This is a genomic window from Pseudomonas sp. FG86, assembly GCF_057808775.1.
Genome location: NZ_JBMDIS010000002.1, coordinates 1 through 56,677, shown reverse-complemented (window position 1 = coordinate 56,677; position 56,677 = coordinate 1). Strand labels below are relative to the sequence as shown.

Annotated in this window: 55 protein-coding genes and 1 pseudogene (1 of these 56 cut by a window edge); 26 read left to right on the top strand and 30 right to left on the bottom strand. The window is 59.4% G+C overall.

The window, feature by feature from the left end:
* From ACODSV_RS01500 to ACODSV_RS01490, 3 genes are all read left to right on the top strand, one after another.
* Positions 1 to 364 carry the final stretch of an ABC transporter substrate-binding protein gene (locus tag ACODSV_RS01500; RefSeq protein ID WP_489044576.1) on the top strand. Its footprint begins 842 nt before the window's first position, so only the last 364 of its 1,206 coding nucleotides appear in the window; its start codon lies beyond the left edge, outside the window; the stop codon is at positions 362 to 364.
* A 97-nt stretch (positions 365 to 461) separates the two neighbouring features.
* Positions 462 to 1,403, top strand: coding sequence for an ABC transporter permease (locus ACODSV_RS01495; RefSeq protein WP_489044574.1), 942 nt, complete (start codon positions 462 to 464; stop codon positions 1,401 to 1,403).
* Positions 1,404 to 1,473: 70 nt separating this feature from the next.
* Positions 1,474 to 2,241, top strand: a complete 768-nt coding sequence (locus ACODSV_RS01490) for an ABC transporter permease (protein ID WP_489078189.1) — start codon at positions 1,474 to 1,476, stop codon at positions 2,239 to 2,241.
* A gap of 14 nt (positions 2,242 to 2,255) precedes the next feature.
* Here ACODSV_RS01490 and ACODSV_RS01485 read toward each other — a convergent pair whose 3' ends face one another.
* The gene (locus ACODSV_RS01485) at positions 2,256 to 2,897 is read right to left on the bottom strand and encodes a GntR family transcriptional regulator (RefSeq protein ID WP_489044570.1); all 642 of its coding nucleotides are present in this window, start codon (positions 2,895 to 2,897) and stop codon (positions 2,256 to 2,258) included.
* Positions 2,898 to 3,067: 170 nt separating this feature from the next.
* Between ACODSV_RS01485 and ACODSV_RS01480 the strand changes: the two genes are divergently transcribed.
* From ACODSV_RS01480 to ACODSV_RS01450, 7 genes are all read left to right on the top strand, one after another.
* Positions 3,068 to 4,435, top strand: coding sequence for an acetyl-CoA carboxylase biotin carboxylase subunit (locus ACODSV_RS01480; protein WP_489078187.1), 1,368 nt, complete (start codon positions 3,068 to 3,070; stop codon positions 4,433 to 4,435).
* Between the two features lie 321 nt (positions 4,436 to 4,756).
* Complete coding sequence (locus tag ACODSV_RS01475) at positions 4,757 to 5,425, top strand: GntR family transcriptional regulator (RefSeq protein ID WP_489044566.1); 669 nt, start codon at positions 4,757 to 4,759, stop codon at positions 5,423 to 5,425.
* Positions 5,426 to 5,599: 174 nt separating this feature from the next.
* On the top strand, positions 5,600 to 6,442 hold the full coding sequence (locus tag ACODSV_RS01470) for an ABC transporter substrate-binding protein (protein ID WP_489044564.1): 843 nt from the start codon (positions 5,600 to 5,602) through the stop codon (positions 6,440 to 6,442).
* Positions 6,439 to 7,206, top strand: coding sequence for an amino acid ABC transporter permease (locus ACODSV_RS01465; RefSeq protein WP_489044562.1), 768 nt, complete (start codon positions 6,439 to 6,441; stop codon positions 7,204 to 7,206). The genes ACODSV_RS01470 and ACODSV_RS01465 overlap by 4 nt, the downstream gene beginning before the upstream one ends.
* A gap of 1 nt (position 7,207) precedes the next feature.
* A complete protein-coding gene (locus ACODSV_RS01460) occupies positions 7,208 to 7,987 on the top strand; it encodes an amino acid ABC transporter ATP-binding protein (RefSeq protein ID WP_489044560.1) in 780 nt (259 codons plus the stop codon).
* Between the two features lie 13 nt (positions 7,988 to 8,000).
* Positions 8,001 to 9,092: a polyamine ABC transporter substrate-binding protein gene (locus tag ACODSV_RS01455; protein ID WP_489044558.1), complete on the top strand. Its 1,092-nt coding sequence runs from the start codon at positions 8,001 to 8,003 to the stop codon at positions 9,090 to 9,092.
* A gap of 21 nt (positions 9,093 to 9,113) precedes the next feature.
* Positions 9,114 to 10,730: a gamma-glutamyltransferase family protein gene (locus ACODSV_RS01450; protein WP_489044556.1), complete on the top strand. Its 1,617-nt coding sequence runs from the start codon at positions 9,114 to 9,116 to the stop codon at positions 10,728 to 10,730.
* A gap of 157 nt (positions 10,731 to 10,887) precedes the next feature.
* Here ACODSV_RS01450 and ACODSV_RS01445 read toward each other — a convergent pair whose 3' ends face one another.
* The 6 genes from ACODSV_RS01445 to ACODSV_RS01420 all read right to left on the bottom strand — a co-directional run bounded on the left by ACODSV_RS01445 (position 10,888) and on the right by ACODSV_RS01420 (position 17,189).
* A complete protein-coding gene (locus ACODSV_RS01445) occupies positions 10,888 to 11,991 on the bottom strand; it encodes an arginase family protein (protein WP_489044554.1) in 1,104 nt (367 codons plus the stop codon).
* Positions 11,992 to 12,001: 10 nt separating this feature from the next.
* Positions 12,002 to 13,153 carry a M24 family metallopeptidase gene (locus ACODSV_RS01440; RefSeq protein ID WP_489044552.1) on the bottom strand — a complete coding sequence of 384 codons (1,152 nt, stop codon included), beginning with the start codon at positions 13,151 to 13,153 and terminating at the stop codon, positions 12,002 to 12,004.
* Between the two features lie 75 nt (positions 13,154 to 13,228).
* Positions 13,229 to 14,080: an ABC transporter permease gene (locus ACODSV_RS01435; RefSeq protein WP_489044550.1), complete on the bottom strand. Its 852-nt coding sequence runs from the start codon at positions 14,078 to 14,080 to the stop codon at positions 13,229 to 13,231.
* On the bottom strand, positions 14,077 to 14,925 hold the full coding sequence (locus ACODSV_RS01430) for an ABC transporter permease (RefSeq protein WP_489044548.1): 849 nt from the start codon (positions 14,923 to 14,925) through the stop codon (positions 14,077 to 14,079). The genes ACODSV_RS01435 and ACODSV_RS01430 overlap by 4 nt, the downstream gene beginning before the upstream one ends.
* Position 14,926: 1 nt before the next feature.
* Positions 14,927 to 16,042 carry an ABC transporter substrate-binding protein gene (locus tag ACODSV_RS01425; protein ID WP_489044546.1) on the bottom strand — a complete coding sequence of 372 codons (1,116 nt, stop codon included), beginning with the start codon at positions 16,040 to 16,042 and terminating at the stop codon, positions 14,927 to 14,929.
* Positions 16,043 to 16,088: 46 nt separating this feature from the next.
* Complete coding sequence (locus ACODSV_RS01420; RefSeq protein ID WP_489044544.1) at positions 16,089 to 17,189, bottom strand: ABC transporter ATP-binding protein; 1,101 nt, start codon at positions 17,187 to 17,189, stop codon at positions 16,089 to 16,091.
* A gap of 131 nt (positions 17,190 to 17,320) precedes the next feature.
* Between ACODSV_RS01420 and ACODSV_RS01415 the strand changes: the two genes are divergently transcribed.
* Positions 17,321 to 18,214, top strand: a complete 894-nt coding sequence (locus ACODSV_RS01415) for a LysR substrate-binding domain-containing protein (protein ID WP_489044542.1) — start codon at positions 17,321 to 17,323, stop codon at positions 18,212 to 18,214.
* Between the two features lie 3 nt (positions 18,215 to 18,217).
* On the opposite strand, the gene ACODSV_RS01410 is transcribed toward ACODSV_RS01415, so the two are convergent.
* Positions 18,218 to 18,583: a cupin domain-containing protein gene (locus tag ACODSV_RS01410; RefSeq protein WP_489044540.1), complete on the bottom strand. Its 366-nt coding sequence runs from the start codon at positions 18,581 to 18,583 to the stop codon at positions 18,218 to 18,220.
* Between the two features lie 25 nt (positions 18,584 to 18,608).
* Entirely contained in the window at positions 18,609 to 20,006 is a 1,398-nt protein-coding gene (locus tag ACODSV_RS01405; RefSeq protein ID WP_489044538.1) for an NAD(P)/FAD-dependent oxidoreductase, read from the bottom strand.
* A gap of 177 nt (positions 20,007 to 20,183) precedes the next feature.
* Here ACODSV_RS01405 and ACODSV_RS01400 point away from each other — a divergent pair, with 177 nt between their 5' ends.
* From ACODSV_RS01400 to ACODSV_RS01390, 3 genes are all read left to right on the top strand, one after another.
* Positions 20,184 to 21,017 carry a helix-turn-helix domain-containing protein gene (locus ACODSV_RS01400; protein ID WP_489044536.1) on the top strand — a complete coding sequence of 278 codons (834 nt, stop codon included), beginning with the start codon at positions 20,184 to 20,186 and terminating at the stop codon, positions 21,015 to 21,017.
* Positions 21,018 to 21,144: 127 nt separating this feature from the next.
* A complete protein-coding gene (locus ACODSV_RS01395; RefSeq protein ID WP_489044534.1) occupies positions 21,145 to 22,641 on the top strand; it encodes an aldehyde dehydrogenase family protein in 1,497 nt (498 codons plus the stop codon).
* 84 nt (positions 22,642 to 22,725) lie between these two features.
* Positions 22,726 to 24,132: an NAD(P)/FAD-dependent oxidoreductase gene (locus tag ACODSV_RS01390; protein WP_489044532.1), complete on the top strand. Its 1,407-nt coding sequence runs from the start codon at positions 22,726 to 22,728 to the stop codon at positions 24,130 to 24,132.
* An 88-nt stretch (positions 24,133 to 24,220) separates the two neighbouring features.
* Here the strand turns inward: ACODSV_RS01390 and ACODSV_RS01385 are convergent, their stop codons facing one another.
* Together ACODSV_RS01385 and ACODSV_RS01380 are read right to left on the bottom strand one after the other, a co-directional pair.
* Positions 24,221 to 25,513 carry an NAD(P)/FAD-dependent oxidoreductase gene (locus ACODSV_RS01385; protein WP_489044530.1) on the bottom strand — a complete coding sequence of 431 codons (1,293 nt, stop codon included), beginning with the start codon at positions 25,511 to 25,513 and terminating at the stop codon, positions 24,221 to 24,223.
* A gap of 63 nt (positions 25,514 to 25,576) precedes the next feature.
* Positions 25,577 to 26,938, bottom strand: coding sequence for a glutamine synthetase family protein (locus ACODSV_RS01380; RefSeq protein WP_489044528.1), 1,362 nt, complete (start codon positions 26,936 to 26,938; stop codon positions 25,577 to 25,579).
* A gap of 233 nt (positions 26,939 to 27,171) precedes the next feature.
* Here ACODSV_RS01380 and ACODSV_RS01375 point away from each other — a divergent pair, with 233 nt between their 5' ends.
* Positions 27,172 to 28,062, top strand: coding sequence for a helix-turn-helix domain-containing protein (locus ACODSV_RS01375; RefSeq protein ID WP_489044526.1), 891 nt, complete (start codon positions 27,172 to 27,174; stop codon positions 28,060 to 28,062).
* Positions 28,063 to 28,121: 59 nt separating this feature from the next.
* On the opposite strand, the gene ACODSV_RS01370 is transcribed toward ACODSV_RS01375, so the two are convergent.
* From ACODSV_RS01370 to ACODSV_RS01285, 18 genes are all read right to left on the bottom strand, one after another.
* Entirely contained in the window at positions 28,122 to 28,724 is a 603-nt protein-coding gene (locus ACODSV_RS01370; RefSeq protein WP_489044524.1) for a cupin domain-containing protein, read from the bottom strand.
* Positions 28,725 to 28,809: 85 nt separating this feature from the next.
* Complete coding sequence (locus ACODSV_RS01365; RefSeq protein WP_489044522.1) at positions 28,810 to 29,520, bottom strand: DUF1989 domain-containing protein; 711 nt, start codon at positions 29,518 to 29,520, stop codon at positions 28,810 to 28,812.
* Between the two features lie 14 nt (positions 29,521 to 29,534).
* Positions 29,535 to 30,767 carry a M20 family metallo-hydrolase gene (locus tag ACODSV_RS01360; protein WP_489044520.1) on the bottom strand — a complete coding sequence of 411 codons (1,233 nt, stop codon included), beginning with the start codon at positions 30,765 to 30,767 and terminating at the stop codon, positions 29,535 to 29,537.
* Positions 30,764 to 31,570: an amino acid ABC transporter ATP-binding protein gene (locus tag ACODSV_RS01355; RefSeq protein WP_489044518.1), complete on the bottom strand. Its 807-nt coding sequence runs from the start codon at positions 31,568 to 31,570 to the stop codon at positions 30,764 to 30,766. The genes ACODSV_RS01360 and ACODSV_RS01355 overlap by 4 nt, the downstream gene beginning before the upstream one ends.
* A gap of 4 nt (positions 31,571 to 31,574) precedes the next feature.
* Positions 31,575 to 32,222, bottom strand: a complete 648-nt coding sequence (locus tag ACODSV_RS01350; protein WP_489044516.1) for an amino acid ABC transporter permease — start codon at positions 32,220 to 32,222, stop codon at positions 31,575 to 31,577.
* On the bottom strand, positions 32,222 to 32,878 hold the full coding sequence (locus ACODSV_RS01345; RefSeq protein WP_489044514.1) for an amino acid ABC transporter permease: 657 nt from the start codon (positions 32,876 to 32,878) through the stop codon (positions 32,222 to 32,224). The genes ACODSV_RS01350 and ACODSV_RS01345 overlap by 1 nt, the downstream gene beginning before the upstream one ends.
* Before the next feature lie 11 nt (positions 32,879 to 32,889).
* On the bottom strand, positions 32,890 to 33,738 hold the full coding sequence (locus ACODSV_RS01340; protein WP_489044512.1) for a transporter substrate-binding domain-containing protein: 849 nt from the start codon (positions 33,736 to 33,738) through the stop codon (positions 32,890 to 32,892).
* 210 nt (positions 33,739 to 33,948) lie between these two features.
* Entirely contained in the window at positions 33,949 to 35,289 is a 1,341-nt protein-coding gene (locus ACODSV_RS01335) for an amidase (RefSeq protein WP_489044510.1), read from the bottom strand.
* A 33-nt stretch (positions 35,290 to 35,322) separates the two neighbouring features.
* A complete protein-coding gene (gene argE, locus ACODSV_RS01330) occupies positions 35,323 to 36,477 on the bottom strand; it encodes an acetylornithine deacetylase (RefSeq protein WP_489044508.1) in 1,155 nt (384 codons plus the stop codon).
* 53 nt (positions 36,478 to 36,530) lie between these two features.
* Positions 36,531 to 36,941, bottom strand: coding sequence for a RidA family protein (locus tag ACODSV_RS01325; RefSeq protein ID WP_489044506.1), 411 nt, complete (start codon positions 36,939 to 36,941; stop codon positions 36,531 to 36,533).
* An 85-nt stretch (positions 36,942 to 37,026) separates the two neighbouring features.
* Positions 37,027 to 37,992 carry an agmatinase gene (locus ACODSV_RS01320; protein WP_489044504.1) on the bottom strand — a complete coding sequence of 322 codons (966 nt, stop codon included), beginning with the start codon at positions 37,990 to 37,992 and terminating at the stop codon, positions 37,027 to 37,029.
* 62 nt (positions 37,993 to 38,054) lie between these two features.
* Positions 38,055 to 38,822: an amino acid ABC transporter ATP-binding protein gene (locus tag ACODSV_RS01315; RefSeq protein WP_489044502.1), complete on the bottom strand. Its 768-nt coding sequence runs from the start codon at positions 38,820 to 38,822 to the stop codon at positions 38,055 to 38,057.
* A 12-nt stretch (positions 38,823 to 38,834) separates the two neighbouring features.
* A complete protein-coding gene (locus tag ACODSV_RS01310; RefSeq protein WP_489044500.1) occupies positions 38,835 to 39,479 on the bottom strand; it encodes an amino acid ABC transporter permease in 645 nt (214 codons plus the stop codon).
* Between the two features lie 11 nt (positions 39,480 to 39,490).
* Complete coding sequence (locus ACODSV_RS01305) at positions 39,491 to 40,147, bottom strand: amino acid ABC transporter permease (RefSeq protein WP_489044498.1); 657 nt, start codon at positions 40,145 to 40,147, stop codon at positions 39,491 to 39,493.
* Positions 40,144 to 41,529 carry an MmgE/PrpD family protein gene (locus ACODSV_RS01300; RefSeq protein WP_489044496.1) on the bottom strand — a complete coding sequence of 462 codons (1,386 nt, stop codon included), beginning with the start codon at positions 41,527 to 41,529 and terminating at the stop codon, positions 40,144 to 40,146. The genes ACODSV_RS01305 and ACODSV_RS01300 overlap by 4 nt, the downstream gene beginning before the upstream one ends.
* 2 nt (positions 41,530 to 41,531) lie before the next feature.
* Positions 41,532 to 42,332: a transporter substrate-binding domain-containing protein gene (locus ACODSV_RS01295; RefSeq protein ID WP_489044494.1), complete on the bottom strand. Its 801-nt coding sequence runs from the start codon at positions 42,330 to 42,332 to the stop codon at positions 41,532 to 41,534.
* Between the two features lie 67 nt (positions 42,333 to 42,399).
* Positions 42,400 to 43,275 (bottom strand): MurR/RpiR family transcriptional regulator, encoded by an 876-nt coding sequence (locus tag ACODSV_RS01290; RefSeq protein ID WP_489044492.1) that lies wholly within the window; start codon positions 43,273 to 43,275, stop codon positions 42,400 to 42,402.
* A gap of 345 nt (positions 43,276 to 43,620) precedes the next feature.
* Entirely contained in the window at positions 43,621 to 44,559 is a 939-nt protein-coding gene (locus ACODSV_RS01285; RefSeq protein WP_489044490.1) for an AraC family transcriptional regulator, read from the bottom strand.
* A gap of 96 nt (positions 44,560 to 44,655) precedes the next feature.
* On the opposite strand from ACODSV_RS01285, the gene ACODSV_RS01280 reads away from it, so the two are divergent.
* From ACODSV_RS01280 to ACODSV_RS01265, 4 genes are all read left to right on the top strand, one after another.
* A complete protein-coding gene (locus tag ACODSV_RS01280; protein ID WP_489044488.1) occupies positions 44,656 to 45,402 on the top strand; it encodes an SDR family oxidoreductase in 747 nt (248 codons plus the stop codon).
* 119 nt (positions 45,403 to 45,521) lie between these two features.
* Positions 45,522 to 46,403, top strand: a complete 882-nt coding sequence (locus ACODSV_RS01275) for a universal stress protein (protein WP_489044486.1) — start codon at positions 45,522 to 45,524, stop codon at positions 46,401 to 46,403.
* 66 nt (positions 46,404 to 46,469) lie between these two features.
* Positions 46,470 to 49,052 (top strand): cation-transporting P-type ATPase, encoded by a 2,583-nt coding sequence (locus ACODSV_RS01270; RefSeq protein ID WP_489044677.1) that lies wholly within the window; start codon positions 46,470 to 46,472, stop codon positions 49,050 to 49,052.
* Positions 49,030 to 49,524, top strand: coding sequence for an acetyl-CoA hydrolase/transferase C-terminal domain-containing protein (locus ACODSV_RS01265; protein WP_489044484.1), 495 nt, complete (start codon positions 49,030 to 49,032; stop codon positions 49,522 to 49,524). Before ACODSV_RS01270 ends, ACODSV_RS01265 begins: the two co-directional genes overlap by 23 nt.
* Positions 49,525 to 49,651: 127 nt before the next feature.
* Here the strand turns inward: ACODSV_RS01265 and ACODSV_RS01260 are convergent.
* Positions 49,652 to 49,750, bottom strand: a pseudogene (locus ACODSV_RS01260) (IS5/IS1182 family transposase); the annotation flags it as partial.
* A gap of 480 nt (positions 49,751 to 50,230) precedes the next feature.
* Here ACODSV_RS01260 and ACODSV_RS01255 point away from each other — a divergent pair.
* The 7 genes from ACODSV_RS01255 (at position 50,231) to ACODSV_RS01225 (ending at position 56,442) form a co-directional block, all read left to right on the top strand.
* A complete protein-coding gene (locus ACODSV_RS01255) occupies positions 50,231 to 51,136 on the top strand; it encodes a LysR family transcriptional regulator (RefSeq protein WP_489044482.1) in 906 nt (301 codons plus the stop codon).
* Between the two features lie 473 nt (positions 51,137 to 51,609).
* Complete coding sequence (locus ACODSV_RS01250; protein WP_046482923.1) at positions 51,610 to 51,822, top strand: AlpA family transcriptional regulator; 213 nt, start codon at positions 51,610 to 51,612, stop codon at positions 51,820 to 51,822.
* 36 nt (positions 51,823 to 51,858) lie between these two features.
* Positions 51,859 to 52,722, top strand: a complete 864-nt coding sequence (locus ACODSV_RS01245; RefSeq protein WP_489044480.1) for a ParA family protein — start codon at positions 51,859 to 51,861, stop codon at positions 52,720 to 52,722.
* Positions 52,706 to 52,966, top strand: coding sequence for a type II toxin-antitoxin system HicA family toxin (locus tag ACODSV_RS01240; protein ID WP_489044478.1), 261 nt, complete (start codon positions 52,706 to 52,708; stop codon positions 52,964 to 52,966). The genes ACODSV_RS01245 and ACODSV_RS01240 overlap by 17 nt, the downstream gene beginning before the upstream one ends.
* The gene (locus ACODSV_RS01235; protein WP_489044476.1) at positions 52,959 to 54,683 is read left to right on the top strand and encodes a ParB family protein; all 1,725 of its coding nucleotides are present in this window, start codon (positions 52,959 to 52,961) and stop codon (positions 54,681 to 54,683) included. Before ACODSV_RS01240 ends, ACODSV_RS01235 begins: the two co-directional genes overlap by 8 nt.
* Positions 54,684 to 54,694: 11 nt before the next feature.
* A complete protein-coding gene (locus ACODSV_RS01230; protein ID WP_489044474.1) occupies positions 54,695 to 55,255 on the top strand; it encodes a DUF2857 domain-containing protein in 561 nt (186 codons plus the stop codon).
* Positions 55,255 to 56,442, top strand: coding sequence for an STY4528 family pathogenicity island replication protein (locus ACODSV_RS01225; protein ID WP_489044472.1), 1,188 nt, complete (start codon positions 55,255 to 55,257; stop codon positions 56,440 to 56,442). The genes ACODSV_RS01230 and ACODSV_RS01225 overlap by 1 nt, the downstream gene beginning before the upstream one ends.
* Positions 56,443 to 56,677 lie beyond the last annotated feature (235 nt).

Below are 56,677 nucleotides of genomic sequence, written 5' to 3'. Positions count from 1 at the left end.
CGGGGCCAACACCACACGCTATGCCTACACCCAGGAAGGCTATTACAAGTGGGGGCATGGGGCCTACCTGCCGGCGCAAGCCGCTCACCGCGATAACCTGAATGATATCTACAAAGTGCTCAATTACTTCCTCGGTGGAGAATACCGCGCGCTGCAGGCTCGTGACCGCGGTTACGCCGGTCCGAACATGGACCTGGGCGTGGCCTACGCCAAGGAGAATGGCTGGAGTACTGAAGAGATTGCCGCACTGACGGCAACAGAGAAAAAGATCGCTCGCAAGTTTTCCAAACCCTTGGTCAGCACTACGACACCTTCAAATTCGGACGCCATGGAAGAAGAGTGGCAGCGGTTCCTTAATGCCTGATCAGCACTGGCAGGCATGATCGACCGTATGACCCAGCGCTTGATAAGCGCTCAAGCAACACCTTGCTGCTTGAGCGCAATCAAATAGAGGTACACCTATGAATGCTTCACTTGATCCGGCCAAACCCTTGACCGCCCTGGATTCAGGGATGTATGGACCTGCCTGGCGAAGCCTGTTGAAAAATATCGACTGGCCCTTGAAGTTTTTCATGAGCGCATGGTTTCTGGTCGTCATTGTTCCGCTGGGAGGCGTAATCGTTTACAGCTTCTTCGAGACCAAATCCTTCTTCACCGTCTATACGTTCAGTTTCAATACCTGGGCGTCGATTTTTGAATCGGGTCGTTTTGAAGTCATCTTGCGCACTCTGAGAATCGCCGCCACGGTTACGGTCATTGAACTGGTACTGGCATTCGTGTTTGCCCTCTGGCTCGCCAAGGGCACCCCATCAAAGGGCATCAAGGCTATTACACTGGCGCTGCTGACCATTCCGTTTTTCCTGGATATTTCCTCCCGAACCATCATATGGCGAGCGCTGCTGGGGGATACGGGATGGGTCACCGGTCTGTTGAAAGCAATGGGTGTACTTGCGCAGAACTCACCTGGAATCCTGTATACCGAGTGGGCCGTTCATTTCGGCATCATCATCAGCCTGTTCCCGACCATGATGCTGCCGTTGTATATGGCTATCACCTTGATCGATGACGCATTGATCGATGCCAGCAATGACCTGGGCGGCTCCCCGCTGCAGACGCTGACGCGCATCATCATTCCCCTCGCCCTGCCCGGCATCATTACCGGTTCGCTCTTCACGTTCGGCTCCGCCATGGCTGCGTGGGTCGAGCCCAGCATGTTGGGCGGCGGCTTCGTGAACCTGTTGAGCAACTCCATCGAAAGTGCCTATTCCGCCCTGCGCTACCCGGTGCTCGCCGCTTTGACCACCTTGATCATCGTGATCCTGCTAGGCCTGGTTGCACTACTCATGCTGGCAATGCGGCTGTTCGGAAACAGGTCTTCGACCTCCTTTTCTCCCAAGAGTTGACACCATGCCGAATTCAAGCCCGATGTGTGTGCAACCCCATCACTCCTGGACCTACTGGCGAGGCTGGCCAATGCTGGCCAAGTGCGCGGGCGGGTTGATGCTGCTATTGATCTATTTCCCTCTGGTGTGGCTGGCGATCATGTCGGTCAGTGAGCAACCGTTGTCCGGAATACCCTTGCCGCTGACGCTGGATCACTACCGGGCACTATTGAACAACACCCAATGGCTCAAGCCGTTCAGCATCAGTTTGTTGACCGCCTTGCTGATCGGCTCATTGTGCGCAATCAGCGCTACCTATATCGGCCGAGCCTTGCCCCGCGCCAGGAAGCCTGGACGGATGCTCATTGTGCTGGCGCTGCCATTGTTTATTCCGGGCATGTCGATGGGGGCCGCACTGTTCATCCTGACCCGTAGCGTACTGGGAATGAAACTGGGTTTCTGGTCGATCGCCATGGGCCACTTCATTTGGGCATTCCCTTTTGCACTGCTGATTATCCTGGTGCTGACGATACGATTCGATCATCGACTGATCGAGGCCGGAGCAGACTTGGGCGGCTCTGCCTGGCAGATATTCCGAGATATCGAATTGCCGTTGTTACGCCCTGGAATTGTCGGCGCCGGTCTGTTCGGCTTTCTGCTGTCATTCAACGAAATGTTGAGAACGCTGTTTCTACGAGGAACGACCGAGACAATGCCGGTCTGGAACTGGATCATGGCTTCCTCACAACAATCGCAGGTGCCGATTATCTTTTCGCTGACGACATTGGTGCTGTTGGTGACGTTGCCATTATTCCTTGGGTTGTTCTGGATACTTTTTGTACGGATGGACCGAAATTGATTAAGACGTGGCTTCTAATCCCTGAGCAGCGAGCCGGCGCTGACGCTAATATCTTGCAGCAATGATTCGCGCACTTCGACAGGATTTCCTTTTTTCAAGGCGGCGTAAATATTTTCGTGCTCGGCATTGGCAGTTTCAACAAAGTCTGGAGCATTGAAGAGCTGATTGAAAACAGGCCCTACACGACTCCACAGGTCGCGAATTATTTTAAGCAGGAGCGGAGAATTGGACTTTTCATAAATCATGAAGTGAAACTGCTGATTGAGTTTTACATAGTCATCGGAACTACCGGCCTGTATCGCACTGTCAATAGCGCGTAATACGCGCTCCAGCTCGATCAGGTCATGGGGGGTTATATTGGGTGTCGCCAGTTCTACCGCCAGGCCTTCCAGAGCTCTGCGTATCAGTGCCAGCTCCATATATTTTTCTTTGGAGATAACCGGAACAATGATGGATCGATTAGGCAGCATTTCCAGCCGATGTTCAGCCACTAATCGCTGGAGCGCTTCACGGATAGGCGTTGCGGATATGCCATAGGCGTCCGCCAGTGTCCTGATGATCAGTGGCTGGCCGGGAACAAAGCGGCCGGAGACCATACCGAGGGTAATTTCGTCATAAGCTTGATCGGTCAAAGTTCTTTGTTCAATTTTCTTCATTGGTTGTCTTCCAATCACCAAATACGTGTGTCTATGCATTCCAATTACTGGAGGTGGCAGTTGAACTATTTACACTCGCCTTGAGCCAGTTACCGGCAGCGGGGCTGCAAAACGTACTTTAACAGAGAGTGCTTATTCCGAGTATCTTTGTGCCTGTGGAGATGATGTTGATGCTGTCAAAAATTTTTGTGGCCAACCGTGGCGAAATAGCCGTGCGTATCATTCGTGCGGCACAGGAATTGAATATCGCCTGTGTACTGGGGCATAGCGCAGTGGATGTCGACAGCCTTGCGGCGAGGCTGGCAGATGAAACGATTGAAATCGGACCGGCACAAGCCGGTAAGAGTTATCTGGACATCGCTCGAGTGATCGCGGCGGCCAAGGCCTCAAGAGCGGACGCGGTCCATCCGGGATACGGTTTTCTGAGTGAAAATGCAGCTTTCGCGCAAGCGGTGATGGATGCCGGTATGGTCTTCATTGGCCCGACGCCACAGACTATTTCGTTGATGGGCGACAAAGCACGGGCGCGCGAAACCGCAATGGCCGCCGGTGTGCCGACTGTGCCAGGAAGTACCGGCATTATCGCTGATGCACAACAAGCGCTGGCGGTCGCCGAGGTCGTGGGTTATCCCGTCATGCTCAAAGCCGCGGCAGGCGGCGGCGGACGGGGAATTCGGGTAGCGGGTGATGCAACGCAATTGAGCGACCTGTTCATGGCCGCCAGCAGGGAGGCGCTCGCAGCTTTCGGGGATGGCGGCCTGTACCTTGAGCGTTTCATCGCACGAGCGCGCCATATCGAAGTGCAGATACTCGGTGATGGTAAATCGGTTGTGCATTGTTATGACCGTGAATGCTCATTGCAACGTCGGCGGCAGAAAGTGTGGGAGGAAGCACCGTCACCATCGCTGAACGATGAGCAGCGCGAACGTATCTGCGCGTCAGCAGTAGCCTTGGCCAAACAGGTCAATTACAGCGGTGCGGGTACCCTGGAGTATCTGTTCGATGGCGCTACGGGAGAATTCTTTTTCATTGAAATGAACACACGTATCCAGGTCGAACACCCTGTCACGGAAATGGTGACCGGGATCGATCTGATCCGCGAGATGATTCGGATCGCCGGAGGCGAGCCATTGCGGTTCAAGCAAACAGACATCTATCTACGGGGGGCTGCGATCGAGTGCAGAATCAATGCCGAGGACCCTGCGCGCGATTTCATGCCGAGCCCAGGTACGGTTTTGTCCCTGCAATGGCCTGCCGGTCCCGGTGTGAGGATCGACTCGATGCTCTACGCCGGCTACAAGGTCCCACCGTACTATGACTCGCTACTCGGTAAAATTATCGTTTGGGATGAAAGTCGAAGTCAGCTATTGGGCAGGCTCAAACGCGTGCTCTGCGAAATGAAACTTGAGGGCGTCGCTTCAACTATCCCGCTGCATCAGGCGTTGGTGAATGATCCTGCAATAGCAACAGCGGACTACCATACCGGTTTTCTTGAAACTTGGTTGGCGCTGACTTTTAGCACTCAAGTATCAGGTTGATATGAAGAAAAACCCCGCCACGGTTTCCGGGCGGGGCCCTTCCCTCCCTGCATCGACCTGACCTCCCGATACGCATTACCGCATGTGCATTCTCGTCGTACCGTTAGGTGCCATTGACGAGCATGTGTAACCAAAGTGTGCACTGTGCATTCCCGCAGTGCACCTTCGTGGCCGATTTACCCATCCCGTCATTCTTTTTGTTTTTGAAGAAAATCGAATTTTTATTCAAATCAATTGGTTGTAGTTGTCTGCTTTTCGTTGGCACATTTTCTGCTTTGGATAAATGCATTATTGGATACAAAAATACAAAGTGACCCTCCTATGCGCTTAGTACCCAACTACAATCGACAACCCGTGACTGCCGAGGAAGAAGCCTACGGCTACCTTCTGGATGCCATCTGCAAGGGGCAGTACCGCACCGGCCATCGGCTGATTGCCGAAGACATCGCCAACGATATTGGAATGAGTCGCATGCCAGTGCGTGAGGCTTTCCGTCGCCTGGCCGCCGAGGGCCTGGTGACTCTGCGGCCGAATCGCGGGGCTATCGTCAGCGGCCTCAACCTGGAGGAGATGCGCGAAGTTTTCGATATGCGCAGCGCGCTCGAGGGGCTGGCCATCCGACTCGCCGTGCCCAAGCTTACCGCACGCCACCTGACGCATCTGGAACGGTTGCTCGACGAGATGGACGACTATCGCGACGACAGTTCCGAATGGGTCAGCCGTCACCGCGCCTTCCACGAATATGTCTGCAGTCTGGCCGAACGTCCGCGCCTGCTACGCCAGATCAACGCCCTGTACTCAGTGATTGAGCCGCACATGCGCCTGTGGTTGCAGCACGTCGACAAGCCGATGAGCGCCCGGGAGGAGCACGCCGTAATCCTTGATGCGCTGCGCGCAGGCGATGCCCGCGAAGCCGAGCGGGTGCTCTGCGAGCACATTGAAAGCACGGTGCCCTCGTTGCTCAGGTTTCTCGAAGCAACAGGCGTCTGACACGGCCCATAACGCCGGAGCTTCTACGACACCTCGCAGAAGCTCGCGGGGTCATTGAGGAGAAGATCGAATGGCCGATGGCGTCCTTCTCCGGGCTGGCCCCGACGTTACTGGCCAAACACCGCTACCAACCGAACTGCCCCTTCTTGCTCGTAACCCCTCCGGAGGAAAACCATGATCCCAGGAAAGAATCTGCTCGCGATGTTGGCCCTTGCTTACGCAATACCTTCGGCACTGGCTGCAGTGGCCGTGCCCGAGCGTCTGAAAAATGTCGACAAGCTGGTTTACTGCAGCGGCCTGGACGGCGCGCCGCTGGCCTTCTTCGATGCGCAGCAGAAGCCCGACGGGCTGATCGTCGACCTCGGCAACGAAATCGCCCAACGCCTGGGCAAGAAGGTCGAGTGGCGCGTCACGCCCTTCGCCGGGCTGATCCCGGCGATCCTCGCCAAACAGTGCGACCTGGGTATGTCGCAATTGTTCGACAAGCCTGAGCGGCGCCAGGTGATCGACATGGTCAACTACATGAACTCCAGCCAGACCGTGGTAGTGCCGCATGGCAATCCCAAAGGCGTCCACAGTCTCGACGACCTGTCCGGGAAGAAAGTTGCCGTCCTCAATGGATCGACTATCAGAAGCCTGCTGGAAGCGCACAACGAAACGCTGGCCAAAGCGGGCAAGGCGCCGATGTCGATCGTACTGTTCAATACCGACACCGACGCCTTCCAGGCCCTGCGCATCCAGCAGGTCGATGCCTATGGCACCACCGTGGAGTTTTCGGGCTACTACCAGGAACTGGCCCCGGGACTGTTCGAGGACGCCGTACCCGCCTTCGCAAAAATTCTTACCGGTATAGGCGTGCGCAAGGATGATCGTGAGCTAGGCCTTGCGGTCCAGCAAATTATCCAGGACATGCAGACCGACGGCAGCTACACAAAGCTGTTCCACAAATGGAAGGTCGAAGGCGATGGCTTGAAGCCTGGCGAGGGTAATCCCCTGACGATGGGGGGCGGAGCATGAACTTCAGTTGGGACGTGTTTTGGCACTATCTGCTGAGGCCGACTGACGTATATCTGTATGGCCTGTGGCTGACATGCGTGATCGCCGCCTCCGCCATGCTTCTGGGCTGCGTGTTGGGGTTGCTGGTGGCGCTGATGCGGCTTTCGTCCAATCCGCTGCTGCAGTACCCGGTTCGTTTTTACGTATGGCTGATACGCGGCACGCCGCTGCTGGTGCAGATCGTCTTCCTTTATACGGCGCTGGCCGCCGGCGGGGTGTTCCGCTTCGAAGACCTCGACTTGGGGCTGTTCATCCTGCCGGGCAACATCCAGGCGGCGATCATCGCCCTGGGCCTGAATGAAGGCGCCTATATGGCCGAGATCATCCGCGCGGGAATCGGCGCGGTGGACAGGGGCCAGTACGAGGCCGGGCGTTCGCTGGGCATGACCTTCCCGAAACTGATGCGGCGCATCGTTCTGCCCCAGGCGTTCCGGGTGATCGTGCCGCCGCTGGGTAACGAGTTCAACGTGATGCTGAAAAACACCACGTTGGTCAGCGTGATTGGCGTACAGGAGCTGCTTTTGAGCACACAGATGGTCACCTCGGCGACCTTCCGCGTATTCGAGCTGTATCTGGTGGTGGCCATCTACTTCCTGCTGTTGACCACCCTCTGGGGCTTCTTCCAGCGCTCGCTGGAGAAGCGCTTCGGCAAGTCCGAGGGACACGCCCCGGCGCCGAGCCGAATGTTCGGCCCTCAGGCCATGAAACTGCTGAGGGGTCGTTGAGATGATACCGATCGTAAAAGACCTGGTGATTCAGGCTCATGAGGTACACAAGGCTTTCGGCGACCTGGAGATTCTCAAGGGCGTATCTCTGAACGTGCACCGTGGTGAAGTGGTGGTGCTGATTGGCGCTTCAGGTTCGGGCAAGACCACTTTCATCCGCTGCATCAACCTGCTGGAGGATATCCAGGGTGGCAGCATCCGCGTCAACGGCGAGCTGATGGGCTACCGCGAGCGCGCCGGAGGCAAGCTGGTACGGGACTCGGAAAGCAATATCGCCCGACGCCGCCGCGACATCGGCATGGTGTTCCAGCGTTTCAACCTGTTTCCGCACATGACCGCTTTGGAAAACATCATCGAGGCTCCGATGCACGTGCTTGGCGTGCCGCGTGCGGCGGCAGTGGAACAGGCGCAGGCATTGCTCAAACGAGTGGGCCTGGCAGAGAAAGCCGACCATTACCCGTCGATGTTGTCCGGCGGTCAGCAACAGCGGGTTGCCATCGCCCGGGCGCTGGCAATGAAGCCCCAGGCAATGCTGTTTGACGAACCCACCAGCGCCCTTGACCCGGAAACCGTCGGTGAGGTCCTGCAAGTCATGAAGGAACTCGCCGAGGAAGGCATGACCATGGTGGTGGTCACTCATGAGATGAGTTTTGCCCGCGAAGTGGCCGATCGCGTGGTAGTGCTGCACCAAGGCGAGCTCATCGAAGAAGGCCCGCCGGCCCAGGTATTTGGCAATCCCCATCACCCACGTACGCGGGAATTCCTCAGCCGCGTTCTCTAGACAAGGAAAGACCATGCATCACCGAATTCTGCTGGTCAGCTGCATCACCCTCCTCGCCTGTGCCACCGCCCAGGCCGATGACAAACTGGTGCGTTTCTACAACTGGTCCGACTACATCGGCCCGGAAACCCTCAAGGACTTCCAGAAGGACAGCGGCATCAACGTCCAGTACGACGTCTTCGACACTAACGAGATGCTCGAGGCCAAGCTGCTTTCCGGGCACTCCGGCTACGACCTGGTGGTGCCCTCCAGCCAGTTCCTTCCCAAGCAGATCAAGGCCGGTGTCTACCAGCCACTGGACCGCTCCAAACTGACCAACTGGAAACACCTCGATCCACGCTTGATGCAACGTCTGGAAGCCGCCGATCCGGGCAACAAGTACGCGGTGCCCTACATGTGGGGCACGGTGGGCATCGGCTATAACTACGACAAGGTGCGCGCAGCCCTCGGTGACAACGCACCGCTGGACTCCTGGGACCTGGTGTTCAAACCGGAGAATCTGGCCAAACTGCACGGCTGCGGTGTAGCTTTCCTCGACGCGCCGGTGAAGATCATCCCCCAGGCCATGCACTACCTGGGCCTGGACCCGAACAGCCATAACCCGGACGACTACAAGAAGGCCTCGGCGCTGCTGCAGAAACTCGCGCCCTCGGTGACCTACTTTCACTCCTCACGCTACCCCACCGACCTGGCCAACGGCGACATCTGCGTGGCCATCGGCTATTCCGGCGACGTGATGCAGGCACAGAGCCGCGCCAAGGACGCCGGCAAGAAGATCGACATCCGCTACGTGATCCCCAAGGAAGGCGCCAACCTGTGGTTCGACATGCTCGCCATCCCGAGTGACTCGAGCAACCCGACCGGCGCCCTGGCGTTGATCAACTACCTGCTGCAGCCGCAAGTGATCGCCCCGGTCAGCAACTACGTCGGCTACGCCAACCCGAACAAGGACGCCACCACCCTGCTCGATCCCAAGGTGCGCGACAACCCCGGCATCTATCCCGACGACGCCGTGATCAACAAGCTATTTGTGTCCGCTGACCTGCCGCCCAACATCCAGCGAGTGATTACCCGCGAATGGACCCGCATCAAGACCGGTCAATAACCTTCATCCATGAGCCTAACCATGCTTAAGTTCTCTGCCCACGAATATCCCTACGCATCCCAACGCCAGAGCGTCTTCGCCCGCAACGGCATGGTCGCCGCCTCGCAACCTCTGGCAGCCGAGGCCGGCATCGCCATGCTGCGCCAGGGTGGTAACGCCATTGATGCGGCCATCGCCACGGCGGCAGCATTGACAGTCGTCGAACCCACCGGCTGCGCTATCGGTGGCGACGCCTTTGCCCTGGTCTGGATCAAAGACCAGTTGCACGGCCTGGACGCCAGCGGCTGTGCTCCGGCCTCAATTTCCATTGAGGCGGTAAAGGCCGCCGGCCATGACAAGATGCCGGTGCACGGCTGGTTGCCAGTGACGGTGCCAGGCTGCCCGTCGGCCTGGGCCGAGCTGTCGGAACGCTTCGGCAAACTGCCTTTCGCCGAGTTGCTGCAGCCGGCCATCGCCCTGGCCCGCGACGGCTTCCCGGTGTCGCCGGTGGTCGCCTATCAGTGGCGCATCGCCCAAGAGGAATACCAGGCAAGCCGCGAGCGCGAGCCAGCCCTGGAGACCTGGTTCGAGACCTACCTGATCGACGGCGAGGCGCCACGTGCCGGCCAGCTGTTTCGTAACCCGGCTCAGGCGAAGACCCTCGCCGAACTGGCCGAGACCCGTTGCGAGAGTTTCTACCGCGGCGCCATCGCACAGCGTCTGGCGGCCCATGCCGCAGCCAGTGGCGGCCATCTGAGCACGGCTGACCTGGCCGGCTACCGGCCTAAATGGGTCGAGCCGATCAAGGTCAACTACCGCGGTTATGATGTCTGGGAAATCCCACCCAGCGGCCAGGGCCTGATCGCTCTGATGACTCTGAAGATCCTCCAGGGATTCGACTTCGATCAGCGCGACAGCCAGCTCACCTGGCACCGTCAACTGGAGGCGATGAAGCTGGCCTACGCCGACGGTTTGCACTACATCACCGATCCGCAGCACATGCGCGTGGCCGCCAGCACGCTGCTCAGCGACGACTACACTGCGCACCGCCGCGCGCAGATCGGCGAGCGCGCCCGGCAGCCAGCGCATGGTGATCCGCACGCCAGCGGCACCGTGTACATCGCCACTGCTGACGGCGAAGGCAACATGGTCTCCTTCATTCAGAGCGCCTATCACGGTTTCGGCTCTGGCGTGGTGTTGCCCGACAGCGGCATCGCCCTGCAGAACCGCGGCACGGATTTCAGTCTCGACCCCGGCGACGCCAACAGCCTGCAGCCGGGTAAGCAGACCTTCCATACCATCATTCCGGGCTTCCTCAGCAAGGATGGCGTGGCGGTCGGTCCGTTCGGCGTGATGGGCGGCTATATGCAGCCCCAGGGCCACGTGCAGGTAGTGATGAACCTGGTGGACTTCGGCCTGAACCCTCAGGCCGCGCTGGATGCCCCACGCTGGCAATGGCTGGGCGGAATGAAGGTGGGCATCGAACAGAACGCCTCGCGCGATCTTGCCTTCGCTCTGGCGCGGCGCGGTCACGAGGTGGAAGTGGCTTGCGACCTGACTGACTACGGACGCGGCCAGATCATCATCCGCGACCCGCAGACCGGCGTGCTCTGCGGCGGCACCGAACCGCGCGCGGATTCGCATATCGCGGTGTATTGATTTCTCCTGCCAAGGACGGCTTGTGGATGTCAGTACTATTGGACCATCCGGTTGACCGGAATACCCTCGGCTACGATCAGCCTGACTTCAGTGCGCTGGTCGTAGTCGCGAGGTTCCAGTCAACGACAAGCAAATATTTCCTCACATATCCATGTGTTTAAAACCTCCACCCTGCTGCGTTCATCGCCACTGCCAGCGCCTGGATATCGGCCTGGCTGCGGGTCTCGAAAGTCGGCATATAGGCTAACGGATCAGCGAGACTGGATTCGCGGCCGATAAACCCCTGAACCGCAGCGTGCAGGCAGAAGGCGCTGTAAGCCGGGTTGTAGCCACCCTCCTGCACCACCAGCAGCCGCCCTTCGCAGAGTTGATCCGCCAACCGCCGCGCACGTATCGCCAGGCTGTTGAAACCCGCCATGGTCAGCAACTGTCGGCCGTTGGGGTCGAACTGCGAGGCGTCCAGACCGTTGGCGATAATCAGCAACTGTGGCGCAAAGGCCTTGATAAGCGGCTCGACAAAACGCTCGAAGGCCAGCTCGTAGCTCACGTCACCAGAGCCCATGGGCAGCGGAACATTCAGGTTATAACCCACCGCGTCGCCCTCGCCGCGCTCATCCACCGCGCCGGTTTGCGGGTGGCTGGGGCCCCAGGCGCCGTGGTCCATATGCAGAGAGACCGTCAGCACCCCAGGGTCGGCATAGAAGCCGGCCTGGGTGCCGTTACCGTGGTGCACATCCCAGTCCACAATAGCCACTCGCTCGATGCCGGCAGCACGGGCCGCCTGGGCAGCAACGGCGACGTTATTGAAAAAACAATAACCGTCGGCCATCGCCGGCGCGGCGTGGTGACCCGGCGGGCGTACCAGAGCCATGGCTGGACGGCCGCTGGCCAGGGTTTGCTCCACGGCGGCAATGCTGGTGCCCGCTGCAGCGAGCAGCCCGGCCAGGCTGCCGGTGTTCATCAGCGTCGTGCCGCTGAAGCGGCGGCCCTGGGCATCGGCGCCCTCAATGCCATGCAAGTAATCCGCCGTATGAAAACGCAGCAGCTCGGCCTCGGTGGCATGGCGTCCTGCGTGCCAGGCCAGGTGTTCGGCCACGGGGCCGTTGTGCAGTAACGCGCGCATATTGACCAGACGCGGGCTGCTTTCCGGGTGCTGAGTCTGGAACTCCAACAGATCGCTGGGCGGTGCTTCGAATACACCGTAACCAGTGTCATGGCGCAGGACATCGTCGTGCCAGAACACATCCATCAATGGGGTCATCACATCATCCTCAGTCGATCACGTGCAGCTCGGGTGGAATCTGCGACAGACTCTGCGAGCCGTCCTTGCCACACAGCACGGTGTCGCCCAGCTTCAGACCGAACCCTTCGCTGTACAGGGACAGGTTTGGCTCAATGGAGAACGACATATTGGGCTGGAACACATGGTCATCGGCCTCGTCGACCATCATTGCTTCCAGCCAGGTCGGTGGGTAGGCCAGGCCCAGGCTGTAACCGATACGGTGCACGCGGGTGCGCGACAAGTCGATGCGGTCGAGAATCGCGTTGCACACCCGGTTGGCCTCGCCCACCGGTGTGCCTGGCTTGGCGATGTCGATGGCGGCATTGAAGGCTTCGGTGAGCAGGGTCGACACCTCGCGCACCCGTGCAGTGGGTTTGCCGATGACCGCGCTGCGCATCAGAATCGCGTGGTAGCGATTGCACACCCCGGCGTGTTCGAGGATCACCACATCGCCAGGGCTGATGGTCAGGCGGTGCGGCATTGCGTGGGTCATGGTGCTGCGTCGGCCAGTTGCACACATCGGGCTGATCGCGGCGTACTCACTGCCCGCATCGCCCAATGCCTTGGCGACAATGCCGGAAATCTGCACTTCGGACATGCCGGGGCGCAGCGCTTCAAAAGCTGCACGCATGCCCTGGTCGGCCATGCGCGCGGCCGTGCGCTGGTATTCGATCTCTTCGGTCGTCTTGATCAGGCGCTCTTCGGCGACCACCACCGAAGCGTCTTCGAAATGGGCGTTGGGCATATGCCGCAGCAAGGTGGTGTATTGCAGGGCGCTGAAGGTGGAGGCCTGCATCTCCAGACCGATGCGACCCTGGCTCAACCCCAGGCCTTCGAGCGAGTCGGCGACGATGCGCAGCGGGTCCTGCCTGGCGATATCGTAGAAAATCCCTTCTTCCAGGCACGACAACTCATAGGTGCACGGCTCTTCACTCGTGCGGGTGAGGAAGATCGGATCGGCCAGTTTCGGCGAGATGATCAACGCCTGGTACCAGAGAAAACCCAGACTGTCGAAGCCGGTCAGGTAATTGATGTTGTCCGGGTAGTTGATCACCAGTGCATCCAGCCCACGCTCACTAATGCGGCGCTTTACAGCCTCGATACGTTGACGATAAGTGCGCAACGGAAAAGCAGTCATCATGAGGAATCCCTCCTTAGGGAAAAGGTGCTCGTTTTTTCTTGGTTTCAATCGATGCAGCGGTGAAGCCTGGCCCGGCTAGCGACCCGGTGAGGAGGTGTGGTCGTGCCGGTACATGCGCACCAGCAAGACCACCAGAGTGATAAACACCATCAGGGTGGACACAGCCGCGATGGCCGGATCAAGGTTGTAGCGCAAGCCATCCCAGATGCGCTTGGGCAAGGTGATGACATGCAGGCCACTGGTGAACAGGGTAACCACCACTTCTTCCCAGGACATGATGAAGGCCATGAAAAAGCTCCCGGCCAACCCGCTACGCACATTGGGCATCAGCACCTGGCGAATGGTCATGCCCAGCCCGGCGCCCAATGAGCGCGAGGCCTTGTACAGACCGGTATCCAGCCGGCTGTAAGCCACCAGCATGGCAATCAGCGAGTACGGTAACGCCATCATCAGGTGACCGAAGCCCACGCCAATCAGTGAGTCGAGCTGTTTGACCGACGCACCGAGGTAGTAGATCGACATGGCCGATACCACTTGCGGCACGACCATCGGTAGCAATACCGTGGCGGTGAGCACCACCCGATAACGCGGCTCCAGCCAGATGCCGGTGGCGAACAGGAAAGACAGCACCGTGCTGACCACGCCCACCACCACCGCCAGCCCCAGGCTTTGCAGAATCGAACTCAGCCAGGCGCTATCCAGCAGCGTCAGATAGTGACGCAACGACCAGGCACCGTCGGGGAATGCCAGGTAACGCTGGTCACCAAAGGACAGCGGCACGATCACCAGAATCGGCAGCAGCAGAAATACCGCCACCAACAGCATGGCGACAATCGACAGCAGCCTGGCGATGTTCACCGGCGGTTTGTAGCTCCGGGGTTCAGCCACCATCGGGCTGGGGGTACTCAAGGTGCGTCCCGTACTCATGCCTGTCTCCCGGTAAACCGCCCGATACCCACCAGCTTGCCGAACACCACGGCACAGACCGCGACCATCGCCATCAACACGATGCTCAAGGCGGCGCCCAGGCCCCAGTTGGAGAGTTGGAACATCTGGATATAGATACTCTCGGCCAGCATGGCCGCCTTGCCGCCCCCCAACAGCGCGGGCGTGACGAAGCAACCCAGACTGAACACAAACACCGTGGCCGATGCGGCTGCCACACCCGGCAGGGTCAGCGGCAGGAACACATTGCGCAGGGTCATCCAGCGCCCTGCGCCCAGGCTGCTGGATGCCTTGAGCAGACTGTCATCGACCTGACGCATGGAAGACAGCAGCGGCAACACGGCATAAGGCACCATGAAATGCACCATGCCGATCAGCGCTCCCACTTCATTACGCACCAGCGCCAGGGGCTCATCCACCAGGCCAAGGGTCAGCAGGGTCTGGTTGATCAGACCGTCATTGCGCAACAGCACCAGCCAGGCGAATGCCCGGATCAGCATCGACAGCCAGAACGGCAGCAGCACGAACAGCTCGATCATCAAGCGCCCCCGCACCGAGGCAAAGCGCCAGCGAAAGGCGATCAGATAAGCAATGGCCACACTGATCAGGGTGGTCAGCAGGCAGATGCGCAGAGTGCGCCAGATCACTGTCTGAATCGCCACACTGTCGAGGATGCTGACGTAGTTCTGCACACCCACCTGCGGCAGGCTGAAGCTCCAGCGCAGCACCCCCAGGGTCGGCAGCAGGTAGCCGACCAGAATCAGCACGGGCAAGGGCAGGATCAGCAGCGCATATATGCGCAGCGTGCCGTGGAAACTGATACGCATATCAGCCACCGATCAGGGCCAGATAACGGTCGAGAGTTTCACTGTAGTGGTCGGCGTACCACAGGTTGTTCATCGACACCTGCTTGCGGAGGTTGTCCGGCGCGGTCGGGTTGATGCGCTGCAGTTCGGCGGACAACAGGCTGTTCACCTTGGAGTCGACCGGGCCCATGTTGTAGACCTCCATCAGCCGTGCCTGCACTTCCGGGCGCAGGGCATAGGCGATGAACTTCATCGCGTTGGCAGCACCGGCCGGATTGTTCTTCGGCACCATCCACACCGAAGGTGCGACGATGGCGTTGTCGAAGGTCCAATCGACGGCACCGCCGGTGTCCTGTTTGACCAGCTCGGCGCGGGTGTGCCACATCTGTCCCATGGTCACTTCTCCATCGCGCAGCAACTGCTGCGACTCGGCGCCGGTGGACCAGTGCGTGACCACGTGAGGCATCAGTTCCTTGATTTTGCGCAGGGCGCGGTCGACATCCAGCGGATAGAGCTGCGCCGGGGCAACGCCGTCGGCCAGCAGCGCGCATTCGAGGTTGGCGCTCATCCATTTGTACAGGGTGCGTTTGCCGGGGTACTTCTTCACGTCCCAGAAATCGGCCCAGCTTTTCGGTGGGTTCTTGCCGAACTTCTTCGCGTCGTAGCCGATGACATAGCTATAGCTGTAGTTGGCCAGGCCGAACTCATGGATATCGCCGTAGCCGATCAGCGACTTGTCGACCACCCTATAGTCGATGGGCGTCAGTACGCCCTCCTTGCCCAGGCGATAGGAGGAATACATCTCACCGTCACATACGTCCCAACGCACGGCGCCGCTGTTGACCTGGGTTTTGACAGCGCCCTCGGTCGGGCCGCTGCCGTCGACCTGCAGTTTCAAGCCGCTGGCCGCGTTAAAACCTTGAAAGCTCTTTTCGAACGCCGGAACCGCATCGCCACCCCAGTTGGCCACCACCAGCGAGCCGTCATCGGCAAATGCACCACGCAAGGGCCCCATGCCCGCTGCTGCAGCCATCACCATCAACATCTGGTTGAAGCCGCGTCGGCTGAGCGTACCGGCCTCCACGCGATGCTGAGCGATTTCTACGGCGTCATCGATAAAGCGCTGTTTGTCTTTCATCTATGTTCCCCTTGAGGAGTGGCGGCAGGTGATAGAAATGTTGTTATTAGTTGGAAATCAGATGGCCATGCTGCTGGGACCAGGAGCACCAATACGGCTGCCCCCGCTCAAGACTGTTTAACAAGGGGTGGCTGACGGGAATGCGCAAGGCGATGGCCTGTGCACCGGCGGTGCGCAAATCAACGCTGACATGGGTGCCGAGGTACGTAATGGCCTCCATTTTCGCCACCACGCCATTGCCGCTGCCGACCTGGGTCAGCGGCTGCAAATCGATATGTTCGGGGCGAATGGCCAGCCAGCTCTCGCTGTTGGCCCTCGGCAACGGGCGCTGCACCGCCTGGGTTATCCGTAGTGGAAAGCCCTGGTAGTCGCACACAATGGCAGCGCCCTGGCGGCTGATGCCATTGACGCCCAACAGGTTGGTATCCCCGAGGAAGTTGGCGACAAAGCGGCTGGCTGGCCGCTCATACACTTCTTGTGGCGTCCCCAACTGCTCAAGACGGCCATGGTTGAACACCGCGACACGGTCCGACAATGCCAGGGCTTCTTCCTGGTCGTGGGTGACGAACACAAAAGTGGTACCGAATTCTTTGTGCATACGGGCCAGCTCCACCTGCATTTCCTGGCGCAGACGCCGGTCGAGAGCCGACAGCGGTTCATCGAGCAACAGCAGCGGCGGCTCGAACACCAGAGCGCGAGCCAGGGCCACACGCTGTTGCTGGCCACCGGAAAGCTGCTGGATGCCCCGTTGGCCCTTGCCCTCCAGCCCTACCCGCTCAAGCATGCGGCCAACCCGTTCGATAATTTCTGCCGGGGCAATCTTGCGCACCTTGAGGGGGTAGGCAATGTTCTGCTCCACCGTCATATGGGGGAACAGTGCATAACCCTGGAACACCACGCCGAAATTGCGCTGATCGGCGGGCAGCCCGGTGATGTCCTGACCGTTGCATTTGATCTGCCCTTCAGTGGGCTGCTCGAAGCCGGCGAGCATCATCAGCGTGGTGCTTTTGCCGGAACCGGACGGCCCCAGCAAGGTGAGGAATTCGCCGCGTTTGATATGCAGTGTCAGATCGCTCAAGGCACGGGTTTCGCCGTAACACTTGCCCAGCTGCAACAGGTCGACGAAATGCTCATGGGAAACCGACATGGGAAGTACCTCGTGCTCAATGCGCTGCTGAGCGCCTTCTTGTGACCCTATCGTCACGGTAAATTAAATTGACATCAAATGATTTGTTTTCTAGGTTTGATGTGAATTTAACTAACTAAAAAGTCCTGAAAATGCACCTTAAAGCTACACGCAGATTACCCTCGCTGATCGCTTTGCGCGCTTTTGAGGCACTGGTCAGGCAAGGCAGTACCGGTGCAGCTGCGCTGGAACTGCACGTGACTCACAGCGCCATCAGCCATCAGATAAAAAAGCTCGAAGAAGAACTGCAAGTGGCATTGGTGGAACGCCACAGCAAGGGGGTGCATCTGACCGAAGCCGGGCGCAAGCTTAGCCAGTTGGTCAACGGTGCCTTCGAACAGTTGCGCGATATCCAGACCGCCCTCCCCACTGCCACGCCTTCGGGCAATTTGCGCATTGCCTGTGCTCCGGCATTGCTCGCGCGCATCTCGGGCATGCTGGAACGGTTCCTGCGCGACTATCCCGATGTGTCGTTGCATTTACTTTCCATCGAGCACGCCAACCAGAACGCGGACATGGTGATTTCCTTTGGCGACAGCGAAATCGAAGGCCAGCGCATTGCCGCCCTCGGCGACATTCTGTATTTCCCGGTGTGCAGCCCTCGCCTGCTCAATGGCACTGAACCGCTGCGCAAGCCACGGGATCTGGCCCGCCAGGTGCTGCTGCACGAGGACGATGGCTACGATTGGAGCCGCTACTTTCTGGCCGCTGGTATTCCCAGCCTGCAAGGCCGACAGAACATCTACCTGCCGGATGCCGCTTTGACCATCGGCGCGGCAATCGCTGGCACCGGCATTACCATCAGCGACCATATTCTGGCTGGCGAACAACTGGCCCAAGGCACCTTGATTCGCTTGTTCGATATCGAATTCCCCGCGCCCCACCCCTACTTCATCATCATGCCGCCACGGGGTGCCAACGAACTGGCCAAAGCCTTCGCCGACTGGCTGATGCGCGAACTGGAGCTGATCGAGCGGATCGGCTAGGCATCATCGGCGCAGGATCAAGAACACCTTGCGCACAAAACCGAGATTTTCCCAAGTGCCCTTGAAGCCGGCCGTCACTACAAAGGTGTCGCCTGGGTTGAACTCACGGGCAACTCCCAGACTGTCGGTAAGGCGCACCTGACCTTCGAGCAGGTGACACAGTTCGTCGTAGTCAACCTCACAGCGCTCCAGATGCGCTGGTGCTTCCCATATGCCACCAGTGGCCTGCTTGCCCGGCTCGACAAAATGCCGCCAACTGCGACAGGTATAAGGCGTATCGACCAGCAACGGATCGCTGGTTTCGAACTCGACCGGGGCCAGTTCAGCGTTGGTAAAATCGATAACGTGTTGTGGCGCAGGCGTACTCATGGTCGCTCCCGTTTCAGGGTGAAAATCAGGAATCAAAGCCGATACCCAGTGCGTCAAAACCCTTGAGCAGCCAGTCACGGTGACCGGTAAGGTCCTCACGGGCCAGCGAGCGCTGCGCCAGGCTCACTCCGGCAAACCGCAGCGGCTCCGGCGGGAATGGGAAAGGCGCGGTGGAGGTCATCGCCAGTCGGGTGCGCTCGCTGCTTTTTCCTTCGAGCAGATCAAGTACCGTCAGGGCAGCAAAGCGACTTGCCGAGACACCCTGACCTGTAAAACCCTGGGCATAAGCGACCTGACCGTTGGCGGCGCTGCCGCAGAACATCGTGGTGCGTGCCGATGTATCGATGATGCCACCCCAGGCATGGCTGAACTGCACCGTGGCCAGCGCCGGAAAAGTGGCCTGGAACTGCCTGGCCAGGCGTAGAAAGCTCTGTGGACGATGGGTCAGGGCCTCATCGCGACGGCTGCCATAGTGGTAGATGGCGTCGTAGCCTCCCCAGAGAATGCGGTTATCAGCGGTTTTGCGCAGGTAGTGGAACTGGTTGCCGCTGTCGGCAATGCCATAGCGTTCACGCCAGCCAATGGCCGCCAGTTGAGCCTCGTCCAGGGGCTCGGTGGTCAGGGCGTAGTCATAGATGGGAATCACCGCCGACTTCAACCCACCCAGCAACGGTGGGGCAATGTTGGTGGCCAAGGCGACCCTGGCGGTTCTGACCGTGCCCATACCGGTTTGCAGCATCTGCTGATTGCCGTCCTTGTGCAGCGCGGTAACCGGTGAATGCTCGAACAACTGCACGCCCTGCTCCAGGCACACCCGGCGCAGTTCGCCGATCATTTTCACCGGGTTGAGCAAGGCATAGTTAGGCTCGAACACCCCGGCCACATAGGCTGGCGAATTCAGCCGCGCCTTGAGTGCGTCGTTCTGGAGAAACTCGCAAACAATGCCAAACCGCTGATAGTTGCGTTGCATCGCGCGCAAGCCATCCACCTGCCAAGGCTGGCTGGCGACATTGAGCTTGCCGGCCAGTTCGAACTCCACCTGCAACCCGTACTGCTGCAAGTCCTCGGCAAACGCGACGAGGTTTTCCCGGCCAAGACGGACCAACTGCTCGGCCTCGGTCGGCCAGCGTTTAAGGGCATTGGATACGCCATGGGAAATGCTCGGCGCACAGAAACCGCCATTGCGCCCACTGGCCTCGAAACCACACTGCCCGGCCTCAAGCACCACAATAGTTGCCTGAGGCCAGCGCTGACGAGCCAGCAACGCGGTCCATAGACCGAGAAAGCCGCCCCCGACAATTGCCATGTCGCAACGAATATCGCTGGTCAGCCGGGGGGCGACTTCGGCATTGGCGCGGGTATCTTGCCAAAAGGGATATGGGCGGGCTGCAGACAGGGCCTGGTTGGGTTGATCGACTGACATGCACAGGTGCTCTGTAACAAAGGTGTGTACACGTTCTAAAGGAAACTCCAGGGGGTTGGCGAGGCATCGCACCTTGCAGCGGGCACGCGCGGAAATGCGACAGTTCTGGAATACTCCAAACCTCGCGGCGCTCAGCGATTGATGCGCCTGGCTGAATTTCATGTGCAGGAGCCTGTTGTGAAAGTCCTTGATCTGCCTGCTGCCCCGACCTTCCAGGCGGACCCCGCCGGAGCCGCTACCCATTCGGTCATCCTCGCTTATCACCGGGCCTGGAAGCACCGCGACCTGGATGCGCTGATGGCACTGTACGACCCGGCCATTGAGTACAACGATATGTTGCAGAACCGCCGGATCGCCCAAGCCCAGTTGCGCGACTACCTGGCCGCCAGCATGCCCGTCAGTGCCGAGGAGTTGCAGGCGTACACGGAACGTTTGCTGATCGATGGCGATACCGCAGTGCTGCAATATCAACTCACCCTCAATGGCAGCGATGGCCTGGTGTCCATCAGTGCTATCGAGGCCCTGTCGGTGCGTGACGGGCTGATCTTCAAGGTCAACGAATACGCGGTGCTGGTCAGCAATGTCGCGCAGAAGCCCGCCGCCCGCGAAGGCAACGACACAGTCAGCCGTCTGGGCTTGTCCGCGCGCCAGGTGGGTGCCATGGCCAACGACCTGCAACAGTATTTCCAGCAAACCAGGCCTTATCTGAATCCGGCGCTGGATTTACCAAAGGTCGCCGCCGCCACGGGTTATACGCGCAACCAGATTTCGTTTTTCCTCAACCAGGTTCGCGGTCAGACCTTCTACACCTTGCTCAACCAACTGCGTCTCAAGGAAGTGCTGGACCAGTTGCACACCGCGCAAACGCCGTCGCGCATCGACGAAATCGCCCATGGGGCGGGCTTCAACTCGTTGTCCACGTTCTACCGCTGCTTCAAGCAACACACCGGTCTGTCGCCCAAGCTGTACCTGCAGCAGTTGGGCAAGGCCCCGACAATCAGCAACGATTGAGGTCCCAGCGGGCCCGCTGCAAGGCCGCAGCCATGCCTGCCCTCTTCATCCTCGGTAGCATCAGCGGCTAGGCTCCGTGCTTTGGCTGAAACCGGGCGCGACGGCGCCAGAGGATTGAGGAACGGCAATGCGCGAACACCTGTATATTGATGGCCAATGGCTGCCCGCCGAAAGTGGCGAGCGATTCGCCGTGTACAACCCGGCCACCGAAGAAATCCTCCACCAGGTAGCAGCCGGCGATGCCCGGGACATCGACAAAGCCGTGGCCGCTGCGCGCCGCGCCTTCGATGACGGGCCCTGGCCCCGTCTCAGCGGCAGCCAGCGGGCCGCCTACCTGCGGGCCATGGCCGCCGATCTGGAAGCACGTAAAGAGCAACTGATCCATCTGGAAGTGCTCGATAACGGCAAACCTCTTGCGGAAGCGCAGTGGGATGTTGCCGACGCCATCGGCTGCTTCCAGTTCTATGCCGATATGGCCGAAGCCATGGGCAGCGAAGCGATGCCACTGGCCTTGCCGGACGACCGCTTCCGCTGCCATACCGTGCGCGAACCCATAGGCGTCGCCGGCCTGGTGACGCCATGGAACTACCCTTTGCTGATGGCCGCCTGGAAAGTTGCCCCGGCACTGGCCGCTGGCTGCACGGCCATATTGAAACCCTCGGAAATCACCCCGCTGAGCGCACTGGAACTGGCAGCCGCCGCTGCGGCCGCAGGCTTGCCCGATGGCGTGCTCAATGTGGTCACCGGTTCTGGCGCAAGCTGTGGCGCGCCGCTCAGTGAGCATCCTGGCGTGGACAAGCTGGCCTTTACCGGCAGCGTGCCCACCGGCCGACGCATCATGCAGGCGGCTGCCCAGGACCTGAAAAACATCAGCCTGGAACTGGGTGGAAAATCGGCCTTTATCGTTTTTGCGGACAGCGACCTCGACGCCGCCGTGGAATGGGTGCTAATGGGCATTTTCTTCAATCAGGGCCAGGTGTGTTCCGCAACCTCGCGTTTACTGGTTCAGGAATCGCTGTACCCGCGCCTGATCGAACGTCTGGTGGAACAGGCCAGACGGATCCGTATCGGCGACGGCCTGTCCGCCGATACCCTGCTCGGCCCTCTGGTCAGTGAAGGGCAGTACCACAAGGTGCTGGATGCCATCGAGCAGGCCCGGCGCGATGGCGCGACCCTGCTCTGCGGCGGCAAACGCCCGGCGGACTTGAGCAAAGGCTGGTTTATCGAGCCGACCATTTTTACCGACGTACCGGTCGACAGTGTCTTGTGGTGCGAAGAAGTCTTCGGCCCGGTGCTGGCCGTGCGCACCTTCAGCGACGAAGCTGACGCCATTCGCCAGGCCAACCACAGCCAGTACGGCCTGGCGGCAGCGGTGATGTCCCGCGACACCGCCCGCTGCCAACGCGTTGCCCGCGCCCTGCGCGTCGGCATCGTATGGATCAACTGTTCCCAACCGACATTCGTACAAGCGCCCTGGGGCGGCTACAAACACAGCGGTATAGGCCGCGAACTTGGCGAGTGGGGTTTTGGCAACTACCTGGAAACCAAACAGATCACCGAATACACCAGCAACGAACCCTGGGGATGGTACCAGCGCCCCCAGACAGATCCGATCAGGGACTAATGTCCGTCCAGGCCAGAACCAGTACCGGTCAGATCGTTTTATAAGCGAGGTATGATCGGGCACGCCTGCCATGAGGAGTTACTGATGCAAACCTGGGAGCAGGTCAGCCTTTGGATGGACCAATCGGGAGACGCGCTTGTCCCTCGGCCCGCTCTTGAGCACGACGTTGATGCAGACGTCGCCATCATCGGTGCCGGGTTTACCGGCCTTTGGACAGCGTACTACCTGAAACAGCAGTCGCCGGAACTGAAGATCATCATTCTGGAGTCGGAAACAGCCGGTTTCGGGGCCTCCGGTCGCAATGGCGGCTGGTTGATGGGTGGCATGCTCGGCGAAAGTCGCTTTGCCGAAGGCCTTCCGCCTCCCCGACGCAAGCAGACATTTGATTTACTGAAAGGAATTCCTGACGAAGTTCATAAAGTATTGATACGCGAAAAAATCGACTGCCACTATCGCAAAGGCGGTGTCCTCTATTGCGCCGCACGGTATCCCGAACAGGCCGATCGGCTGCGTTCAGACCTTGACGGGCTCTACCTTGAAGGGCACAGCGAAGAGGATTACGTCTGGCTTGATCAACAGCAGCTCGCCAGTGAGATCCGGATACCAGGCGCTTACGGTGCTGTTTTTTCACCGCACTGCGCGACCATCCAGCCCGCGCTGCTGGTGCGCGGGTTGGCTCGCGCCGTCGAGAAATCAGGTGTCACGATCTATGACAGAAGTCCTGTCACCGATTGGCGAACCCGACAAGTGCATACAGCGCGGGGTACGGTTCGCGCAGACTGGATTGTCCCCGCTGTCGAAGGGTATGCCGCCAGGTTCAGCGATCTGAAGCATATCCAGATACCTGTGCAGAGCCTGTTAGTGGCTACAGAACCTCTGTCCGATGCCCAATGGGCAGAGATTGGTCTCAGCAAGGGACAGGCGTTCAGCGAATACAGTCGCCAGGTTACTTACGCCCAGCGGTCGATGGATGGACGTCTCGTTTTCGGCGCCCGGGGCGGCTATCAGTTCGGTGGTCGCCTCCGTGAAGATTTCCGATTGACTGAGGCTGAGATCGGCCTGCGTCGCCACCTGATCGAGTCACTGTTCCCGTCGATTAAAGGCGTGAGATTGAGCCATGCCTGGGGTGGAAATCTGGGCATGGCCCGTCGCTTCCGGCCTCATATGGTATGTGACCCTCAAAACGGAATCGCGTTGGCCGGTGGATTTGGCGGAGAAGGTGTAGGCGCGACACATCTTGCAGGCCAGACCCTGGCCGATCTGATCCTTGGCAAGGCCAGCGAAAGAGTGGAACAGCCTTGGGTCATTCGTGACCAGCCGGTGGCTGCGCTTGCACGCTGGGAGCCGGAGCCCTGCCGCTGGCTGGGATACAAGGCGATCATGAGTGCGTTTGCCAATGAAGACAAACTGCTGGACGACCCGAACAGCCCGCCATGGCGCAGAAAACTCGCTTGCACGATATCTGCCCGGTTGGAGCACTTGATGCGTTGATCCAGCGCGACAACTCTTGGCATTACCGGTACGCAAAAACCGGAGTCAGCCGGCGATGGTTGCTGCAAACGATATCCATGAATGTCTCTCAAATGAGTTCTTTGAAGCGGTACCAGAGCATGCCCAGCGCCAGCAGTGGCGAGCGCAAGCGTTCACCACCGGGGAAGGTGCGATGCGGTACGCGGGCAAACAGATCGACCGCGCGACTGTCGCGTTCAGCGATCGCCTGCGCCAGAATGCGCGCGGCGTAGTGCGTGACATTCAGACCGTGCCCCGAATACCCCTGGGCGTAGTACACGTTCGGCGTCCTGGGCAAGTAACCGATCTGCGGGAAGCGATTGGCGCTGATGCCGATCATGCCGCCCCACTGGAAGTCGATACCGACGCCTTTAAGCTGTGGAAACACACGCTCCATCTTGGGTCGCATGTATTCGCCGATGTTGGCCGGGTCGCGCCCGGAATAGTGACAGGCACCGCCGAACAGCAAGCGGTTGTCGGCGGACAAGCGGTAATAATCCAGCGCCACACGCTGATCACACAGGGCCATGTTCTGCGGAATCAACGCCCTCGCTCGCGCCTCCCCCAACGGTTCGGTGGCAATGACGTAGCTGCCGGCCGGCAGCAGTTTGCCGCTCAGTGCGGGCTCCATATCCTGCGCAAACGCATCACACGCCAGCACCACGCTGGTGGCCGTGACCTGACCGTAATCGGTGAACACCTGCACCTTGGGACCGTGGACGATGCGCCGCACCGGGCTGGCCTCAAACAGGCGCGCGCCCCTGTCCTGCGCCAGCCGCGCTTCGGCCAGAATCAATTTGAGCGGGTGCAGATGACCGGAGCCCATGTCAATCAGGCCACCGGCGTAAGCCGATGAAGCGACGACTTCATGCAATGCGTCCTTTTCCACCAGACGCAACGGATGCGGGTATCCCTGAGCGGTCAGCTCGTGAAGCTCCTCCTGCAAGCCCTGCCAGTGCCTGGCGGTATTGGCCAGATCGCAATAACCCCAGCGCAGGTCGCAATCCAGCGCGTTGCGTTGAACCCGTTGCCGAACGATGTCCACGGACTCGTGGCCTGCCTGTTGCAGGAAGCGCACGCCATCGTCTCCCACCCAGCGGGCAACGCCACTGACGTCATGCCCCAGGCCGCGAATCAACTGCCCACCGTTGCGCCCGCTGGCACCCCAGCCGATGCGCTGGGCTTCCAGCAGCACCACCGACAACCCCCGCTCGGCCATTTCCAGTGCTGTGTTCACCCCGGTGAAGCCCCCGCCGATGATGCACACGTCAGCCTGCACCTGTGTATCGAGTGAGGCACGTTCGGGCACTGGCCCGGTCGATGCGGCGTAGTAGGAATCGGTATGTGGCAATGCTTCAGGCATGAGGCCTTTCCTTAGCGATTGGACTTGATGATTGCTCATCATCAATGGACAGATTGGTTCCGCTTACACACTCATCATCAGGAACTGGCGTTCCCACGAACTGATGACCCGTTTGTAATTCTCATGCTCGGCACGCTTGACCGCGACGTAGCCCTGAACGAACTTGTTGCCCAGAATGCGGCGCAAGGCGGCGCTGCCTTCCATGCGCTCAAGGGCGTCTTCGATGGTCAGTGGCAAACGCAAGTTGCGTCGCTCGTAGCCACGCCCCTGCACTGGCGCGCTGGGGTCACAGGCCTCGATCATGCCCAGGTAGCCACACAGCAGGCTCGCGGCGATGGCCAGGTATGGGTTGGCATCGGCGCCCGGCAAGCGGTTTTCCACACGACGGGCCTCAGGCGTTGAAGCCGGTACGCGCAGCCCGACCGTGCGATTCTCTTCGCCCCATTCGACGTTGACCGGCGCCGAGGTGTCCGGCAGGAAGCGGCGGAACGAGTTGGCGTTCGGCGCGAACAGCGGCAGCACCTCGGGGATGTAACGTTGCAGGCCGCCGATATGGTGCAGAAACAGCGCGCTTGGGCCGCCCTCTGGTGTACTGAAGACGCTCTGGCCGGTCTTGATGTCAACCACGCTCTGGTGCAAGTGCATGGCGCTGCCAGGCTCATCGGTGATGGGTTTGGCCATAAAGGTGGCCGCCACATTGTGCTTGAGCGCGGCCTCGCGCATGGTGCGCTTGAACACGGTGATCTGGTCGGCCAGATCGAGGGCGTCGCCATGCCGGAAGTTGATTTCCATCTGCGCCGGCCCGTCTTCGTGGATCAACGTGTCCAGATCCAGACCTTGCGCTTCACACCAGTCGTAGACGTCTTCGAACAACGGATCGAACTCATTGGCCGCTTCGATGGAGAACGACTGCCGACCACTTTCCGGCCGCCCGGAACGCCCCGTAGGCACCTGCAGCGGCAGGTCGGGGTCAGCACAACGCTGGGTCAGGTAGAACTCCATTTCCGGCGCCACGACGGGACGCCAGCCCTGCCCGGCATACAGTTCCAGAACTTTCTTCAGCACGTTGCGTGGCGATAGCTCGATGGGATTGCCGTAGCGGTCGAAGGTGTCATGAATCACCATCGCCGTGGGCTCCAGCGCCCAGGGCAGCACGTACACGGCTTGCGGGTCCGGGCGGCAGGTCATGTCGATGTCTGCCGGGTCGAGCAGGCTGTAGTAGATGTCGTCGTCGACAAAGTCGCCGGTCACGGTTTGCAGGAGAACGCTTTCGGGAAGGCGCATCCCGTGTTCATTGAGAAACTTGTTGGTCGGCAGGATCTTGCCGCGGGCAATGCCCGTCAGATCGCTGACCACGCATTCCACTTCGGTAATGCCGTAGCTTTTCAACCACTCGGAAAGTGGGTCTTTCACGCTGCTGTCCATGGGGCCTCTACCATCTGCGATGGTTCGTTGTGCTCCGGGCGGCGGCCCCGAGCGCTGTGCTGGCCCTTATGTTGGAAGATCGTTGAAGCCCCGGTCTATCCACTTTCGCGCAACCGACTCGCCTCATTTTGGTGCTCGAAAGTCTGCGCAGGCGTAGCGTGTCATTGCTCGGCCATGAGCAGGCTGATATCGTGCCGACACCACCAAAACAGCAGCCTTCGGGCAGGTCACCTATGTCGGTCAAGGTATTTGAAACCGTCGCCGCCGATCAGCAGGGAATATCGAACGCAGGATGGAGCCTGCATTACGCACAGATGTCTTCGGGCCAATTCAAGGGACGCCTGGTAGAGGCTGAACTCGGTGGCGTGCAAGTGTACGAAGAGCACATGAACACGCGCATCGAGCAGTACTACAAGGCGCCCAGCGACGCCTTGGTGTTCAGTTTCGACATGATCGAGCAGACCTTGTATCTGCTGGATGCCAGCACCCAGAACCTGTGGATTACGCCAGAGAACTATCGGGAAATCGCCGTTGTGATCCGGCAGGACAGCCTGGGCACCCACCACCTCAATCGCACCTTCGAAGAGCTGCTGCTGACCCCGCTCAAATCCACTCACGGCGCCTTGTTCAGTGGCTGGTTGAGTGCCCTTCTGACCCGCATGACCCAGCACGCAGGCAGCACAGAACCGAATCATCTCTCTGATCAATTGATCGAGGACTGTCTGTACGTACTCGAGCAGTCCGACCCCGCGCCGATATCCGGCAAAGGCTTGCGCATGCACGAACAACGGCAGATCGTGCGGCGGGTGTTCGAACAGATCAGTGCCTGCCCGACCGAGAATTTCAGCGTCGTGCAACTGGCCGACAGCGCGGGCACCTCCTTTCAACAACTGCGTCGGGCCTTCGGCGAATGCGTCGGTATGGCGCCCACCGCCTGGCTGCGCACCCGCCGTCTGAACCTCGCCCGCCAGGACCTGCTGGCGGCCACGGCACAGCACACCAGCGTGGCCGAAGTGGCCATGCGTTACTCGTTCTGGCATCTGGGACGTTTTGCCGAAGCCTATCGCGCGCTGTTTCTGGAATACCCCAGCCACACCCTGGCCAGACGACCGGGCCGGGATTAAAACCGCGCCATTTGCCTCTGCACAGTGCAAACGTTTTTATCGCTGATACTGCTTGAGGATCAGAACGTAGCCGGTGTGTTGACCCACAAAATCCGAACGATCTCGCTGGTGATATTCCGATAACCGTGGGGCACATTGCTGGAGAAGTGAAACGAATCGCCCGGGCGCAGTGTGTAGGTGATTTCGCCCAGAGTCAGTTCGAGGCTCCCTTCGATCACATAACCCATCTCCTCCCCGACATGCTCGATCATCTCGCTGATCATGCCCGGTGCAACAATATGGATATCGCCCTGCAACAAGCTGCCCTTCTGTGGATGGGTTACTCGCTCAAGGTCGATGTAGCCGGACTTTCCGCCCTTGGCGAAGCGGTTGACCTGACGCGATCCGGCACGCAATATCGGCTCTTCCGACACCCAGTCCTCGGAGGTCAGTTCGGACACGTTACTGCCCAGCGCGCGGGCCAGCCGGTGCAGCATGGCCAGGGAGGGTGAAGCGGCGTCGTTTTCCAGTTTGGAAATCAGGCTTTCGGAACAACTGGCGGCCTCGGCCACCTGTTTCAATGTCAGACCGGCAACCTTGCGCGCATGGCGCAGACGAATGCCGAGGCTCGGCAAACCATCGGTATGCAGCGCCTTGGTGGGGGTCTTGCTGGGTTTGGACATGCGTCCCTCATGGAAAATGTAAGCAAGCGTGACGACAGGCATCCTAGGTTGTGCAGACGTCTGTCGTCCACTGACACGACAACTATCAGCCGTGAACCGAGAATTGAACCTCCAGCGGATTGAGGTTGTTGATCGGCAGGATGTCCTGAGGGCAGGCGGACATTACCACCACTACGTCCATTTCGGCACGGATCTCGACATAGTCGCCAGCCTTGGACACCGGTGGCAGCCAGGCGACGCTGTAGTCCGGCTTGACCGGAATGTTCATCCACAGGTTGAACGGCTGCGGCACTTCCCGTGAACGCAGGCCAATGGCTTGCAGCGCCATGCGCATGTTGTCGGAACAGCTGTCGTGATAACCCTCGACGCCGAGGTTGGTATAGCGATGCAGGTCGCAGGCGGCCATCAACGTGTCGTGAATACCTGGCGAGGTGTCACTCAGCAAGGTTCCGATGGCCCGGCGGCGGTTGCTGTAAAGCTCATCACCGACTTTCGGAATGATGCTGTTGCAGTGGGCGCGAGCATGCTCCATGGACAGGAACTCGCTCATGTCTTCGGCATTGAAAAGCCAGGTGTCACAGACTTGAGTACCGTGGGTGTTGATGATCTTGATGACCTGACCGGCCTTCAGACGCACCGCGCGACCGCAGCGGGCCGGTACGGTGTAGATTTCTCCGGGCACGGGTGTGCCGTCGGCAGAAATCGGCTCGTTGAGGGTAGCGTTGACGCCCAGAGAAGAGCCATTGTCGGTGCGGCAGCAGGCCGGATAGTCATGAGCGTGGGTGATGCTGGTCATGGTGACTCCTTGGTTTACGGTTGTTCGGCGAGTGAAACCAGGCCCCAGGCAAGTGCCTGGGCGCCCGCTTCCAGCTGCGCGGGTTCGGTGAATTCCAGCGGGTTGTGACTGATACCGTCACGGCTGGGGACAAACAGCATGCCGGTCGGGCAATGGCTGGCCAGGTACATGGCATCGTGGAAGGCGCCGGAGCGGATCGGCAGTCGTGTGAGGCCGGTGGCATCGCAGGCCTGCTCCAGCACATCGATCACCGCCGGGTCGAATGCAATCGGCGCGTGGCTGAACAGGCTTTGCAATTCGGCATCCAGCGGCAGACACGCCGCCAGCGCCTCATCGAAAGCCGACAGCACCGCCGGGTCGGCATGGCGAAAATCGATGCTGAACGTGGCTTCGTTGGCAATGGTGTTGATGGCATTGGGCAGAACACTCCAGCGCCCAAAGGTCAGGCGTTTCTCGTCACCGGCAAGCCGGTCCGCCAGGCCATCGATGCGCGAAACCGTTTCCATCGCCAACAACATCGCATCTCGACGCATGGACATCGGTGTGGTCCCGGCGTGGGCCGACACCCCCTTGCAGCGCACCTGATACCAGCGCACACCCTGAATACCGGTGACCACGCCCAGCGGGATGCCAGCCCGCTCCAGCACCGGGCCTTGCTCGATGTGCAGTTCCACGAATACATGGGCGTCGATCTTTCCGCGTAATGGCAAATCGGCGAAGCGCAGCGAATGAGCGTCCAGCGCTTCACCCACCGAGACTCCGGCGGCATCACGATTGCTTCGATAAGCGTCCAGCCGTGTCGGCTCAACATAAGCGCTGGAACCCATGGCACCGGGGCTGAAACGGCTGCCCTCTTCATTGGTCCAGACCACCAGTTCAATCGGTCGCAGGGTACGAATGCCGGCATCTTCCAGAGCATAAAGACACTCAAGCCCGGCCATCACGCCATAGCAGCCGTCAAGACGCCCGCCGGCAGGCTGAGTATCCATATGGCTGCCGGTCATCACCGGCGGCAGGTCTTCCCGGCCTTGGCGACGAATGAACAGGTTGGCGCAACCGTCGGTCCAGACCTGACAACCGAGCTGTCGCGCCTTGTCGATCAGCCAGGCGCGGGCCTGAAAGTCTTCTTCAGACAACGCCTGGCGATTCATACCGCCCTGCTCGCCCGGTCCGAAACACGCCAGAGTGTCGAGCAAATCGTGCAGGCGTTCGACGGATACCGCGTCGAGAACACGTTGTGCCGTCATGATGTGACCTTTATGCGAGGTGTGAGGCTGCGGTTGAACCAGGGCGTGAGAAAACGTTGCAGGCGTTCGGTCTTGGGGGTCTGGAACAGCGACAATGGCGCGCCGGTCTCGACGATCTGACCCGCCTCCATGAACACGACATGGTTGGAAATCTGCGCAGCGAAACTCATCTCATGAGTGACCATCACCATGGTCATCCCGTCGTCGGCCAGGCTGCGAATGACCTGTAACACTTCCTCGACCAGTTCCGGATCAAGCGCCGACGTCGGCTCATCCAGCAGCATCAGACGCGGCTTGACCGCCAACGCCCTGGCAATGCCGACCCGTTGTTGCTGACCGCCGGACAGGCGCGCCGGCCAGGCATCGGCCTTGACTGCCAGACCGACACGCGCCAGCGCGGCATCGGCCAGGATCCGCGCGTCGGCCTTGGTCATGCGCTGGCCCAGCACCAGCGGCGCCATGACGTTTTCGCGCACAGTCATGTGCGGCCACAGATTGAACTGCTGGAAGACCATGGCCAGCGGCTTGCGGACCTCATCGATCTTGGACTCGCTATCACGGTCGCTGGCGCTGCGACCTGGCCCGCTGTAACCCAGCAATTGGCCATCGATCCAGACCTCGCCTTCATCGTAGGTTTCCAGGAAATTCATGCAGCGCAGTGCTGTGGTCTTGCCTGAGCCGGACGGGCCGATCAGCGAAACGATTTCGCCCGCCTGTACTGACAGATCAAAACCTTTGAGCACACAGTTGGCGCCGTAAGACTTGCCGACATCGCGCAGTTGAAGAAGGGGTAGCGTGCTCATGGCATCAACCTCGCAAATAGCGCGTCGCGCGCCGCCCCAGGTACTCGGCCAGGACGCCGACCGCAGAGGTCAGCAGCCAGTAGCTCAGCACCAGCAAGGCGTAAGGCATGACGTAAGAGAAAGTAGTGGAAACGATCCGCCCGGCCGTCATGGTCAGCTCAGGCACCGTAATGATCGAAGTAACGGCACTTTCCTTGATGGTCAGCATCACCTGATTGCCCAGCAACGGCAGCGCGAAGGCCAATGCCTGAGGCGCTTGTATATGCCAGAACGCTTGACGTGCAGAAATCCCGTGAACACGGGCGGCTTCGACTTGCCCCGTTGGCACACTGGCCCAGGCAGAACGAAACAGCTCGGCGAAATAAGCTGCGCTGTACAGTCCCAGCGACAGAATGCTGGCCTCGACCGCCTCCAGTCGCAGGCCCAGAACCGGTAAACCGAAATAGACGATTGCCAGTTGCGCCAGAAACGGCGTGCCACGAATCAACCAGATATACAGCCGATAGAATCCGGAGAAGAACGGCAACGCCAGACGCAATGCGTTCAGTCCGAATCCCAATATCAACCCTAATATCGCAGCGGCCAGGCTGATGCCCAGGGTCACCAGCAGCGCCTCGCCAAAATCAGGCAGATAACTCACGAACTCTTGCATCAGGCGCGCTCCTGCCAATGGCGTTCAAGCATCCGGCCCAGCACGCTGAGCAGACTGGTCAGCGCCAGATAGAACAAGGCAGCGACCAGATAAACCTCCAACGGGCGATAGGTCTGCGACACCAGTTGCTGACTGACCCGCATCAGATCGGTGATGGAAATGACCGAGACCACTGCCGACACTTTGATCACGTCGATCAGTTCGCTGATCAATGCTGGCGACGTCAGCCGCAACACCTGCGGCAATTGGATGTGCATCAGGGTTTTCCATTTGCCAATGGAAAACACTGAAGCAGCTTCAAGCTGACCTTTGGGGATTGCCGCAAAACCACTGCGCAGGATCTGCGACTGGTAAGCCGCGGTGTTCAACGCCAACGCCAGTGCCGCAGCCACCAAAGGCGGCACATCCACGTTCAGCGCCGACGGCAGGTAGAACAGCAACAACAGTTGCGCGAGCATTGGCGTACCGCGAAAGAAGCTGACATACACCCTGGCGAACGCCGCACCGCCTCGGCTGCGGCTATTGCCAATCAAGTGAATGAGCACGCCGATGACAAAACCCAGGGCCATGCCGAGCGCACATAACCACAATGTGGTCAGTGCACCGTCGAGCAAGGCGGGCCGGTAAAGCGCGAAGCGCGTGCTGAAATCGCTCATCGACACGCCGCTCAGATGGTCGGAACCGGCATGGCATCAGTCGGCAGGGTCATGGTGAAGCCGAACCATTTTTCCTGCAGCTTCTTCAGGGTGCCGTCGGCATTGGCACGGGCGATACCGTCACTGAACAGCTTCACCAGGCTCGCGCTGTCAGCATCCTTGCGGCCGACCCACCCGAAATAAGTGGTCGGCCCCACCATGTCCGGCAGTGTCGCGAACACACCCGGACGGGATTTCATCAGCGGGCCAAGGTTGGACAACGACTGCGCCACGCCGTCGAGGCGACCGGCGGCCAGATCCGCGTAAGCCTCATCGAAACTGACGTACTCCTTGATGCGCTCGATCCCTGGCTGCCCTTGAGCCTTGAGCTTGGCATCGAAGGCCTGCAGAACCGCCAATTGACCGGAACCGGCCTGCGAACCGATCACCTTGCCGTTGAGGTCAGACAGCGACTTGATGTCGTTATCGTCGGCACGCTTGAGCAACGCTACGGTGGACTCGGCGATCGGCAAGGTAAAAGCGAACTGGCCGTAACGCGCCTTGTTCACGGTCACTGACGTCACCACGAAGTCGAACTTGCGGGTATCCAGGCCCGGCAAGATGCCCTGGAATGGCAGGTCCAGTTGACGCACCTTCACGTCGGGCAGATCGGCATCAAGAACGTAGTGCATAAGATCAACGCCGTAACCGACGATCTTGCCGTTCTCCACCGACTCGAAAGGAGCGAAACGCGCCTCGGTGGCAACGACGATTTCCTTCTTCTCTTTAACCCGCTGCAACAGATCGTCCGCGTGGGCCATGGAGGCTACGAACAACGTGATCAGCGACAGGGACAGCGCTTTGAGTGCGTGACGTTTCATCAGTGTTTACTCCACTTGAACCGACAATATTTTTATTCAAGTAACTTGAATAAAAATACAACAGCATGAAACATGCCAACGCACTAAACCTGTCGCTTCAGGTGGTTTGAATCAAAATCAAAGGAAGAAAACGGGGCCAGATTCATGCAAATCAGGCACGACGCGCTTCAGATCGGTGCAAGCCGATGGCGTCGAGGGTCACCCAATGTCTCAGGCAACCACGCTCAGTAGCCAGGCATCCCGTTGCGCCGGTGCGATCACTTGCAGACCAACGGGAAGTCCATCCACCTGCCCTGCCGGAAGAGTGATCGCCGGCAGACCGGTCACGTTCCAGGCGCTGGTCAGGCTCAGTAAGGCGTCGCGCACGGGAATAGACGTCCCGTTGATATCGACCTCGCGCTGGCCCAACAGCGGCGCGGTGATTGGCAGGGTCGGCATGATCAACAAATCGTAATGTTCAAACAGTTCAGCCATGCGTCTCTGAAGGATCAGGCGTGTCTGCACCCCTCGAACGTATTCCCAACCGCGCACCTGCGCCGACAGCTCAAGGCGCGCCCGTACTTCCGGGTCAAATAGTTCAGGATGTTCCTCCATTCGCCGGGCATGCACGGCATAAGCCTCGGCACGCTGCAGAGCGGTGAATGTAGTGCGCAAGTCTGAAACAAGCTTTTCAACTCCGTCGATCGGTTTGAGTTCTTGTGCAAAGCGCTCAGTGGCCATACGTCTCACCTGAGCCTCAATGCGTGGGTCCGTGGCGCAAAAGGCATTGCCATCGATCCAGCCCAGGCGCAAGGCCGCTGTCGCTGTACCAGAGGGCATTGGAGGCTGACCGCTCAGAATCTGAAACAACAACGCCGCGTCGTCGACATGGTTCGCGATTGGCCCCACATGATCGAGGCTGCTTGAAAGTACGAAGACGCCCTCCACCGGCACAGAATCGAAACCTGGCTTGAACCCGACCGTACCGCAAAGGGCTGACGGAATCCGGATCGAACCACCGGTGTCGGTGCCAACCGCCAACGGTACCAGCCCCGCCGCCACCGCTGCCACACTTCCCGCGCTGGAACCGCCGGTCATGCGCCGCAGATCCCAGGGGTTGTGGGCGGCGCCCTGCAACGAGCGATCCCCGGTTGGGCCAAACGCGAACTCATGGGTCAGGGTCTTGCCCAGGATTACCGCTCTGGCTTCCCGCAAACGCGCAATACACCGTGCATCGACTGTCGGACGATGTCCGGCGAAATGGGCCGAACCGTAAGTGGTCGGCATATCGAAGGTGTCGATGTTGTCTTTGATCGCCACCGGAATACCGTGCAGCGGACCGGCGTCGACGCCGGCTGCAAGTGCCTGGTCTGCCAGACGCGCCTGCGCCAGTGCCCCTTCTCGATTGACGTGAACGAACGCATTAAGCAAAGGGTTGAGTCGGGCAATGCTGTCCAGTGCAGCCTGAGTCAGTTGCACCGAGGTCAACTCGTTTTTGCGCAGGCGTTTGCCCAGGTCGACAACCGAGACACCAAAGAAATAGCCGGGAGTATCAGGTAATACCGTGTGCATATAGGAAATCACTCGGTGAGTGTGAGTCAGACCTCAGTGTCGCAGTGAATTCACCAACCGATCCAGCAGCTCTGCGCACAAGCGCAACTGCTCGCAACTCACGAATTCGTCAGCCTTATGTGCCTGTTCAATGGAGCCTGGGCCGCAAACCACCACCGGCACTGACAGCCGGTCCGCGAAGAGACCGCCCTCGGTGCCAAAGGCGACTTTCGTGAAGCGTGTACCGGGACTGGCCAGCGACTGCAGAAAGCGTACCGCTTCTACCGTGGGGTGCGTGTCGAGCCCGGGATAATGGTTAAGCTGTTCAATCTGGATGTTCGCCAGCGGCGATAATCGACGCGCCTGCTGGCTAATACGCTCGGCTTGTGTCTGTAAGTTTTCGATCATGGCCGTCTGGCTGTCCTGGGCCAGATAGCGAATCTCTATGTCCAGGCTGCACGTGTCCGGAACGATATTCAGGGCTCTGCCACCGTTGATCAGACCGACATGCAAGGTACTGTAGGGGATGTCATAGGCAGGGTCCTGATGCCCGTGCTCGGCCTGATGCGCCTGAGCCTTGCGTAGCACGTCGATGAAGTCACTGGCCAGGTGAATGGCATTGGCCGCAAGGGGTGCGAGAGAAGAATGCCCGGCTTCACCCTGGCAATGAACCCGCATCGCCGACTTGCCTTTGTGACCCAGGGCCAATTGCATCAGCGTAGGTTCACCGATCAGGCAGAGGTAAGGCTTCATCGGCGCCAGTTCCAGGACGTCGATCAATCGTCGAACGCCGACACAACCGATTTCTTCGTCATACGACAGCGCCAGTTGGAGAGGACGTTTGAGCGGCATTTGCGCAGCCATGAGCATGGCATTCAGCGAACAGGCAATGAACCCCTTCATGTCGCAACTGCCTCGGCCATAGATACGGCCGTCTTTTTCCGTGGCACTGAACGGAGCGGTCGTCCAGTGCTGGCCCTCAACCGGAACCACGTCGGTATGACCCGAAAGCAATACACCGGGCTGATCGGTCGGCCCCACGCTGGCAAACAGGTTGGCCTTTTTGCCGAGTTCGTCGAACACCAGCTTGCATTCGATGCCCTTGCTGCCCAGCAACTCGCTTACATACTGGATCAACGCCAGGTTTGACTCCGATGACACCGTATTGAAGCTGATCAGACGGCGAAGAATGTTAATGCTGGTGCTCATGTGAAACCTGCTTTCGGTGGGCTCGAGATCGACCGTTTATGGACCCGCGACGATCAGTCAGGAATCACCGCAATCACGTCGATCTCCATCAACCATTGTGGTTGGCCCAGCGCAGACACCACCAGCCCGGTGGAGATCGGGAAAATGCCCTTGAGCCATCGGCCAACGACCTGATAGACCTCTTCGCGGTAGCGTGGATCGATCAGGTAGATCGTGATTTTGACGATGTCCTGCAATTGGCTGCCGGCTTCTTCAAGCAATTGCTTGACGTTTTTCATGGCCTGCTCCGCCTGGGCGCCGGCGTCTCCCAGACCGATGAGATTACCGTCGAAGTCGGTGCCCAATTGACCTCTGACGTAAACGGTATTGCCGGCGCGAACGGCCTGGCAAAGATCATTGTCCAGCGACTGATTGGGATAGGTGTCCTTGGTGTTGAACATTCGGATACGCGTGTGAGTGGGCATGATTGACCTGGCTTTATCGACAAGGAAAAAAGATTGGGAAGCGCCACTCCCTGGCCTTCGGGTTTGCTCCGGGAACAGCTTCGAGTTACAGCGGCGCAGCGTCGAAATAATCGGCGCGTACAGCGGCACCGATCAGGTTGACGATCAGCCGGCCTGCCGTGATGCAACTGATGTTGTTAACATCAGTCGTTGGTGTAATTTCAACGATGTCCATGCCGACGACCTTGCCTTTGTTGACCAGACCATGAATCAGTTTGCGCATTTGCACGTAGCTGACACCGCCCAGTGCAGGACCGGCGACACCGGGCATGATCGACGGGTCGAGGCCATCGGCATCGATGGTCAGGTAGTAGTTGCCATTGTCAGGAATGCGGTCCAGCACCGACTGCATGCCGTTGTCATGGACTTCATAAGCCGTGATCAAGTGTGCGCCATAGTCCACCGCCGCCTGGAAATCCGTCTGCCGGCCGCTGCCCTGAGCACGCAGGCCGATCTGAAAGATTTCGCCGATATGATCCATCTCAGACGCACGACGGATCGGGCTGGAGAGGCCATCGCGGATACCATTGATTTCATCACGCCAATCCAGGTGTGCGTCGATGTGGATCAGTGTGATAGGACCGCGACCTTCATAAGCACGCAGGATCGGGATTGGAATGCTGTGGTCGCCTCCCAGAATAATCGGCATGGCGCCCGCCTCCAGAATCTTGCGGACCGCCTGCTCGGCTCGAAGGCCATGGCTGCTCAGATCGGCCGGATCGGCAGGCACGTTACCGCAGTCGACGACTTTCAATGCGCGGTTGTCGTAGATCGGTCCTCCCACATCGAAGTCGTAATGATGCAGAGCGCGGCAGATGCGGTCGCTCATGGCGCGAATGGCGTCCGGCGCCTTGCTTTGGTCATTGGTGATGTGTTCGGCCACATAGGCCTTGCCGAAGGGCATGCCGATAATGGCGACGTGGGCGTCGAGCTGGTCGAGGTCAGTGCAGATCGGCGACCACAGAAAGCTCTGGTGTTTTTTGGAAGGCGGTACGGTCAATGGAAAATCCATGGGTGTCTCCTGAACGGGCAGTGGGAAAGTTGGACGAAAGAGTGATATCACGGGCTGAACGATCAACTGTCCATGGACAGGAAACGTCGCAACTCGGCGGTTTTCGGGGCGCCAAACAGTGTCTCGGGATCACCGGCCTCGTGAACCTGGCCTTGATGCATGAAAATCACCCGGTCACTGACCCTGCGCGCAAAGGCCATTTCGTGGGTGACCATGATCAGCGTCATACCCTCTTTGGCGAGCCCTTCGACGACTTGCAGCACTTCGCCGACCAGCTCGGGGTCCAGGGCTGAAGTGATTTCGTCGCAGAGCAATACCTGCGGGTTCATCGCCAGGGAACGGGCAATCGCGACGCGCTGTTGCTGGCCGCCGGAAAGCTGATCAGGGAAGGCATCGAAGCGTTCGCCCAGCCCGACGCGATCCAGCAATTTGCGGGCATGGCGTTCGGCACCAGCGCTGGACACTTTTTGCACCAGACGCGGGGCGAGCATCACGTTTTGTCCGGCGCTCAGGTGCGGGAACAGATTGAAACTCTGGAAAATCATCCCGACGTTCTGCCGCAGTTCGCGCATGGCCTGGCGGTCATCCTGGCGGATCGGCTGGCCGTCAACGGCAATGCTACCCTCCTGGAATTGTTCAAGCCCATTCAGGCAGCGCAGCAGTGTGCTCTTGCCCGAACCGCTCTTGCCGATGATGCAGACCACTTCTTTGCGGGCAATCTGCAGGTCCACGCCTTTGAGTACTTCGTTGTCGCCGAAGCGCTTGCGCAGACCGCGAATATCGACCAATGCAAAGTCGTGACCGGGCTCGTGAGTGTGTGAGTGATTCATATTGACGAGCCCCTATCGGCGAAGTTTCTGTTCAAGTACGCGGCTGTACCACGACAGCGGAAAGCACAGCGCGAAGTACATCAACGCGACCGAGCCATAGATGAAGAAAGGTTGGAAAGTGGCATTGGTGATGATCTGGCCGGCGCGGGTCATTTCGACAAAACCGATGACCGAGGTCAGCGCCGTGGCCTTGACCACCTGCACCATGAAACCGACGGTGGGCGCGATACCTGCGCGCAATGCCTGGGGCAGAATCACGTAGCGCATCTGTTCGCTGAAGCTCAGCGCCAGACTACTGGACGCTTCCCACTGACCGCGATCGACAGACCCGATGCTGCCGCGCCAGATCTCGGTGAGATAGGCACTGGCGTACAGGGTCAGGCACACCGAAGCGGCCACCACCGGGGTGGTTTCGACGCCGAACATGGCGAGGCCGAAATAGACCAGAAACAACTGCAATAACAACGGAGTACCCTGAAACAACTGGACATACAGCATCACCAGGCCACGCACCATTCGGTTCCCGGTCAAACGCAATATCACCAGCAACGCCCCCACCAGCCCGCCACCGATGAACGCGATCAGCGACAGGCCAATGGTCCAGCGCATCGCCAACAGCAGGTTGCGTGCGATATCCCAGACGGTGAATTCGAACATAGGGATTTCCCTCAGCGGCCGAAGATGAAGCGCGGACCGACCCAGTTCAGCAGGCGGCGCAGGGCGATGGACAGCAGCAGATAGAGGCCTGCCACCACGATGTAGGTTTCGAAATTGCGGAATGAGTTGCTGGCGATCTGGTTCGCGGCGTAGGTCAGCTCTTCGGTGGATATCTGGCTGCACACCGCCGATCCGAGCATGATGATGACCATCTGGCCAACCAGAGCCGGCCACACCCGTTTGAGCGCTGGAGGCAGGATCACCCTGGAAAAGATTTGCCAGCGGTCCAGCGCCAGGCTTTGCGCCGCCTCGATTTGCCCGTCAGGTGTCGCCTCGATCCCGGAACGGGCAATCTCGCTGACATAGGCCGCCAGATTAATCACGTTGGCCAGGATCGCAGCGGTCAGCGCGGTCATTTTCAGCCCCAGGCCCGGCAGCCCGAAAAAGATGAAGAACAATTGAATGATGAACGGCGTATTGCGAATCAGTTCGACATACAGCCCTACTGTCCAGCGCGCCCACACGGGACCTTTGCTGCGCACCAGGCCACAGGCAATGCCCAATGCGGTGCCGAAAATTGCCGACAACAGCGTGAGGAACACCGTCAATAGCAATCCGTCCAGCAACAACGGCCATTGAGCAAGTACCACAGAGAAATCTAGTGTCATGAGTCGGTCTGCTCGACAGGATGTGAGTAAGGCAGGAGGCTGCGAACCCGGGGGATCCGCTCCAGCTGTTCCAGGCGTTCAAGCAGTCCTTGCGCCTGGGATGTGGGCATGCCCGGTGTGGTACAGCCCATGAACTTGTCGCGCAGTTGTGCCTGAGACAGTGGATTGACAGCTGACCCAAGAGGCATTGCGCAAAACCGTTCGACGATGCTGCCGTCATTGCGTACCACCTTGACCCACGCGCCTTCAGGGGCGTCATCAAGCCGTTCGGTATCCCAGCGCTCGCTGCTGCACATACGCACCCGCTTCATCAGGCATTGCATGTCCGGGCGACTGATCGTTTCGGGCGTCAGGACGGCGAGCGTGATTTCCCCCAGCAGACAGGTGCCGGCCATGGCGAAGGGCATGCTGAATTGCGCTTGCTGGCGTTGGGTGGGTAAGTCATGGGTCAGGTTCTGGATCACAATGGGCGGGACATCGCAGATAATTTCGGCAATATCCTCGACCACTACCACGCCGCTCCTGAGCATTTCCTTTAACGCATCCACGGCGGCATGAGATGACAGGCAAAGCGGGATGCGCTTTATGTCGACACCGGGCTCAAGCAGGTTCCAGTGCTGCCCCGGCAGTGGCAACGCCTTGAGCACACCCGCGTTGAACATCGCCGCCAGACCATTGGCATGTTCGACGATATCCACCGGCCCGCGACTGCCCTGCTCGGCCAGCAAAGCGGCAATCACCCCCGCCTCGCTGGTGCGCCCGGCCATCAAGGCCTTGGCGTCGGTGCCAAAAGCGGCTTTCATGGCGCCCGTGCTGGACAGCGCAATACCCAGCGCTGATGCGGTACGTTCGGCATCGAGCCCCAGGGCATGGCACGCCGCCGCGCAGGCCCCTACCACACCCAGCAACCCTGTAGTCCACCAGCGACGCTCATAGAGCTGTCGAGTCAGCGCCTTGGCCAGTGCATATTCACACTCGGACCCGACCACGAACGCCGTCAGCAGCGCCGCGCCATCCAGGTCACGCATCTGCGTCACGGCCAGGGCGGCCGGCATGATCACCACCGATCCATGGACGACGCCCGGATAGCAGTTGTCGTCAAAGTCCAGCGCGTGTCCGGCAGTCGCGTTGACGAAGGCCGCTGCCGGCGCGCCTAGTCGTTGTGCATGCCCCAGCAATACTGAGTGCCCGCTGGTGCTGACTGCGAGACTGACCGTTCGCGCCTGAGTGGCGACGTCACTGTCGCTGCCCGCCAGAGTGACCCCGATCGTATCGATCAGGCAGCGCTTGGCAGCGAGCCGGACCGCGGGCGGAATATGCTCCAGACGGACTGTCGAGCTCCAGCGCGATAGCGCAACGAGGGTTGGGATAAGGTCGCTCATGGTTATTCTGGAAGCTCGCCTGCCGGGGCACCGAGCCATTTCTGCGAAATGGCGTCCAATGTCCCGTCTGCCTTGGCTGCACGAATAATCTCGTTCACCTTGGCACGCAGCTCAGGCTGATCCTTGTTCATGCCGATGTAGTTAGGCGCGTTGGACAGCACGACCTTGAGCGCGATGTCCAGGTTCGGGTTTTTCTGCTTGAGAGAGGCCGCGACCGTGGTGCCGATGGCGACCATTTGGGTCTGGCCTGAAACAAATGCAGAAATGGTGCTGTTGTTGTCCTCGAAACGCTTGGCCACGGCCTGTGGCGCCGAGTCGGTCAGCTCGCGATCCTGCATCGATCCACGGGTCACCGACACCGATTTGCCGGCCATGTCGGCCAAGGACTTGACCGGTAATGCAGCGGCACCAAACACCGCGTCGAAGAACGGTGAGTAGGCGATGCTGTAGTCGATCACTTTCTCGCGCTCAGGTGTCTTGCCCAGCGACGAGATGGTGAAATCGGCCTTGCCCGACTGAATGTAGGCCACTCGGTTAGGTGCCGTGACAGGCACCAGCTCAAGCTTCACGCCGAGCTTGTTCGCCATCAGCCTCGCCACGTCGATATCCAGGCCCTGAGGCTCCATGTCCGGGCCGACATAGCCGTAAGGCGGGTAATCCACCGGCACCGCGACACGCAGCTCTTTACTTTTCAGGATGTGATCAAGGGCCTCCCCCGCCTGGGCGAATGTGCAGGAAAGCAGGGCGCAGAGTCCCGACACGATGAGGGTTGTTTTAAAGGGCTTGCACGGATTGACGGTCATGATAGTGCTCCGGGGGTTAAGCGGCTCGAGGTTCGAAAACAGGTGCGGATGAAAGCGCGGCGCCCGGTCAACCCAGGTCCCACCACTCTCCAAGGCTCAGGAGTTGTTCTTCGGTGTGGGTGACCGAGGCTTCGGTGTTCTGACTGGAAGTGGCCGACATCAACGCCACCAGAATTTCGCTGACCAACATGGCCGGCACGATGGTGTCGTAGAACGACGGTGTCTGGTTTTTCACGATGATCGTCTCGGCTGCCAACCTGGCGGTTGGCGAGGTGACGCTGTCAGTGATGGTAATGATGCGCACGCCCTGCTGGTGCAGGTAATTGGTCAGGGTGATCAGACGTCGCGAATAACGCGGCAGACTGCACACCAGCGCTACATCTTTCGGACTGGTCTGGTTGATGATCGACATCACGCCACTTTCGCCAGCACCTTCGACCAGACGCACATTCTTCGCGAAATAAGAGGCTACATGGGAGAACTGAAACGCGACGCCGAACGACGAACGCATCCCCAGGCAGTAGACCTGGCGGGCACCGGCGAGCAAGGCTACCGCACGTGAAATCGATTCGAGATTTTCCTGGCTGCACATCAGCTGGATTTGTTCGATGGCGTTGTTGGCCATGTCCTCGATCACGCGGTGCGCACCGACGCGCTGCTTGAGTTCGACCAGATCATGGGCCCGAGAGCCATAGGCACTGTTGTGCCCGCGCAACGAATCGATGAACAATTCACGCAATTCGTCGTACCCGGCCATGCCCATACGTTTGGCCAGGCGTGTCATGGTCGAAGGCGGCACATTGGCCAGACGCGCCAGATCACGCATGGACATCACCGCAACCTCATGCGGGTTATCCAGAATGAAACTGGCTGCAGCGCGTTCTTGCCGGGGAAAGGTTTCGAACTGCTGTTTCAGCTGTGCGCAAAGAAGGTCACGGTCCATCGGCATAACCACGAATGAATGCGGAAGATGCAGATGAAATTGCAACAGCTGTGCCATAAAAAAAACGAATGATTCAAATGAACCATTATTCGGACGTGGTCTTTTGGCACAATCGACAGCCGCTCAGTCGCCTGCCACCCAAATTCGATTGGGTTGATTCACTCATTGATTCGATTGAATCGGCGCATTCTGCACGGCAACACCGTCACGACACTGCAATTCAATGCAGATCCCGTTTTTTCCGCGCCCCCATGGTGCAGCGCACCGGCGTGGTGCGGGAGAAGGCGTCGTTACCTCTCCCCTTTTAGTCCTTTGCAATGGACGACTGAAAGGGCTTTGCAGCCACTAACTGAGGGTCGCGCTCCACAACACCTGGCGGTTTGTCTGGCGCGCACCACGAGCGTAGTGGCTGGGCGGCACGCCCACATGTCGGGTAAACGCGGTGCTGAACGCGCTGGCCGAACGATAACCGACACCTTCGGCAATTTCGGCCATGCCCTGCTGTGTACGACGAAGCAGATCCTTGGCGACCGCCATCCTCCAGACCAGCAGGTATTCCATCGGCGCCTGGCCCAGGGTGCTGATGAATCGCTTGAAAAAGGCGGACCGGGAAAGCGTGGCAGCGCCTGCCAATTGCGCCACCGTCCACTCATGGGCAAGATTGCCGTGCATCTGCCGCAGCGCCTTGGCCAGACGCGGATCAGCCAGCCCGCGTAACAAGCCGGGGGGCGTCTGCTCGGCCTTTATCGAGCGCAACGCCGCAATCAGCAGCACCTCCACCAACCGCGTGAGAATCAATTCACGGCCTGCTTCCTGCGTCGTCGACTCTTCACGCAGCAAGTGCACCAACGTCGCCAGACGCTCGACGCCGCGAACATGTATGCGCTCTGGAAGCATCGCCACCAGCATCGCCGCGTCGGGCGATTCGAAGTCGAAGTGGCCACCCAGCAGACGCACATCCGCGGGGCCATCGGGGTCGCCATGGCGCAGTTCATCTGCCTGCGTGGCGCCATACACCGGCACTCGCGTCACCGGGTCTACCGGGTCGAACCCCGAAAGCGTGAAAGCCGGCGTCCTCGGTAACAGCAGGAAATCCCCCGCCAGCAGGATCAATTCAGGCTGACCATCAACGGCCAGACGGCAACTGCCTTCCAGGACCGCGCAGAAACTCGGCAGACCAAACTCGGAATAACGCACGCCCCAGCCCCCGGCGCCGCTGATGCCTTTGGAAAACACGGCGCGGGGTTTGAGCAGTGCAATAACGTCGGACAGGGGATCGCTCATATCGAGACTTATACGAATGAAATATGAACTTCAGATTATAGAGAGTCTTCGGCATCAAGATTATCTTCATCACGACACCCACTATCTGGATATACCATGAAAACCGTCCTGATCACCGGATGTTCCTCCGGCTACGGCCTTGAAACAGCGCGTTACTTCCTCGCCAGAGGCTGGAACGTGATCGCTACCATGCGCACTCCCGACGCGGCGCTGTTGCCACCCTCGGAACGCTTGAGGGTCCTCGCACTCGACGTGACCGAGGCGCAGAGCATCGCCGCAGTGCTCCAGGCCAGCGGGCCGATTGATGTACTCGTCAACAATGCCGGCATCGGCCTGTTCGGTGCATTCGAAGCCACGCCCATGACAACTGCACGGCAAGTTTTTGAAACCAACACATTCGGCGTGATGGCCATGACCCAGGCGGTGATTCCGCAGATGCGCGCCCGTCGTTCAGGGGTAGTGGTGAACGTCACCAGCAGCGCGACCCTGGTGTCCATGCCGATGGTCGCCGTCTATACCGCCAGCAAGCAGGCCATCCAGGGTTTTACCGGCTCATTGGCTCTGGAACTGGCCACCTTCAACGTCAACGCCAAACTGGTGGAGCCTGGCTACGCCCCTACTACCCGCTTCGGCGACAATGCCGGCGAACGCATGGCAGGGATGATTCCCGAGGCCTACGCCGATTTGGCCCACAGTATTTTTGCCTCGTTGGGCACTGCGCAATACACCACCGAACTTAACGTGGCCGAAGCCGTCTGGCAGGCGGCAAATGATACGACCGGACAACTGCACTTCCCTGCCGGAGCAGATGCCGTGGCATTGGCGGCTCAATTGCGCAGGTAATGAGCTTACATCCGGACACAATTGTCGTTTCTGAATGTTTGACGTAGATCAAACCCGTCCCTGTAGCCAGCGGCAGGATCAGAGAAAGCCTTCAGGGCCGACATCGCAAGGAGACGCAAATGATCCGGATAAACCGCATACTGGCCGCCACCGACCTTTCCGTACCCGCCCGCCACGCCGCCGAGCGCGCGGCAATGTTGAGTAAGGAATTGTCGGCCGCACTCGATTTGCTTTACGTGGCGAACCTCGCGCCGCTGGAGCGATTCAGACAAATGATGGTGCCTCAGGATGACTTGCTTGAGCGGGTGCTCGAGACCGCGCGGGAGAAGCTTGAGCAGCTTGGCGCCACGCTCTTGCAGCGCTATGACGTTGCTGCCGGGGCGCACGTCCTGCCAGGTCCGGTTCTCACGGAGCTGACCAGACAGGTGGATGAGATGGCCATCGAGCTGCTGGTTTGCGGTGCCAAGGGAGAGAGCGTGGCCCGTCATCTGCTCCTGGGTTCGACAGCCCAAAGGTTGCTCAGTCGCATGGTTTGCCCCGTTCTGGTGGTCAAGCAGACGCCACGCCAAGGGTACCGGACCCTGCTCATTCCGGTCGATTTCTCGCCCTCGTCATTACGTGTAATCAAGGACGCCCGGGCCATTGCCCCTCACGCCGAAATCATTCTGCTGCATGTGTTTGAGGTGCCCTTCGAGGGGAATTTGCGTTTTGCCAATATTGATGCCGAGATCCTCGATCACTATCAGGTTCTCGCCAGGAAGGAGGCCACAGAAAGGCTTTATGCATTACGCGAGGAAGCCGGACTGTCGCCTTTTGACGCGCGGTTGGTCGTGGTACATGGTGACCCCTCCTGGCGCATTGTCGAGCAGGAACAAGAGTTGGACTGCGATCTGATCGTGATGGGCAGGCATGGCGAGAGCGTACTGGAGGAGTTGCTGGTGGGTAGCGTCACCAAACATGTTCTGGCTGAATCCCAGTGCGATGTCCTGGTGTCGATGTGATCGTGATCACCTGAGCAAGGTTGTAAAAACGCTCTTTTGATCCCAGCCACGGAAGAGGCCAGCCCCATGACAGCTCCTTTTAACGCTCCGCCGGTTCCCCACTCGCCAGCCTCCTGGCATACGCTCGGCATCAAGGACGTCGAGCATCGGTTGCAGACCGGGCCAGAAGGTTTGCAGGAAGCAGAAGCTGCCAGCCGCATTGCCCAATATGGTCCGAACAAACTGATTCCACCCAAACGCCGGGGGCCTGTGCTTCGGCTGCTGGCGCAATTTCACAACATATTGCTTTACGTGATTATCGGTTCGGCATTCATCACCGCCCTGCTCGGTCATTGGGTCGATACCGGCGTACTGCTCGCCGCCGTGGTGATCAACGCGATCATCGGGTTTATCCAGGAAGGCAAGGCAGAAAGCGCGCTGCATGCCATTCGCGCGATGCTCGCCCCCCATGCCATGGTGATTCGCGATGGCGTTCACCACGAGATCGATGCCGCAGACCTGGTACCGGGCGATCTGGTCCTGCTCGCCTCCGGTGACCGGGTGCCGGCGGATTTACGCCTGATGGCCGTCAGGGATTTGCGCATCGAAGAAGCCGCGTTAACGGGTGAATCCCTTCCGGTCGAAAAAGGTATCGAAGCCGTACAACCGGATGCCCCGCTGGGGGACAGGCATTGCATGGCGTATTCCGGCACGGTAGTGGTTTATGGCCAGGCGACCGGCATCGTCGTCGACACTGGCACGTCGACCGAACTCGGGAAAATCAATCAGATGCTGGCGGATATCCAGAGCCTGGCCACGCCGTTGCTGCGCAAGGTGGATCGGTTCGGGCGGATGCTGGCCGTGACCATTCTCGGCAGTTGCCTGGCGACCTTCATGCTCGGCACCCTGTGGCGCGGCCATCCACCGGCGGAAATGTTCATGATGGTCGTCGCCCTCGCCGCCTCGGCGATACCCGAAGGCCTGCCGGCAATCATGACCGTGACCCTGGCGCTCGGCGTCCAACGCATGGCCCGACACAACGCAATCATCCGTCGTCTGCCGGCCGTGGAAACCCTGGGATCGGTGACGGTCATCTGCTCCGACAAGACCGGCACGTTGACCCGCAATGAAATGACCGTGCAACGTGTGGTGTGCGCCGGCCATGTGTTTGATGTCGGCGGTGTGGGTTATGCGCCGGTCGGCGATTGCAGCATTGACGGGCGCATCATCGATCCGGCCCATTATCCTGCGCTCAGTCTGGCGATCCGCACCGGCGTGTTGTGCAACGACGCTCATCTGCGCAATGAAGACGGCCTGTGGCGCATTGAAGGCGATCCCACCGAGGGAGCCTTACTCGTCCTGGGCGACAAGACCGGTTTCATCCAGGATGCCTGGGCACGCCTGGATTCCATCCCTTTTGAATCACAACACCGCTTCATGGCCACCCACTATCGGGACAGCAATGGCCAGTCCTGGATATTCGTCAAAGGCGCCCCCGAACGCATTCTCGATATGTGCGACACACAGTTGAACCACGATGGCGAACACCCGCTCGATGTCGATTACTGGCGTCGTATGACCACAGATACGGCAGCCCAGGGACTGCGGCTACTGGCCCTGGCCTGTAAACGCTCAATGCCGAAGGAGGATCGCCTGACCTTTGAGGATACGGAGTCCGGTCAGACATTGCTGGCTCTGGTCGGTATTGTCGATCCACCGCGTGAGGAGGCCATCAAGGCCGTTGGCGAATGCCATCGTGCAGGCATCAGGGTAAAAATGATCACCGGCGACCACGCGGAGACTGCACGTGCCATCGGTGCACAGCTTGCTATCGGCGTCGGCAAACCCACCATTACCGGCGCAGAAGTGGCTCTGATGAATGACGAAGCCCTGCGTCAGGTCGCGAATGAAGTGGATGTGTTTGCCCGGGCCAGCCCGGAACACAAGCTGCGGCTGGTGAACGCGTTGCAGAACAACGGTCATGTCGTGGCAATGACCGGCGACGGTGTAAACGACGCTCCCGCGCTCAAGCGCGCAGATGTCGGCATATCAATGGGCATGAAGGGTTCGGAGGCAGCCAAGGAAGCGTCCGACATGGTCTTGGCCGACGATAACTTCGCCACGATCGCCACAGCCGTCCGCGAGGGTCGGGCGGTTTACGACAACCTGAAAAAATTCATCCTGTTCATGCTGCCCACCAATGGCGGCGAAGCCCTGGTCGTGATTGCGGCCATCCTCTTTGAACTGACACTGCCGCTCACCCCCGCCCAGGTACTGTGGATCAACATGGTCACATCCAGCACCCTGGGTCTGGCCCTCGCCTTCGAACCCGCAGAGCACGGCATCATGAAGCGCCCGCCACGACCACCGGGCGAAGCGCTACTGTCCGGGTTCTTTATCTGGCGGATACTCATGGTTTCAGTATTGATGATGTGCGGCGCCATCGGCCTTTTCCTGTGGCAGTTGAACGAAGGGAGCAGCCATCGGCGCCATTCCCGATGCCGTCTTGAGTGCACTAGGCGACCATCGCCATTTGGGCGTGCATTCAGGCAGCCTTGGAGACGGTGTAGCACGCCTGATGCTAAGCGGTTCTATCACCAACCAGCGCAAGACGATCGACCGAGGCATCAGCATCGGTGGCATTCTCATGGGAACCAGCCTGCTGCATGACTATGCTCACCATAACCCGGCGATCCAATTACGCTCGACACGCTATACCCATGATGCGCACATACTGGAAAGCATCGACAAACTGGTAGCGATCAACTCAGCCGTCGAAGTCGACCTGACCGGTCAGGTCAATTCGGAGTCGGCCGCAGGCAGCTACGTCGGCGCCATCGGCGGAGCGGTCGATTTTATCCGTGGCGCACGGCGCTCAAAAGGTGGATTGCCCATCATCGCCCTGCCCGCTACCGCAGGCCGCCACAGCAGAATCGTGACGAGGTTAAACGGACCGGTAACCATTGCACGTAGCGATGCGGTCATTGTCGTCACCGAGTACGGCATAGCAGATCTGCGCGGTATGACTCTGAATCAGCGAACCACAAAATTGCTGGAAATCGCCCATCCCGAACATAGGGATGCACTCCAGGCTCAACTCGATAAGGGCGCCGCTGGAAGCGCGACTGCTAAGAGGAAGTAGGCAAAATCCAGCTGCCTGTTAAAAATTTTCGCATATTCTCTGATCGAGAGAGGCCCATGCGGGAGTGGCTCGGGACATATCAGGGTAACGCAGTCGCAGATCATTGCTGACGCAATCGACGGAGCGCCACAGGCAAGCCATGCGCATCTACAGCCAAGTGGAGTTTGTGTGTATTGCCCGCAAGGCTTTTTCCTATGGTTTCAGAGTGATCACTGGCCGCGCCGGCACGTTCTTTAAAAACTAATGCGGCTTTCCTTTATTCCTAAATGACTCGCAGACCGTAACCTTTTGATTTGCAATGATGCGATTTTATTTTCTGACGACCACCGAAGTGAAGCCGGCAGTGCACGTGAGGACGCCATGACAGCCCAGCCCTAATCCTCAGACCAGCTCAGCCCCGCTCGTAACGCAACGTCTCGGCGATTGCCAGCAGCGATCTGCGCTCTGCAAAGCACCCGCGCGCACGGCGGCGGCCGCGCCACCGATCGAGTACCTGTCGCAACTCCAGGGGCACGTAGAGACGCCGGTAGGATCAACACTTCTGGAAGCAGTCACACGATTGCGACCTGTGCATGTCAACGTCGGCCGCGTCAAAACTCGTGGATTGCATCACACAGCGGTTCACCGAAACCACTACCAGTGCGCGAATAACAGTGCACTGCCCGCGGTCAAAGAGCATGTCAACAACCAACAAGGAAGATGCACCATGAGGATACGTCACCTGCGCTATTTCCTTATTGTCGCTGAAGAACAAAGCTTTGCTCGTGCGGCGGCCAGAGTTCACATCGAACCTTCCCCGTTGTCCAGAGCCATAAGAGATCTTGAGTCCTATCTCGGTGTCCGACTGCTCCATCGCACCAAGGGGCGTATACAGCTGACTTGGCCAGGGGAGATTTTCCGTGAGGAGGCTCGTCGCGTACTTGCCTTCATGGATAACGCCCTGACACGAGTGCAATCGGCCTCCCAGGGCTATCGCGGCAGGGTACGTATAGCCATCGCCGATAGCCTGGCTCAGCCTCGGCTAACACAGCTGCTGGCTCGGTGCCGTGAAGAGGAACCTACCACCGAAATTCGGATCGTTGAAATGACCGTCAACGAGATGCACAACGCGCTCTTACACGACGAGACAGATGCGGGTTTCACTGTAGACAGCACAGTAGCCACCAGTGGCTTCACAAAGTTAAGGGTTTGGGCCGAACGCCCTGCGATTGCTATTCCCACTCACCATCCGCTGCTTTCGCTGGATAAAGTGCCTCTTGGGGAAGCACTCCGGTACCCCCTGATTCTTTGCCATCCTGAACGTTGCGCCGGAGGACACAACGTCATTAATCATTGGTTTGAGGACGATTCGTTGCCCTCTCCCAACATTGCTGAACATGTTTCTGGTCATGAGCCCATGATGATGCTGGTGGCCGCAGGCTATGGCATTGGTATCGGGTTGGAATCGCAGCTCTCCATTTACAACCACCCTGACGTAATTGTTCGGCCGGTTGTCGATGATATCCCCGACACGGCAACATTCATCGTTGTACCGGAGAGGTCAATTTCAGCAGATCTGGAACGCTTCATTAAAAGAGCGCAACAAATCGGGGGAAGCATGACCAATGAGTGACGATGATCATTCCATGCTCAGTAATGGACGCTCATATTAAGTTCCATACATTTTTGTCTGGAGCACGACCCAAATATCCCCTTCATCGTCGCGAGATAAAGGGGATAGCCTTTGAATTCAGTTGGTGTGCACCGGCTCATGCACAAGCGCGCTAGCTTGTAGCGCTTGTCAATCGCAACCTACCGTTACTGACGGACATTTTTTGTCGCCCGCATGACAGAAAATGCCGCGCTCACTCGCGCGTAGATTAAACAGCGAGCGTCCGTCAGACGGACTATTTATCAAGACGCCGAACCTTTTAACAGTGTCAGTTCCACGGATAGAGTTGGCCGCAATGCTTTGCCTCGCAGCCGGATGACGGAACATCAATACGGTGGTCAGAACCGTCCTATTGTTTGATGTGCTTCAGGGGTGGCAGCGATTCAATACGGGTCAACCCGAGAAGTGCCACTGAGCATTAAGGAGTGACCGCTATGTCTGAACAGAACCCTGCTCCAGCCCCGGAGCGACGCATCCTTCGCCGCCCGGAAGTTGAGGCCAAGACAGGCTTCAAGCGCGCCTATCTTTACAGCCTCATGAAGGCGGGACAATTCCCCAAAGCCATAAAACTTGGCGTCCGTGCCGTTGGCTGGGACTCCGCTGAGATCGACCAGTGGATCACTGACCGTCTTAAAGAACGCGTCTGACTGAGCTCCCCATTCCTTGCCAAAGAGGAGCACGCCATGCAGGTGATTTCTGTTATTTCGACCAAAGGCGGCGTAGGAAAAACCACCGTAGCCGCGAACCTCGGCGGCTTTATCGCCGATGCCGGCCTAAGGGTTCTGCTGCTCGATCTTGATATGCAGCCGACGCTGTCATCCTACTACGAGCTTGCCCGTCGCGCTCCATGCGGGATCTATGAGCTGCTGGCATTCAACGAGCGCGACATTGCGCGCCTGGTATCGCGCACCGTCATAGAGCGGCTGGACGTCATTCTGTCCAATGACGAGCATCGTCAGTTGAACACCCTCTTGCTGCATGCACCGGATGGGCGGCTTCGACTGCGGCACCTGCTACCGGTGTTTCAGCCGCATTACGACCTGGTGCTACTCGACACTCAAGGCGCTCGCAGTGTGCTGCTCGAAATGGCCGTGCTTGCGTCCGAGCAGGCGGTCTCGCCCGTAACACCCGAGATCCTCGCCGCGCGTGAAATGCGCCGAGGCACTCTGCAGCTCATCGAAGACATCGCCCCCTATAGGCATCTGGGCATTAACCCGCCACACCTTCATCTCCTGCTCAACCGCGTACCTGCTGTGTCAGCCAATGCAAAGCTGATCCAACAGACACTGCGTTTGATCTACCGAGATCAGGAAGGGGTTCACGTCCTGCGTACCGAGATCCCCGCGATCGAGGCATTTCCCCGAGCGGCAACGCGTGGTTTGCCGGTCCATCGGGTTGAGCACCGACGGCCCACTGGCCGAGTCGCGGCAGCCGCACTGGACATTGTCCGCGGGCTGGCCAGCGAACTGTGCCCGCAATGGCAGGAACAGTTCGCCCTGGTCACCGGGAAGTTTGAGGGGAGACATGCTCATGTCGAACGCCCATGAACTGGCCCGTGGCCACAAGCGACTCCTTCCGCTGATTGAACATGCCCTGAGCGAGGGTTGGAATGTCTCCCGAACACCTGGCGGGCACCTCAAATTCGTCAAGCCGGGCTTACCGCCGATTTATACCAGCTCGACAGCCAGCGATCACCGGACAGAACGCAATGCGCGCGCCATGCTGCGTCGCGCACAACGTCACGCCACAGTGGTCGAGCACCCTGCTCAGGAGGGGGGCGACTATGACTGATACCTCCCCTCAAGAGATGGCCAACAAACTGATGATCGACGGTTTGGGACGCTCCGGACCCGTTGCAGATGCCCTGACGGACCCGATCGCCGATACTCCAATGGTGGTGACGCTGGACCAGTTGCGCTCCTATGAGCTCGATCCGAGGCTGACGCGCAATCCGCTGTACGAGGAGATCAAAGCGTCCATCCTCCAGCGTGGGCTGGATGCCCCGCCGCCGATCACCCGTCGCCCCGGTGCCGATCACTACATCATTCGTAACGGCGGCAACACGCGCCTGGCGATACTGCGCGATCTGTGGAGTGAGAGCAAAGACGAGCGATTCTTCCGTATCGGCTGCCTGTTCCGCCCATGGCCGGAGCGCGGTGAGATCGTTGCCCTGACGGGACATCTGGCAGAAAACGAACTTCACGGCGGCCTGTCGTTCATCGAACGTGCCCTGGGCATCGAAAAAGTCCGTGAGCTCTATGAGCAGGAGGATGGGAAATCGCTGTCGCAGTCAGAGCTTGCCCGACGCCTCAAGGCTGATGGCTACCCCGTGCCCCAGCCCCACATCAGCCGCATGCAGGAGGCGATCCAGTTCCTGCTGCCGGCGATACCGAACGTGCTCTATGCCGGCCTCGGACGCCCCCAAGTCGAGCAACTGACCAGCCTGCGTAGGGCCGGTTCCCGGATCTGGGATGCGCGCGTTACCAGAAACAGTGCGAGCATTGATTTTGCGACGCTGTTCCAGGACGTCCTGATGGTATTTGACTCCCCAGGCAGCTTTGCGGCGCAGCGAGTACAGGATGAGCTGATCGGTCAAATGGCCGATTTGCTCGGGGTGGACTATGACACGCTGGCATTCGAGATCACCGATTCCGAGAAACGCTGGCAACTGCTGAATAGTGACCCCAATAGCACGTCCAGCACGGCGACTACCGGACAGACACCCACGAGCCAGTCAACATTGCCATCGACGGTCGCACCGCCTCCGTCAGAATCCACACCGCGGACGACGGAGACATCCCGAACATCTGCAAGCGAGCCCCATACGCTACAAGGTGGATCTGCAACACGTCCTCCGGCCGACGCGGTTGAGGACCAACAGGACAAGGACGATCGCTCGGTCTTGTTTCAGGAACATATCGTTTCGCCTGCCGAGACCACCGATCGCCTGCAGTCGATCCAGCGACTGGTGGCTGACCACACCGGCGAGACACCACCTGATTTCGGAACAAACGTCCTGCAGGCCATCCCTGTCCAGGCGGGAGGTCTCTATCCGATCTCGGATGTCTGGTACATCGATCCCAGCCTCGATACACCCGATCGGTTGCGCATCCACATCGCTCAATTCGCGCGTGAGATAGCCAACGAAGCAGGTCTGGATGATGGCATCGCCGCCTGCAACGAGGGCATCGGCTTCACGTGCGCACGAACGTTTGGCGAGTTGGACACGCCATCAAATCTCCCTGGCGCGCTACTGTCACTGCTGCATGCCTTGAGCGCCCCCTATCAGCCGGTCGGCACGTTGCCTGTACGCATCAACACAGCACAACTGGCCGAGGACCTGGGCGCTCTTTTAATGGGGCAGGTACGTACGCCCTCATCACAGCAGGTCGTGCGTCTGAGCGACAGTGGGCTGGTGAAGCTTTTCCGTTTGTTGAGGCTTGCCAGGCGATTGCTGGACATCGAGGCCGGCATCACTGATGGCGACACCGCCATGAACGGATCATAAGGATGGCCGCCATGCCCGATCCCCATCCGCTCAATCAGGCCGTGATCGCGCAAGCGCTCCACGACTTGCGCAACGGCCAGCTACGCCGGGCAAAATCCATGGGGTTCGACGACGCGGCGCTGGAGGCACTCAAGCACCCGGCCATGGCCAGTCTCCTGGCCAACGCAACCGTCAAATGGTGCTCAGTGAGCGTGAACAAGGAGGTACTGCATCATCTCTTGAGCCAGGTGAGTGATGTCACCCGGGAGATTGAAGAAATCGATCGGTTTCTGCGGTTGGGAGCGAGCACGGAACTCATCAGCAAGTTCTACGGTTTGACCCACCAGGAGATCGCCCTCAGGCGCGATGTCATCGGCCTACCGAAACGCAAGGGCCGGTATCCGGTCCTGACAGAAGAGCAGGACGCTGATCTCTGGCATCGCTGGTCAGCAACCGTCAAAGAACGTGGTACCGCGTTGAACGACGACATGGCCATGCTTGCTATTACAGCCGACCTTGCCGAATGCACGGAACTGCCCATCTCAGTGATCTGGAGCGCTATCCGAGGGTGGATTGATGAAGGGCTGGTCTGATGGGCAGTCCACGTCATTCACGCGGCCCCGTATCGCAGGGGGAGCTATTCGACCAGGCACTGCAGCACATGCAACCTCCCCCGGACACAACACCGGCGCCGACTCCGGCACCCCCTCCCTCTGATGGATTCATCTTCAGCGGCAACCGCCAGGACAGCGTGCCACGTGCATTGCTGCTGGATAACCGGCTGACCCCGCTTGAACGAAATGCCTGGCAGGTCTTTCGTCTGCTGCTCAACGACGATGGGGTCACCGCCTTCCCCACCTACGATCAGCTCTGCCCCTATCTGGCCTCAATGCCGTGCACGGCTCGTGCGTCCCATGAGACCGTCGCGCGGGCGCTAACGCTGCTGCGCCTGACGCGCTGGATCAGTCTGGTGAGGCGCCGTCGTGATCCGAAAACAGGACGAATCCAGGGCAATCTCTATGTGCTGCACGACGAGCCTCTGACGCCCTATGAAGCCATTCAGCTCGACCCGGATTATTTGGGGCTGGTCAGCCAGGCATTGAATCACGCCAGCAAGTCCGTCCAGCGTGTCGGTGTGCACACGCTCAAAGAAATGGCCGACGACCCTATGCTCCGCGGGCGGGTACTGCCGAGCAGGCTCCAAGTGCTGTCGCAGCGATTGGCGGCGCAAGGCTGGACCGAAGAGCAAAGTTATCCACAACCTGGGGATGACCACGAATCCGAAGAAGGTCCCAACGACTTACTTCGGAATCCTGCCTTCCCGATTTCGGAATCCGAAGCAGGCGTAAAACCCAATAAAACCGACTCACTTCGGAATCCGAAGACCGATAGTACTGTACGTAAAGAAAAAGAAATAAAAGAAGTACGTACAGTACCGCGCGAGCGGGGAAAACTTCGCCTACCCGAACGCTTCCTGTCACTCAAAGCAGAGCAGCAATCAGGCGCGCTGACCGCAATGCAGCCTGTGGATGCCGAGTTGCACCAAGCCATCATCGACGAATGGGATGCACGTTGTCGGGCAAGCTCAGTGCGTAACCCTGCGGGCTACCTGTTTGGCATCATTCAAAAGGCCATGAAGGGTGAGTTTCACGCCTGGGTCGGTCAGAAGACAGCCAGCCCCCCGGTAAGCCCACCTCCAAAACCGCAGCCAATGCAGGCTGTCGACCCAGAAGTCGCCCGAGAGAACATCGCACGGCTACGCTCACTGCTCGGCAGGTGAAAGCAGCGCCCACGTGCCATCAATGACGTTTAAGTCCAACGACGTCCATGATCGCCTATACCACTGGTATAGTTGAACACACTGCCTTCCCTTCAATGCATCACCTCCAGCCCCGAGGTCATCCGCCTGAAGAGTCCACCGAAGGCCACCGTCGCCTATACCACTGGTATAGTTGAACAGACTGCCTTCCCTTCAATGCATCACCTCCAGCCCCGAGGTCATCCGCCTGAAGAGT

Bases quoted from the DNA above. Each gene is read 5' to 3' on its own strand.
- ACODSV_RS01265 (WP_489044484.1), top strand. From the start codon at position 49,030: ATGGGAACCAGCCTGCTGCATGACTATGCTCACCATAACCCGGCGATC.
- ACODSV_RS01285 (WP_489044490.1), bottom strand. From the start codon at position 44,559: ATGAGCGATCCCCTGTCCGACGTTATTGCACTGCTCAAACCCCGCGCC.
- ACODSV_RS01460 (WP_489044560.1), top strand. From the start codon at position 7,208: ATGATACCGATCGTAAAAGACCTGGTGATTCAGGCTCATGAGGTACAC.
- ACODSV_RS01250 (WP_046482923.1), top strand. From the start codon at position 51,610: ATGTCTGAACAGAACCCTGCTCCAGCCCCGGAGCGACGCATCCTTCGC.
- ACODSV_RS01470 (WP_489044564.1), top strand. From the start codon at position 5,600: ATGATCCCAGGAAAGAATCTGCTCGCGATGTTGGCCCTTGCTTACGCA.
- ACODSV_RS01320 (WP_489044504.1), bottom strand. From the start codon at position 37,992: ATGGATTTTCCATTGACCGTACCGCCTTCCAAAAAACACCAGAGCTTT.
- ACODSV_RS01255 (WP_489044482.1), top strand. From the start codon at position 50,231: ATGAGGATACGTCACCTGCGCTATTTCCTTATTGTCGCTGAAGAACAA.
- ACODSV_RS01360 (WP_489044520.1), bottom strand. From the start codon at position 30,767: ATGACGGCACAACGTGTTCTCGACGCGGTATCCGTCGAACGCCTGCAC.
- ACODSV_RS01455 (WP_489044558.1), top strand. From the start codon at position 8,001: ATGCATCACCGAATTCTGCTGGTCAGCTGCATCACCCTCCTCGCCTGT.
- ACODSV_RS01350 (WP_489044516.1), bottom strand. From the start codon at position 32,222: ATGCAAGAGTTCGTGAGTTATCTGCCTGATTTTGGCGAGGCGCTGCTG.
- ACODSV_RS01240 (WP_489044478.1), top strand. From the start codon at position 52,706: ATGTCGAACGCCCATGAACTGGCCCGTGGCCACAAGCGACTCCTTCCG.
- ACODSV_RS01275 (WP_489044486.1), top strand. From the start codon at position 45,522: ATGATCCGGATAAACCGCATACTGGCCGCCACCGACCTTTCCGTACCC.
- argE (WP_489044508.1), bottom strand. From the start codon at position 36,477: ATGAGCACCAGCATTAACATTCTTCGCCGTCTGATCAGCTTCAATACG.
- ACODSV_RS01450 (WP_489044556.1), top strand. From the start codon at position 9,114: ATGCTTAAGTTCTCTGCCCACGAATATCCCTACGCATCCCAACGCCAG.
- ACODSV_RS01335 (WP_489044510.1), bottom strand. From the start codon at position 35,289: ATGCACACGGTATTACCTGATACTCCCGGCTATTTCTTTGGTGTCTCG.
- ACODSV_RS01425 (WP_489044546.1), bottom strand. From the start codon at position 16,042: ATGAAAGACAAACAGCGCTTTATCGATGACGCCGTAGAAATCGCTCAG.
- ACODSV_RS01300 (WP_489044496.1), bottom strand. From the start codon at position 41,529: ATGAGCGACCTTATCCCAACCCTCGTTGCGCTATCGCGCTGGAGCTCG.
- ACODSV_RS01375 (WP_489044526.1), top strand. From the start codon at position 27,172: ATGTCGGTCAAGGTATTTGAAACCGTCGCCGCCGATCAGCAGGGAATA.
- ACODSV_RS01290 (WP_489044492.1), bottom strand. From the start codon at position 43,275: ATGGACCGTGACCTTCTTTGCGCACAGCTGAAACAGCAGTTCGAAACC.
- ACODSV_RS01295 (WP_489044494.1), bottom strand. From the start codon at position 42,332: ATGACCGTCAATCCGTGCAAGCCCTTTAAAACAACCCTCATCGTGTCG.
- ACODSV_RS01270 (WP_489044677.1), top strand. From the start codon at position 46,470: ATGACAGCTCCTTTTAACGCTCCGCCGGTTCCCCACTCGCCAGCCTCC.
- ACODSV_RS01420 (WP_489044544.1), bottom strand. From the start codon at position 17,189: ATGTCGGTTTCCCATGAGCATTTCGTCGACCTGTTGCAGCTGGGCAAG.
- ACODSV_RS01310 (WP_489044500.1), bottom strand. From the start codon at position 39,479: ATGTTCGAATTCACCGTCTGGGATATCGCACGCAACCTGCTGTTGGCG.
- ACODSV_RS01325 (WP_489044506.1), bottom strand. From the start codon at position 36,941: ATGCCCACTCACACGCGTATCCGAATGTTCAACACCAAGGACACCTAT.
- ACODSV_RS01440 (WP_489044552.1), bottom strand. From the start codon at position 13,153: ATGATGACTGCTTTTCCGTTGCGCACTTATCGTCAACGTATCGAGGCT.
- ACODSV_RS01435 (WP_489044550.1), bottom strand. From the start codon at position 14,080: ATGAGTACGGGACGCACCTTGAGTACCCCCAGCCCGATGGTGGCTGAA.
- ACODSV_RS01235 (WP_489044476.1), top strand. From the start codon at position 52,959: ATGACTGATACCTCCCCTCAAGAGATGGCCAACAAACTGATGATCGAC.
- ACODSV_RS01340 (WP_489044512.1), bottom strand. From the start codon at position 33,738: ATGAAACGTCACGCACTCAAAGCGCTGTCCCTGTCGCTGATCACGTTG.
- ACODSV_RS01315 (WP_489044502.1), bottom strand. From the start codon at position 38,822: ATGAATCACTCACACACTCACGAGCCCGGTCACGACTTTGCATTGGTC.
- ACODSV_RS01225 (WP_489044472.1), top strand. From the start codon at position 55,255: ATGGGCAGTCCACGTCATTCACGCGGCCCCGTATCGCAGGGGGAGCTA.
- ACODSV_RS01390 (WP_489044532.1), top strand. From the start codon at position 22,726: ATGCAAACCTGGGAGCAGGTCAGCCTTTGGATGGACCAATCGGGAGAC.
- ACODSV_RS01465 (WP_489044562.1), top strand. From the start codon at position 6,439: ATGAACTTCAGTTGGGACGTGTTTTGGCACTATCTGCTGAGGCCGACT.
- ACODSV_RS01395 (WP_489044534.1), top strand. From the start codon at position 21,145: ATGCGCGAACACCTGTATATTGATGGCCAATGGCTGCCCGCCGAAAGT.
- ACODSV_RS01365 (WP_489044522.1), bottom strand. From the start codon at position 29,520: ATGACCAGCATCACCCACGCTCATGACTATCCGGCCTGCTGCCGCACC.
- ACODSV_RS01415 (WP_489044542.1), top strand. From the start codon at position 17,321: ATGCACCTTAAAGCTACACGCAGATTACCCTCGCTGATCGCTTTGCGC.
- ACODSV_RS01445 (WP_489044554.1), bottom strand. From the start codon at position 11,991: ATGACCCCATTGATGGATGTGTTCTGGCACGACGATGTCCTGCGCCAT.
- ACODSV_RS01345 (WP_489044514.1), bottom strand. From the start codon at position 32,878: ATGAGCGATTTCAGCACGCGCTTCGCGCTTTACCGGCCCGCCTTGCTC.
- ACODSV_RS01485 (WP_489044570.1), bottom strand. From the start codon at position 2,897: ATGAAGAAAATTGAACAAAGAACTTTGACCGATCAAGCTTATGACGAA.
- ACODSV_RS01430 (WP_489044548.1), bottom strand. From the start codon at position 14,925: ATGCGTATCAGTTTCCACGGCACGCTGCGCATATATGCGCTGCTGATC.
- ACODSV_RS01245 (WP_489044480.1), top strand. From the start codon at position 51,859: ATGCAGGTGATTTCTGTTATTTCGACCAAAGGCGGCGTAGGAAAAACC.
- ACODSV_RS01480 (WP_489078187.1), top strand. From the start codon at position 3,068: ATGCTGTCAAAAATTTTTGTGGCCAACCGTGGCGAAATAGCCGTGCGT.
- ACODSV_RS01490 (WP_489078189.1), top strand. From the start codon at position 1,474: ATGCTGGCCAAGTGCGCGGGCGGGTTGATGCTGCTATTGATCTATTTC.
- ACODSV_RS01410 (WP_489044540.1), bottom strand. From the start codon at position 18,583: ATGAGTACGCCTGCGCCACAACACGTTATCGATTTTACCAACGCTGAA.
- ACODSV_RS01495 (WP_489044574.1), top strand. From the start codon at position 462: ATGAATGCTTCACTTGATCCGGCCAAACCCTTGACCGCCCTGGATTCA.
- ACODSV_RS01355 (WP_489044518.1), bottom strand. From the start codon at position 31,570: ATGAGCACGCTACCCCTTCTTCAACTGCGCGATGTCGGCAAGTCTTAC.
- ACODSV_RS01370 (WP_489044524.1), bottom strand. From the start codon at position 28,724: ATGTCCAAACCCAGCAAGACCCCCACCAAGGCGCTGCATACCGATGGT.
- ACODSV_RS01280 (WP_489044488.1), top strand. From the start codon at position 44,656: ATGAAAACCGTCCTGATCACCGGATGTTCCTCCGGCTACGGCCTTGAA.
- ACODSV_RS01230 (WP_489044474.1), top strand. From the start codon at position 54,695: ATGCCCGATCCCCATCCGCTCAATCAGGCCGTGATCGCGCAAGCGCTC.
- ACODSV_RS01405 (WP_489044538.1), bottom strand. From the start codon at position 20,006: ATGTCAGTCGATCAACCCAACCAGGCCCTGTCTGCAGCCCGCCCATAT.
- ACODSV_RS01385 (WP_489044530.1), bottom strand. From the start codon at position 25,513: ATGCCTGAAGCATTGCCACATACCGATTCCTACTACGCCGCATCGACC.
- ACODSV_RS01305 (WP_489044498.1), bottom strand. From the start codon at position 40,147: ATGACACTAGATTTCTCTGTGGTACTTGCTCAATGGCCGTTGTTGCTG.
- ACODSV_RS01475 (WP_489044566.1), top strand. From the start codon at position 4,757: ATGCGCTTAGTACCCAACTACAATCGACAACCCGTGACTGCCGAGGAA.
- ACODSV_RS01380 (WP_489044528.1), bottom strand. From the start codon at position 26,938: ATGGACAGCAGCGTGAAAGACCCACTTTCCGAGTGGTTGAAAAGCTAC.